Annotated in this window: 51 protein-coding genes, 3 tRNA genes and 1 pseudogene (1 of these 55 cut by a window edge); 38 read left to right on the top strand and 17 right to left on the bottom strand. The window is 45.1% G+C overall.

From position 1 onward, the window contains the following. From FGT79_RS06915 to FGT79_RS06895, 5 genes and pseudogenes are all read left to right on the top strand, one after another. A protein-coding gene (locus tag FGT79_RS06915; RefSeq protein ID WP_138751987.1) for an ATP-binding protein crosses the window boundary here: on the top strand, positions 1–536 show its final stretch. The gene continues 1,156 nt to the left of window position 1, outside the view; only the last 536 of its 1,692 coding nucleotides appear in the window; its start codon lies beyond the left edge, outside the window; its stop codon occupies positions 534–536. Positions 537–846: 310 nt separating this feature from the next. Further along, positions 847–1,299: a hypothetical protein gene (locus tag FGT79_RS06910; RefSeq protein ID WP_138751986.1), complete on the top strand. Its 453-nt coding sequence runs from the start codon at positions 847–849 to the stop codon at positions 1,297–1,299. Positions 1,300–1,513: 214 nt separating this feature from the next. Next, positions 1,514–2,155: a restriction endonuclease gene (locus FGT79_RS06905; protein WP_425464986.1), complete on the top strand. Its 642-nt coding sequence runs from the start codon at positions 1,514–1,516 to the stop codon at positions 2,153–2,155. A gap of 49 nt (positions 2,156–2,204) precedes the next feature. Further along, positions 2,205–2,567 (top strand): epimerase, encoded by a 363-nt coding sequence (locus FGT79_RS06900; protein WP_138751985.1) that lies wholly within the window; start codon positions 2,205–2,207, stop codon positions 2,565–2,567. Positions 2,568–2,734: 167 nt separating this feature from the next. Continuing rightward, positions 2,735–3,879: pseudogene (locus FGT79_RS06895) on the top strand (IS3 family transposase). Between the two features lie 242 nt (positions 3,880–4,121). Here FGT79_RS06895 and FGT79_RS06890 read toward each other — a convergent pair. Both FGT79_RS06890 and FGT79_RS06885 read right to left on the bottom strand, forming a co-directional pair. After that, positions 4,122–4,205 (bottom strand) — tRNA-Leu (locus FGT79_RS06890). Between the two features lie 81 nt (positions 4,206–4,286). Further along, the gene (locus FGT79_RS06885) at positions 4,287–6,272 is read right to left on the bottom strand and encodes an AraC family transcriptional regulator (protein WP_138751984.1); all 1,986 of its coding nucleotides are present in this window, start codon (positions 6,270–6,272) and stop codon (positions 4,287–4,289) included. Between the two features lie 297 nt (positions 6,273–6,569). Here FGT79_RS06885 and FGT79_RS06880 point away from each other — a divergent pair, with 297 nt between their 5' ends. From FGT79_RS06880 to FGT79_RS06870, 3 genes are all read left to right on the top strand, one after another. Further along, the gene (locus tag FGT79_RS06880) at positions 6,570–7,145 is read left to right on the top strand and encodes a xanthine phosphoribosyltransferase (RefSeq protein ID WP_138751983.1); all 576 of its coding nucleotides are present in this window, start codon (positions 6,570–6,572) and stop codon (positions 7,143–7,145) included. Positions 7,146–7,248: 103 nt separating this feature from the next. Then, positions 7,249–7,668, top strand: a complete 420-nt coding sequence (locus FGT79_RS06875) for an Rrf2 family transcriptional regulator (protein WP_138751982.1) — start codon at positions 7,249–7,251, stop codon at positions 7,666–7,668. Between the two features lie 111 nt (positions 7,669–7,779). Beyond that, a complete protein-coding gene (locus FGT79_RS06870) occupies positions 7,780–8,676 on the top strand; it encodes a divergent polysaccharide deacetylase family protein (RefSeq protein WP_246096187.1) in 897 nt (298 codons plus the stop codon). Here the strand turns inward: FGT79_RS06870 and FGT79_RS06865 are convergent. Beyond that, complete coding sequence (locus FGT79_RS06865) at positions 8,641–9,342, bottom strand: N-acetylmuramoyl-L-alanine amidase family protein (RefSeq protein ID WP_138751981.1); 702 nt, start codon at positions 9,340–9,342, stop codon at positions 8,641–8,643. The genes FGT79_RS06870 and FGT79_RS06865 overlap by 36 nt on opposite strands. Before the next feature lie 138 nt (positions 9,343–9,480). Here FGT79_RS06865 and FGT79_RS06860 point away from each other — a divergent pair, with 138 nt between their 5' ends. Next, positions 9,481–9,675, top strand: coding sequence for a YqzE family protein (locus FGT79_RS06860; RefSeq protein WP_138751980.1), 195 nt, complete (start codon positions 9,481–9,483; stop codon positions 9,673–9,675). On the opposite strand, the gene FGT79_RS06855 is transcribed toward FGT79_RS06860, so the two are convergent. From FGT79_RS06855 to FGT79_RS06845, 3 genes are all read right to left on the bottom strand, one after another. Next, positions 9,666–10,559 carry a hypothetical protein gene (locus FGT79_RS06855; protein WP_138751979.1) on the bottom strand — a complete coding sequence of 298 codons (894 nt, stop codon included), beginning with the start codon at positions 10,557–10,559 and terminating at the stop codon, positions 9,666–9,668. The two genes, FGT79_RS06860 and FGT79_RS06855, sit on opposite strands and share 10 nt — an antisense overlap. Positions 10,560–10,682: 123 nt before the next feature. Next, positions 10,683–11,642: a YqhG family protein gene (locus tag FGT79_RS06850; protein ID WP_138751978.1), complete on the bottom strand. Its 960-nt coding sequence runs from the start codon at positions 11,640–11,642 to the stop codon at positions 10,683–10,685. After that, on the bottom strand, positions 11,639–13,462 hold the full coding sequence (locus FGT79_RS06845; RefSeq protein WP_171056197.1) for a DEAD/DEAH box helicase: 1,824 nt from the start codon (positions 13,460–13,462) through the stop codon (positions 11,639–11,641). The genes FGT79_RS06850 and FGT79_RS06845 overlap by 4 nt, the downstream gene beginning before the upstream one ends. Positions 13,463–13,737: 275 nt before the next feature. Here FGT79_RS06845 and FGT79_RS06840 point away from each other — a divergent pair, with 275 nt between their 5' ends. Next, a complete protein-coding gene (locus tag FGT79_RS06840) occupies positions 13,738–16,266 on the top strand; it encodes an adenosylcobalamin-dependent ribonucleoside-diphosphate reductase (protein ID WP_138751976.1) in 2,529 nt (842 codons plus the stop codon). A 125-nt stretch (positions 16,267–16,391) separates the two neighbouring features. Here the strand turns inward: FGT79_RS06840 and FGT79_RS06835 are convergent, their stop codons facing one another. Then, positions 16,392–16,937 carry a TetR/AcrR family transcriptional regulator gene (locus FGT79_RS06835; protein ID WP_138751975.1) on the bottom strand — a complete coding sequence of 182 codons (546 nt, stop codon included), beginning with the start codon at positions 16,935–16,937 and terminating at the stop codon, positions 16,392–16,394. A 234-nt stretch (positions 16,938–17,171) separates the two neighbouring features. Between FGT79_RS06835 and FGT79_RS06830 the strand changes: the two genes are divergently transcribed. From FGT79_RS06830 to FGT79_RS31000, 9 genes are all read left to right on the top strand, one after another. Continuing rightward, positions 17,172–17,366, top strand: a complete 195-nt coding sequence (locus FGT79_RS06830; RefSeq protein ID WP_138751974.1) for a hypothetical protein — start codon at positions 17,172–17,174, stop codon at positions 17,364–17,366. 63 nt (positions 17,367–17,429) lie between these two features. Continuing rightward, positions 17,430–18,017, top strand: a complete 588-nt coding sequence (locus tag FGT79_RS06825; RefSeq protein ID WP_138751973.1) for an NAD(P)H-binding protein — start codon at positions 17,430–17,432, stop codon at positions 18,015–18,017. A gap of 15 nt (positions 18,018–18,032) precedes the next feature. Next, positions 18,033–19,022 (top strand): aldo/keto reductase, encoded by a 990-nt coding sequence (locus tag FGT79_RS06820; protein WP_138751972.1) that lies wholly within the window; start codon positions 18,033–18,035, stop codon positions 19,020–19,022. Between the two features lie 22 nt (positions 19,023–19,044). Next, positions 19,045–19,452 (top strand): cupin domain-containing protein, encoded by a 408-nt coding sequence (locus FGT79_RS06815; RefSeq protein WP_138751971.1) that lies wholly within the window; start codon positions 19,045–19,047, stop codon positions 19,450–19,452. Between the two features lie 176 nt (positions 19,453–19,628). Then, entirely contained in the window at positions 19,629–20,858 is a 1,230-nt protein-coding gene (locus tag FGT79_RS06810) for a sensor histidine kinase (protein ID WP_138751970.1), read from the top strand. Continuing rightward, on the top strand, positions 20,855–21,502 hold the full coding sequence (locus FGT79_RS06805; protein WP_138751969.1) for a response regulator: 648 nt from the start codon (positions 20,855–20,857) through the stop codon (positions 21,500–21,502). The genes FGT79_RS06810 and FGT79_RS06805 overlap by 4 nt, the downstream gene beginning before the upstream one ends. A gap of 114 nt (positions 21,503–21,616) precedes the next feature. Further along, complete coding sequence (locus tag FGT79_RS06800; RefSeq protein ID WP_138751968.1) at positions 21,617–23,791, top strand: MMPL family transporter; 2,175 nt, start codon at positions 21,617–21,619, stop codon at positions 23,789–23,791. Between the two features lie 194 nt (positions 23,792–23,985). Continuing rightward, positions 23,986–24,702, top strand: a complete 717-nt coding sequence (locus tag FGT79_RS06795) for a copper amine oxidase N-terminal domain-containing protein (RefSeq protein WP_138751967.1) — start codon at positions 23,986–23,988, stop codon at positions 24,700–24,702. Between the two features lie 220 nt (positions 24,703–24,922). After that, positions 24,923–25,276 carry a hypothetical protein gene (locus tag FGT79_RS31000; RefSeq protein ID WP_171056107.1) on the top strand — a complete coding sequence of 118 codons (354 nt, stop codon included), beginning with the start codon at positions 24,923–24,925 and terminating at the stop codon, positions 25,274–25,276. A gap of 55 nt (positions 25,277–25,331) precedes the next feature. On the opposite strand, the gene FGT79_RS06785 is transcribed toward FGT79_RS31000, so the two are convergent. Beyond that, on the bottom strand, positions 25,332–26,189 hold the full coding sequence (locus FGT79_RS06785) for an SDR family oxidoreductase (RefSeq protein ID WP_138751966.1): 858 nt from the start codon (positions 26,187–26,189) through the stop codon (positions 25,332–25,334). Between the two features lie 131 nt (positions 26,190–26,320). On the opposite strand from FGT79_RS06785, the gene FGT79_RS06780 reads away from it, so the two are divergent. Beyond that, positions 26,321–27,631, top strand: coding sequence for an amino acid permease (locus FGT79_RS06780; protein ID WP_246096185.1), 1,311 nt, complete (start codon positions 26,321–26,323; stop codon positions 27,629–27,631). A 15-nt stretch (positions 27,632–27,646) separates the two neighbouring features. Here FGT79_RS06780 and FGT79_RS06775 read toward each other — a convergent pair whose 3' ends face one another. The 4 genes from FGT79_RS06775 to FGT79_RS06760 form a co-directional block, all read right to left on the bottom strand. Further along, positions 27,647–28,420 (bottom strand): YqcI/YcgG family protein, encoded by a 774-nt coding sequence (locus FGT79_RS06775; protein WP_138751965.1) that lies wholly within the window; start codon positions 28,418–28,420, stop codon positions 27,647–27,649. A 75-nt stretch (positions 28,421–28,495) separates the two neighbouring features. After that, positions 28,496–29,122 (bottom strand): LysE family translocator, encoded by a 627-nt coding sequence (locus FGT79_RS06770; RefSeq protein ID WP_138751964.1) that lies wholly within the window; start codon positions 29,120–29,122, stop codon positions 28,496–28,498. A gap of 72 nt (positions 29,123–29,194) precedes the next feature. Then, the gene (locus FGT79_RS06765; protein ID WP_138751963.1) at positions 29,195–29,785 is read right to left on the bottom strand and encodes a DUF1989 domain-containing protein; all 591 of its coding nucleotides are present in this window, start codon (positions 29,783–29,785) and stop codon (positions 29,195–29,197) included. A gap of 73 nt (positions 29,786–29,858) precedes the next feature. Further along, complete coding sequence (locus FGT79_RS06760; RefSeq protein ID WP_138751962.1) at positions 29,859–30,863, bottom strand: alpha/beta hydrolase; 1,005 nt, start codon at positions 30,861–30,863, stop codon at positions 29,859–29,861. 211 nt (positions 30,864–31,074) lie between these two features. Between FGT79_RS06760 and FGT79_RS06755 the strand changes: the two genes are divergently transcribed. Continuing rightward, positions 31,075–32,526, top strand: a complete 1,452-nt coding sequence (locus FGT79_RS06755; RefSeq protein ID WP_138751961.1) for an amidase family protein — start codon at positions 31,075–31,077, stop codon at positions 32,524–32,526. 250 nt (positions 32,527–32,776) lie between these two features. After that, on the top strand, positions 32,777–35,713 hold the full coding sequence (locus FGT79_RS06750; protein ID WP_138752955.1) for a cellulose binding domain-containing protein: 2,937 nt from the start codon (positions 32,777–32,779) through the stop codon (positions 35,711–35,713). A gap of 66 nt (positions 35,714–35,779) precedes the next feature. On the opposite strand, the gene FGT79_RS06745 is transcribed toward FGT79_RS06750, so the two are convergent. After that, positions 35,780–35,989, bottom strand: coding sequence for a YrzA family protein (locus tag FGT79_RS06745; RefSeq protein ID WP_138751960.1), 210 nt, complete (start codon positions 35,987–35,989; stop codon positions 35,780–35,782). A gap of 165 nt (positions 35,990–36,154) precedes the next feature. On the opposite strand from FGT79_RS06745, the gene FGT79_RS06740 reads away from it, so the two are divergent. The 3 genes from FGT79_RS06740 (at position 36,155) to FGT79_RS06735 (ending at position 39,649) form a co-directional block, all read left to right on the top strand. Further along, complete coding sequence (locus FGT79_RS06740) at positions 36,155–37,879, top strand: ABC transporter permease subunit (RefSeq protein WP_138751959.1); 1,725 nt, start codon at positions 36,155–36,157, stop codon at positions 37,877–37,879. A 150-nt stretch (positions 37,880–38,029) separates the two neighbouring features. Beyond that, the gene (locus FGT79_RS32225; protein WP_281285931.1) at positions 38,030–38,152 is read left to right on the top strand and encodes a hypothetical protein; all 123 of its coding nucleotides are present in this window, start codon (positions 38,030–38,032) and stop codon (positions 38,150–38,152) included. 114 nt (positions 38,153–38,266) lie between these two features. Further along, positions 38,267–39,649 (top strand): M48 family metallopeptidase, encoded by a 1,383-nt coding sequence (locus FGT79_RS06735; protein WP_138751958.1) that lies wholly within the window; start codon positions 38,267–38,269, stop codon positions 39,647–39,649. A gap of 65 nt (positions 39,650–39,714) precedes the next feature. On the opposite strand, the gene FGT79_RS06730 is transcribed toward FGT79_RS06735, so the two are convergent. Together FGT79_RS06730 and FGT79_RS06725 are read right to left on the bottom strand one after the other, a co-directional pair. Further along, positions 39,715–39,791: transfer RNA gene (locus FGT79_RS06730), tRNA-Pro, on the bottom strand. Positions 39,792–39,799: 8 nt separating this feature from the next. Then, positions 39,800–39,875: transfer RNA gene (locus FGT79_RS06725), tRNA-Thr, on the bottom strand. A 93-nt stretch (positions 39,876–39,968) separates the two neighbouring features. Between FGT79_RS06725 and FGT79_RS06720 the strand changes: the two genes are divergently transcribed. Beyond that, entirely contained in the window at positions 39,969–41,093 is a 1,125-nt protein-coding gene (locus tag FGT79_RS06720; protein ID WP_138751957.1) for a glycerate kinase, read from the top strand. A 69-nt stretch (positions 41,094–41,162) separates the two neighbouring features. On the opposite strand, the gene FGT79_RS06715 is transcribed toward FGT79_RS06720, so the two are convergent. Then, positions 41,163–42,482, bottom strand: a complete 1,320-nt coding sequence (locus FGT79_RS06715) for a hemolysin family protein (RefSeq protein ID WP_138751956.1) — start codon at positions 42,480–42,482, stop codon at positions 41,163–41,165. A 255-nt stretch (positions 42,483–42,737) separates the two neighbouring features. Here FGT79_RS06715 and FGT79_RS06710 point away from each other — a divergent pair, with 255 nt between their 5' ends. The 12 genes from FGT79_RS06710 (at position 42,738) to thiI (ending at position 56,747) form a co-directional block, all read left to right on the top strand. Further along, positions 42,738–43,508, top strand: a complete 771-nt coding sequence (locus tag FGT79_RS06710; protein WP_138751955.1) for a DUF1836 domain-containing protein — start codon at positions 42,738–42,740, stop codon at positions 43,506–43,508. Positions 43,509–43,747: 239 nt separating this feature from the next. Beyond that, on the top strand, positions 43,748–45,505 hold the full coding sequence (locus tag FGT79_RS06705) for a methyl-accepting chemotaxis protein (RefSeq protein ID WP_138751954.1): 1,758 nt from the start codon (positions 43,748–43,750) through the stop codon (positions 45,503–45,505). Positions 45,506–45,706: 201 nt separating this feature from the next. Then, positions 45,707–47,050, top strand: a complete 1,344-nt coding sequence (locus FGT79_RS06700; protein WP_138751953.1) for a GH1 family beta-glucosidase — start codon at positions 45,707–45,709, stop codon at positions 47,048–47,050. Between the two features lie 270 nt (positions 47,051–47,320). Then, positions 47,321–48,724, top strand: coding sequence for a sensor histidine kinase (locus tag FGT79_RS06695; protein ID WP_138751952.1), 1,404 nt, complete (start codon positions 47,321–47,323; stop codon positions 48,722–48,724). Continuing rightward, positions 48,717–49,415, top strand: coding sequence for a response regulator transcription factor (locus FGT79_RS06690; protein ID WP_138751951.1), 699 nt, complete (start codon positions 48,717–48,719; stop codon positions 49,413–49,415). Before FGT79_RS06695 ends, FGT79_RS06690 begins: the two co-directional genes overlap by 8 nt. A 94-nt stretch (positions 49,416–49,509) precedes the next feature. Then, complete coding sequence (locus FGT79_RS06685; protein WP_138751950.1) at positions 49,510–50,247, top strand: YwaF family protein; 738 nt, start codon at positions 49,510–49,512, stop codon at positions 50,245–50,247. After that, a complete protein-coding gene (locus FGT79_RS06680; RefSeq protein ID WP_138751949.1) occupies positions 50,228–51,832 on the top strand; it encodes a DUF2339 domain-containing protein in 1,605 nt (534 codons plus the stop codon). Before FGT79_RS06685 ends, FGT79_RS06680 begins: the two co-directional genes overlap by 20 nt. 135 nt (positions 51,833–51,967) lie before the next feature. Beyond that, positions 51,968–52,570 (top strand): nitroreductase family protein, encoded by a 603-nt coding sequence (locus tag FGT79_RS06675; RefSeq protein WP_138751948.1) that lies wholly within the window; start codon positions 51,968–51,970, stop codon positions 52,568–52,570. Positions 52,571–52,735: 165 nt separating this feature from the next. Beyond that, on the top strand, positions 52,736–53,449 hold the full coding sequence (locus FGT79_RS06670) for an HAD family hydrolase (RefSeq protein WP_171056106.1): 714 nt from the start codon (positions 52,736–52,738) through the stop codon (positions 53,447–53,449). 104 nt (positions 53,450–53,553) lie between these two features. Continuing rightward, on the top strand, positions 53,554–54,228 hold the full coding sequence (locus FGT79_RS06665) for a lytic transglycosylase domain-containing protein (protein WP_171056105.1): 675 nt from the start codon (positions 53,554–53,556) through the stop codon (positions 54,226–54,228). Between the two features lie 147 nt (positions 54,229–54,375). Beyond that, a complete protein-coding gene (locus FGT79_RS06660) occupies positions 54,376–55,524 on the top strand; it encodes a cysteine desulfurase family protein (RefSeq protein ID WP_138751945.1) in 1,149 nt (382 codons plus the stop codon). Positions 55,525–55,526: 2 nt separating this feature from the next. Next, positions 55,527–56,747, top strand: coding sequence for a tRNA uracil 4-sulfurtransferase ThiI (gene thiI / locus FGT79_RS06655; RefSeq protein ID WP_138751944.1), 1,221 nt, complete (start codon positions 55,527–55,529; stop codon positions 56,745–56,747). Between the two features lie 20 nt (positions 56,748–56,767). Here thiI and FGT79_RS06650 read toward each other — a convergent pair whose 3' ends face one another. After that, positions 56,768–57,463, bottom strand: a complete 696-nt coding sequence (locus tag FGT79_RS06650) for a TerC family protein (protein ID WP_138751943.1) — start codon at positions 57,461–57,463, stop codon at positions 56,768–56,770. Positions 57,464–57,671: the final 208 nt, after the last annotated feature.

The following is a 57,671-nucleotide window of genomic DNA, read 5'->3' as shown; positions in this document are numbered from 1 at the left end:
AAAGTGAAAGGAAAGAAGAAAAAGATTTTGAAAAAAGAGCAAAACTAATTAAGTCTGCAAAAACTGCTGAATATAAAGACATTACCTTACGTGAACCACGTCAAGAGCAAGGTGTGTTTTCAATTTACCATGCTATAAATATTTTAGAGCCGCATTTTTTTCCATTTGAAATTATCGACTATGATACACACGCAGGCATTGATGTGCTAGCACGCTTAAGAAATTCAGGTGTTGATTTAGAGCGTTCCTATTTGCGTTTTGTTGAATTTAAAAATGTTTTGAAACATAATTTTAATCATTCATTCAAACGCCTTTATGGCATTGTGTGTTGGAATTTGCAAATAGTACATGATGAAGTAGTCACAGACGCATTTGGTTTCAATCGTAAGTTACGATGTGTTCCCAGCTCTTCAGAGGGTACATATACGCAATATTTTTTAGAAGATGAAAGGGATCCACATCGAATTGAAATCATAGTATTAGAAGAATATTTGCAAGAACGCTTAGATATTCAGTTTAGACGTGTAAAGTCTTAAACCATAATAATAATGTTTTGAAAAACTAACTAATAGCTAAGTAATGATATATAAACGAAATGCTATTATCAATAAAACAAGCTTTGCATTAAAAAGAGGCCATTACTCAGTTAAATAGTATATGGCTTCTTCATCGATGGTTTATATTAATGTTTCAGTTGCATATCATACTTCGGTTTTATCTGATACATAAAGAAGCATTATAAGGTTATTATTGTATTAAAGGATGGGCTGATGGACTTATTGAAATTGCCCCAAACATCATTTGCTACTTTTCAACAAGCTGTATGACTATGCATTAGATGAATTTTTGAAGACATTATTACAACTTATTCCTGCTTGTGTGCCTAATAATGAATTAAAGTCACAAACTAATTTTGAGTGGTATGAGGAACCAGTAGGTACAACATGGACATTAAGTAGAGTAAATGAAGATTACATACATATTAAAATTGTTTCTTATAAAGACATTGACCATAAGCAAGACCAGGAAACAGAAATTGATTTCACATGCCGAACGATTGATTTTGTTGGAAAAGTTGTGAAAATCTTGGATTTACTTATAAAAACGCATGGTATCGTAGGGTTCAAGGAATGTTGGCATGAACATGATTTTCCTAAATCCAGTTATTTGAAGTTAAAGAACTTCTATATCACGAGTACTACTTACTGTGTATTTGAGTATGAGGATAAAGGCTGTCCACTTGCTAAAACGGACATTAATAAGGACATTGAATTGTTATTTCGTGACATACAATCTTGATAAAAGAGCAACTCTATCTATGCATCATCAATTGATGGTGCTTTACTTATTCCTATGAGAGTGTCTGGAAAGTCTATGAAACTAACAACTCTATTCTAGTTCGGAAAATCGTGGTAATATTTCACTATTAATATAGTAGTGAATTGAATGTACTAAATTCCATTCATCATATTCATTGGATCATAAGTTGTAAGTTGATATGGAGGTTTCTATTGTGATTGGTTACATAGTATTATCATTAATTATCGTTTTTTGTGTGGCAGCTATTATTGGGATTAAAATCAGAAATAAAACGGAAATGAAGAGTTCTAGTCAGCCAATTGAAGGAAGCTATAACCTAAATGAAATTGAAATTACAGATATTGATGAGATGGAAGACGGCTCTGAGTTTAAAATGTATCTGTATAGGCTTCTGATTGAGCTAGGATACTCAGGCGTTTATAAGACGACAAACAGCAGAGATTTTGGAGCAGATGTGGTATTCACTGATCGTGAGGGCATAAGAAACGTGGTACAAGCGAAGCGTAACATCGACCCTGTTGGTATTAGCGCTGTTCAGGAAGTATTCTCATGTATGCGTTATTACAAAGCCAAGAAAGCCATTGTAATAGCTTCTGCTAAGTTTACCGAACCATGTGAAACGCTTGCTGGAATCAATCATGTGAAGCTGCTTGATAGAGCTGATTTGATTAAGATAATTGAAGCGTTTAAGGAAGATGATGTTCGAACGGCTAAGGATATGATTGAAGCAGAGCCAAGAATGATCTTAGAGTCTTGGTTTGAAGCAAATAGTACTGTCTTGCATGAGATTAGGAAGGACTATAAGGCAGAGAAGCTTGTGAAGTCAGTGATGTAAAAGTGAATTGAATTTCGCGAAGAAGCAGTTTAATATTTTGGAGGAACTTATGAGTAGAGAGCAGATAGATTTTCTAGGTCAAGTTTTGATGTCGGGAGTCAGGGATCAATCAATTACTTTTTGGGAAAAATTGATTGAAGGAAAAATGAGAGGCTCCATGTCTAAGAAAATAAATGAAAGCTATAGTACGGAACAATTAGAGATATTATCTTACATAATATCTCAGGTTGTAGATACGACGCTTCATAACTTGTTATGGACTATAGAACAAGAAGATAAGATTCATCTAAAAGTTCAATTGGATGATGAAGAGATAGATATTAAAAGAGCTAGCGATGGTTTGGCTGGCGAACTTTACACAGAGGATGGCTGGATTGTTAAGTACAGTGAGAAAAGATATATCGAGCCTTGAGCAACTTGTATGATATACGTTAAGTTACATAGGGGCAATTTATGAGGGATTTTTAGAAAACACAACATTCAGTCAGCAGGTTATGTAAAGATTTCAAATGGTAATGACCTCGCTCCGAATAGATGGACACAAAGAAAACCTCTATAATAAATCATGGAGGGGTTCATATGGGAAAACGGAAGAAATTTGACAAGGCATTTAAGGAGCAGGTAGTCCTGCGTATATTGGCTGAAGAATCAACAGCTTCTGAAACAGCCAAGGAACTAGGCGTACATTATACGACGGTTAAAGACTGGGTAAAGTTGTATAAACAAGACGGCGAACAATCCTTTCCAGGCAGTGGAAATCTTAAAGCAGAAGATGAGGAAATACGTAGGCTTCGTAAGCAACTCGCTGATCTCAAGGAAGAAAACTAAATTCTAAAAAAGGCGGCAGCCTACTTTGCGAAAAATCTGAAGTAAACACGTTCAAGTTCATCTATGAACACCGCTTCGAATTTCGGATTGCAAAGATGTGCCAGGCTCTCCATATCTCTCGAAGCGGCTATTATGCTTATATTAAGCGACCTGAAAGCAAAGGTAGTGTTGAAAATCGGAAGTTGCTAGATACGATTCGAAATATCCATCATGAAAGTCGTAAGATCTACAGGTCGCCGCAAATTACAAAGAATCTACCGCCTGACCAGAAAGCTAGCCGAGGCCGTGTAGCCCGTCTCATGCAAGAAAATGGAATCCAGTCTAAAGTGGTCAAGAAATACAAGGCCACAACGAATTCTAAACACAATTTACCTGTCGCGGATAATCTTCTAAATCAAAATTTTGAAACAAAAAAACCACGCGAGAAATGGTTAGCAGATATCACGTATATTCCTACCGATGAAGGCCGGCTCTACCTCGCGGGAGTTATGGATCTGCATGGCCGCGAAATCGTAGGCTGGGCGATGGACAGCCGTATGAAGGCCTAACTCGTCTCTTCTGCGTTAAAACAAGCCATAGGACGCGCCGGCGCAGTTAAAGGTTTAATCGTCCATTCTGATCGTGGTGTTCAATATGCCAGCAAGAAATACCAACGTCTCCTGAAGAAACACGATTTCGTCTGCAGCATGAGTCGCAAAGGTAATTGCTACGACAATGCACCAATGGAATCTTTCTGGGGGAAACTCAAAATGGAATGGCTTAATGAGCGTAAATTTAAGACTAGGGCTGAGGCCAAAAAGGCTGTATTTGAATACATTGAGCTGTTTTACAATCGACGGAGAACGCATTCCTCCAACAATTACATCCCGCCATTACAGCGTTTTGAGGCGGTTTAATGATTAGACTAACGGTTGTAATGAGGCTTTTTTGCTGTCTACTTTATTAAGGCAAGGTCAGTTTTTATATAACCTATCCTGTAGAAAATCCTTAATCGCAAATTTTATCACCATAACAAAAAAGCACACCTCCAACTGTTTTTGAGAAACAGTAAGATAGTGTGCTAAATTTCAATAATGGAGTTCCTACAAGACCACTAAATCATTGACCCTGTGGATAAGTCCAATTTCTTCAATAAGGATGCGGTCAAGAGGACTCGAACCTCCACGGTTGTTACACCACTAGAACCTGAATCTAGCGCGTCTGCCAATTCCGCCATGACCGCATATCACTGTAACGACGAAGATTATCGTAGCATGAGTGAAGTGGTTGAGTCAACCCGTTTGTAAATGTTTTTAATTATTTATTAGGATTTGCTGTTTTCAAACGCTTTTACAATTTCCTGAATGCCGTATTGATTGGCTAGCGGGGCTTCTCCGAAAAGATGCCATTCTTTGCTTGTATCGCCTGTGCCGACTACAAATACCTGATTTTTCTTTACGGCAGTCATTTGATTCCATATGCTGCTTTTTAACAGGTTGTCGTAAGTTGTTTTTGTGTCCGTGCTATCTTCGTAAGATTGAACCAACAGCATGATATAGTCTGGATTGTATTCGATCATTTTCTCCAGCGACACTTCGAGGACGCTTTCTTCCTGTGGGTAGGCTTCGACCTTTTTCAACCCCAGATCATGATGCAATACTGCGCCGCGTGCGTTCTGTTCTCCAATGATGTAAAATTGCTTTTCGTTTACCATCATAAGCATGAAAGTCTGATCCCCGGCAATAGAGTGAATTTTCTCCTTAGCGCTCGCTGCCACTGCTTCGTAATCAGCAATTGCTTTCTCAGCAGCATCCACCTTATCTAGTACCTTGCCCATCTCAAGCAAATTCAGGCGCCAGCTCTGATCAGGCAGCATGATCGTAGGTGCAATTTTCGTTAGTGAGTCATAATCATTCTGGATTCTCCAATTCGCGCCTAAGATCAGATCCGGCTCCGTAGACAATATTTTCTCGTAGGGAATATCAAAACCCGGACCTAGCTTCACAACATCCTTAAAGCTGTCGCTGAGATACGCAGGAAACTCAGCATGTGCATTTAAGGCCGCGACAGGCGTAATGCCGAGTGCGAACAATAGCTCTCTATATTGAACCGGCAGACCGACTATTCGCTGCGGATTCGCTGGAATCGTGACGTCGCCTTTCATTGTAGAGACCACTCTGGTCGCATCGCCCGCAACATTAGGACTCGCAGATGCCTCAGATGTTAGTGTTGGCGAGTTAGATGTGCCGCCAGCCACATTTCCGTTCGTACTCGTGCCTGTCTGGCATGCGGTTAGGATCAGTGTCAAACAGATCAGCATAACTGCTGCCAAGGGTGGTTTCTTGCTCGTGTACATGTGTAAAACGTCCTCTCTGCTAATATGATAATAATTATCATTACCAATATAGCTGTCAATGTTATTTGCAACAATGGACTTTTCGGACAGTTGAAATGGATTATGGGGCCAATCGGACTGCTTACACCCGTGCATTCTGAATGCAATGGGGGATAGACCTGTTTGTTTTTTGAACATGCGGCCAAAATAATATTCATCCTGGTAACCGACAGATGCTGCTATTTCATGCAAAGTAGCTTCGGTATGCAGAAGCAGCTCTTCAGCTTTGTTCGTACGCAAATGCATGAGATATTCAATTGGGCTTTTTCCAGTATGTGCTCGGAATAAGCGTGTGAAATGCCTTGGACTGCAATTCCATCTACGAGCTAATGCATGGACTGTGATTTCTTCTTTATAATGTTCATTCATATATCGGAGCGCTTGCTCAACGGGACTAGCTGCAGCGGTAAGCGGTTGATGTCCTTCAAGCTGGCTTAGTAGTTCCTGAATGAATAGATAGAACAGCCCTTTCGTTTGAAGCTTTCCGTTTATTTCGGAGTGTTTCCACTGGTTGTCCATCTGCTTGATTATATCGTACAAATACATAGCATCTTGCGGCTTGAAATGATAAGGGACTCCGAATGGGTTGCAGCTCTCCATTAGCTTCTGCAGTCCGCGGCTTGCGGGTAAAGCCAGCATTGCTTTGTACAAGATGAGATAGTATTCGAACTCTTGCTCTGTTAGTTGAATGTTCATTCGCATCCCTTTGCCAGCATGCAGTAAATGCAAGGGTTTCAGCGCATATTGCTCGCCTTCAAGTATGATACGCGCACTGCCGCGTATGCCAAATAGAAACCCGCTGGATGGCAATTGATAAAAAACAGCTGTATGTTCTTTCGTCATTCTCATACGGCGAATGTCTATTATTCTAATAAAAGCCTGGTTCCAGAGCAGGCTATGATCATTCCAATTCATTATGTTCACCCTTATGTCAAGACGTCTGTACGCATAGGCTTATTGTAGGTAGTAACCGTTAGCAGCGTCAATGAAATCTATAAAAATAGAACAACCGCATCTATCCACTCCATTTGCCGTATGAACAATGCCTGAAATTTATGGTTTCGGGGGACAATTCCAATCATAGTCGGTATCTATTTCACTTTATACGGAGTGTGCTATACTTTAATAATGTAGTTTCGAAAGATTAAAGAAGATATCACAACGATTGTGAAAATTTCATTATTATTTATATGTAAAAATGGAGGAACGATTGTGAAGCAATTGGAACAAAAAATAGTGGAAGACGGTATTGTTTTAAATGAGAATGTACTAAAAGTGGATTCCTTCCTGAACCATCAGGTTGATCCGCAGCTTATGCATAGCATTGGACAAACCTTTGCAGCGCTCTTTGAAGCCGAAGGAGTGACGAAGGTGCTCACTTTGGAATCTTCAGGCATTGCGCCTGCAGTTATGGCTGCTCTGCAAATGAATGTGCCGCTTCTATTCGCACGCAAACGCAAGTCATTAACGCTGAAGGATGACTTGTATACGGAGAAAATATTTTCCTTCACGAAGCAAGAGGAAAGTGAAGTTACGGTTTCGCGGAAATTTCTATCCTCTGAGGATCGGGTACTTATTATTGATGACTTTCTAGCTAACGGTGATGCGGCGCTTGGACTAGCGAAAATCGTAGAGCAAGCGGGAGCCGAGGTTGCAGGGATCGGTATCGTAATCGAGAAAGCCTTCCAACCTGGAAGAAATAAGCTAATTGAGCTTGGCTATGTTGTTCATTCACTGGCCAGGATTGCTTCACTCGCTGGCGGGAAAGTAACGTTTGCTCCTAACTAATTGGAAGGATAATGCGAGGGCTAATTGACAATTGAATCTTCTTGTAACTATAATGCTTACATGATGATTCCGTTCGGTGTTTTCAATACAGGGGGTGATCGCGTTGACTAACAATAGGTTTGCAGTAGCCGTTCATATTATGACATTGCTTGAGTCGGACAAGGGAACACGAATAACTTCAGACTATATCGCAGGCAGCGTGAATACGAACCCTGTCGTCATTCGCAGAATAATGGGACTATTGAATAAAGCTGGTCTTGTTGCTACCAGTGCAGGCATCGCAGGTGCCGTCATCACTAGGCCGGTGAACGAAATTACGCTTTATGATATATACATGGCTGTTCATAATAATGGGCAGGATGAGTTGTTTGCGATTCATGAGAAGCCTAATCCGGATTGTCCGGTTGGCAGAAATATTCAATCCTCGCTGGAAACGGCCTTTACCGAGGCACAGAGAGCGATGGAGGAAAAGCTGGCAGGCATCACGTTAGAGCAGATTACAGCTGATGTCATGAGCAGGTAGAAGTTGTGTTTGTAGAGTTAGTGATAAGTCTCTTCGGAGGCTTATTTTTTTCCGCATAATTTCCAGCATTTTCACAAACAATGTTAATAAAAGGTGAGAGGTGAGTGCAGCATGAGCATACAGCAAACGGAAACGAATCAGGAAATGAAGGAAGCATGCCGAAATTATCGAATGCGATCAGTTGCCAAAGTCGCAGCAGCGGCTGTTATTTGCAGCCTCCTATCGACAGTTGGCAGCCCCAGCAGCTATGCATTGTCAGCGGAATTCGCTAAGAGGCAGGTAGAGGTGTCATCTCAAGAAAAGCGTACGGTGGCTGTCGTTATTGACGATTTCGGCAATGGCATGAATGGAACCCCGGAGATGATGAAGCTTCCGATCCATATAACAGCAGCGATTATGCCGTTTATGCCGACAACGAAGCAGGATGCTGAGGAAGCTCATAGACTGGGTCATGATGTTATTGTACATATGCCAATGGAACCGAACAAAGGCTTGAAGAAATGGCTGGGTCCGGGAGCGCTGACGACAGATTTGAGTGATGATGAGGTGCGGAAACGGGTTGAGGATGCGATTAATGATGTCCCGCATGCTATTGGCATGAACAATCATATGGGCTCAAAGGTAACGTCTGATGAGCGAATGATGAGAATCGTGCTGGGTGTTTGCAAGGAGCGGGGTTTGTTTTTTCTAGATAGCAGGACGACCTATAAGACCGTAGTTCCCAAAATAGCAGAGGAGCTTGGCGTGCCGATTGTATCGAATGACGTATTTCTTGATGATGTGTACTCCGTCCAGCATATTTCCAAGCAGATCGGCGTACTGCGCAAGCATTTGGAGTCGCACATAAGCTGCATTACGATTGGACATGTAGGACCTCCTGGGAAATTCACGGCGTCAGTTCTCCAGCAATCCATTCCTGTTATGCAGCCTAATGTGCAATTCGTGAAGCTGACAGCGCTTATTCAAGGACAATCAATGAACGATCCACTTGTATTGCCTAATCCCTGAAGCAATCGCTTCGGCAACTTGTTGCTGTCCTGCGGGATCTGTGAGCATGGTACGGTCAGACATACTGCTAATAAAGCCCATTTCTACAATGACAGCAGGATTCTCAACACGTTTAAGCAAATAAAACGGCTTTCCTTCACGTGGAAGGTAGGCCTTATTCTGCTGTCGGTTTAACGCGTCTTGGATACAGAATGCAAGCAGCGAGCTCTCGCCGCTGCTTTGATGCAGTACGAGCGGGCCTTTCTCCGTTGGTTTTTTGGACCAATTGACATGAAGGCTGATGAGCAGCTCGTTCTCAATTTCCTCAGTAAGCTGCCGTCGCTGTGATAAATCCTTGCGATGCCTTGAACGTGTGACATGCCAGCGATTGTCATCGCTTAATGCATAATCACCATAGCGATTCAGTACAGCAGGGATATTATGGCTGCGAAGAATGAAATAAAGCTTGCGGGCAACGGCTAAATTAATGTCTTTCTCCAAAATTTCGGCCGAGGTTGCTCCTCCATCAATACCACCATGTCCGGCATCTATAATGACTACAGTAGAGGGCAGAGCCCAATCCTGCTTGGAGCCGACCGGCATGAGCGGCCAGGCAAAAACACTAAGGGAGCCGCTGCATACGGCAAGCCATATAGCGGTAAAGCTTATTGCCAGTTTCTGAAACATAGTAAGTGGTTCCTCCATGGTGGCTTTGACGTATGCTTAGCGTGGCTTTTTGGAGGATAACTCATACATGTTTACATTCGGCTGCTGCGGGGCAAACTTAAGTTATTATCTTATAACGGAGCAGAGGGTGTGGAGCGAATGGCAAAAGGCGATGAATATGTGAAGTATATAACGGAGCAGTTCGTGAATTATATAGAAACGCCAAGGGAAGAGCGGAAGCAGACGAGGATGTCAGCCAAAGCACGCAGGGAGCCCTGGCTGACGCGGTGGTTTGGCTTAGGACCCATGAGTATCCTTATATGGTGGCGGGGACGCACGGGTGGTCAGCGATAGAAGCTGCCTAGTTTAATGAGCAAAGGAGCAGGAATGTAGCGCCGATCCGATCCGTCCTCACTTGTCTCGAGAGCGACATATATGCGTCCACTGTCCCATTTGTTATAGCCTACAACAGACCATACGTATCGCATTTGACCATCGAACAGCTCAGCGCTATAGCGGAGCTGTTCTTTTTTATTTATTCTAGTGAATAATGATGAGTATGATTTGGCATCAATGGCAAGAGGCTTGTCGGTTAACCAAGGGAGCTTATCATAAGCTTGAAATGACGCTAAACTAACATGCTTAATCAGATTTTCATGCTCACTGACAAGCAACGGTTTTTGGTTAACGGAATTCGCGGACAACGCTTTGAGCCAGTCATCATCCTGTATAGGAAGACCTTCGCCACTGGTGGAGTCGGTGTAATAAGTTTCATTACCCGCTGTTATCTTCCAAGCGGCGAGAAGGGGACTGACATATAACTCTTCTTCACGGTCTGGCGTCTGCAGCAGCTCAAGCTGCTTGATTGACCTCGACAATGTCGCCTGATCGAATGGAGGTGTGCTGCTTGTCCCATATTCTCCAAGCTGATAGCCGCCAGTTTCAGTGGCATGGACGATGAGATAGCCGACGGTCTTTTCTTGATGCTTCACTAAAACGAGCCAGCTATGCGTTCCTGGTCCAATTGGGGCTATGGAAAGCTCAGCTTGCTTCCATGCAGCAAATGGTTGTTGTGCAGCGAGCTTATTAACCCAGCGCTCTGCTTGCTGCTGTACAGGCTCGTAGACAGCACTAGTATTGGGAAGCGCAGACGCAGATTGCTGCTGCATTCCGCCTGCGTATAAGACAATAGCGGTTAGCACATAAGCCGCTGTGAGCTTGATGAATTTTTTGCCCATTATTATCACCTCCATGCTATTGTATCGGACAAGCTCTAAGAAGGCTGTTGCAACATGTCAGGTGAGGGCGGCCATTGGGCCGCCTTTTTTTGGCGTATTGCTGCGGATATCGTCTAATGGATGTCAATCAATGCCACTCAGATGGAAGATCCCGCAGTTAATAGCAGATGCAGTCACACGAGGCTCATACTGCCATCTAATCTCCGATTGCCTCTGAGCGAATTGCTCCTCAATGGCCGCCTTGTTTTCTTCCAAGGCGTTCTTGATAAGCGGCTCATAGTAACCGCTAATTCGCGCAAGTTCCTCTTCAAGCCTAGCCGATGCGCTCTCGGCCCAGCTGTAGTCATAAGAGCGGAGCTTACGTTCAAGCGTCTGCTCGACGATGCTTAGCGCTTTGTTGAACGAGAGTCCATTTTTCGTAATATGAATATTGGCCGGCAGGCGCGGAGTAAGCTTGTGAGTCAGCAGACGATCATAGAACAGCTCGGCGCACTGTCCAGTCGCAAGGGAAACCCCGAAGCTATGGATCTCCTCACGTTTGCGGTCGCAAGCAAACTCCACACGCATATTGACTCCAAGCCAAGCGGTGTAGGGAGTAGACGAGAAGGGATTGCTGCTTCGATGATCCGGCTCTTGGAACAAATAAACGAAGCTTCCCTTTGCTTTTGCAGCGTCGAACAGCATATCCAGCTTACGGGCTCCGAAATATAAATCCTCGCGCGGCACTCGGGCAGGTGCGGCAAGATTGCCGTGTACGAAGCCGAGCGAGCGTCCGAGCGCGGCGTTCGCCGCTTCTTCTTGAGCAGTATCGGAAGCAGCCAGTGGAAGGGGGACGACCTCGATTTTTTTGGCTTCTTCAGCTGCGTCATATTTGTTTTTATCCGTCACAAACAGAAAGGTCATCGTCTCCGGCTCAGCATTCACTCGGTCAACGAAGCTCCAGTAATAGGGACGATTCGTAAGCTCACGGTCAGCCAGCGGAGAGAGCTTGACCGTGAAATGAACAGGCGATTTTTCTAAAATGGAGCATTCTGTTGCCTCTAGGTAGCGGTTGACGAACTTGTGCACCTGCTTCTCGTTCAAGGCTGCACCTCCACGGTTTGTCCAAGTGAATCCAAATTAACGATGAGGTCCGGACTGCCCGATAGCGGCTGATCACCGGTTAATACTTGTTCGCGAATATGGCTGAGCGACGAGCCCAAATGATTTATTTTTTGCTTCAAATCATTATCGTTGCCTGACTCTAGAAGCATCTTGGCTAGGCGTTGCTCCAAGGAGCCATCGCCTTTCTCGAATCGTTCGAGAATATGATCAAGTTCACCGATGACGAGCTCGAATAGATTGATTTTCTCATGCAATAGATTAACGATATGCTCTTCAATGGTGCCAACGGTACACAGATTATAGATTCGCACATCTTCTTTCTGTCCAAGCCTGTGAACGCGTCCTATGCGCTGCTCCACTCTCATTGGATTCCAAGGGAGATCGAAGTTAATCATGTGGTGGCAGAATTGCAGGTTGATGCCTTCACCTCCAGCTTCGGTTGCAATAAGAATTTGGGCGCGGCCCCGGAACAAATCCATCATCCAGTCCTTCTTGCCTCGATTCATGCCTCCACGATAAGGTACGGCAATCATGTTCTGCGCCCGGAAAAATTGGAGCAAATATTCTTGAGTAGCCCGGTACTCTGTGAAAATAATGACCTTGTCATTCATTTCCTTGACGAGCTCCATCGCTTTCTCCGCTTTTGTATTGGCTTTGATATGTTTGATTTTATCGACTAGTTCCCATATTTTTGGACGCATTGGCGAGTCCTCAGCCGTTTTCTTGAACAGGTTCACCAAGGTTAAAAAAACAGCATCACGGCTGCTGCACACTTCACGCTGCAGCGTTACAAGAGACAGCATGCTGGAGAGATCACCGCCGCTTTCTTCATAACGCTCCTTCACAAAGCCAGTTACAGCATCATACAGCGCTTTCTCCTCTTCGGATAAGGTGAGCGGTATATTTTTGACAAAACGTTTCGTGAAATGGATGCCCCCGTCGCCGCGCCGATTGCGGATCATGACGCCGGACAGCGCTTCCTGCAGCTGGTCTTCGTTTTTCGGCACCCGTTTGTCTACAACAAAGTTAGCAGCAAAGTCGCTTACCCCGCCCAGCTGTCCAGGTTTCAGCAGCGTGATCAGATTGAATAGCTCATCCATATCATTCTGTATAGGCGTCGCGGTGAGCAGCAGACAATATTTCTTGCGTAAGAGGTTGGCGAATTGATAGTTCGTCGTCTTTTTGTTTTTGAGCTTATGCGCCTCGTCGATGATGATTAGATCGTAATCGGTATTCAGCACGAGTTCACGGTGCGGTTCTCTCTTAGCTGTATCAATGGATGCGACAACGACATCATAGCCCCATGTATGCGCCTTTTTCTGAGCGACAGCCGAAATGCCGAATTTCTGGTTAAGCTCCCGTACCCATTGCAGGACTAAAGAGGCAGGAACGAGAATGAGTATGCGCTTTGCTAGTCCACGCACGATATATTCTTTGAGCACAAGCCCGGCCTCTATTGTTTTGCCGAGTCCTACCTCATCAGCAAGAATGGCACGACCGCCCATTTCGTGAACAACCTTGCGTGCTGTGCTGACTTGGTGCGGCATAGGCTCGAACGAAGGCAGAGAGCGAAGGCAAAGCAGCTCTTCAAAGCTTTCAATCCGTTTGGCTTGCTCGGCTTCCATAGTGAGCTGGTATAGCGTCCAGTCATCCCATGGACCACCACGTGTTTGACGATTTTGCAGCTCCTCGAACCATAAGCGGTCACATTGCAAGTCAACAAGCGGATGCAGCTTGCGTGTTGAATGGTTTGGGCCGGCTTCGGCTGACGCAGCCTGCGGCGTTGTCTGAAATGTCATCATGTACAGCTCCTTCCGCAGTAAAAGGGATAAGTTGTAATCAGTATTGCCTTTTCAAACAATAATAATAAGATGATGCTTAAAAAAGAGGATAGACAAGCAAATAGGCGTGAGCGGGCATGTAAGCGCAGAGGTTTGTTGTTTTTTGCCAATTCGGAGAATGTGAATCAATATCCAGTATAGAATAATGAGTTTATGACACAACATATTGTGCTTATCGCATATTGTAGGTACATACGATTACAGTGCGGTGAGCCTGAGGAGGAAGAATCGACATGGGGATAACAGATGGGAAGCGGCTTGAAGGACTTAGTGAAAAAATATTTCTAGATCGTTATGCTTGGAAAAATGCGGACACAAACACAACGAGAGTCGGTGATACTGTACTCGTACTGACGAAAGATGATCCCAAATTCCCTGTAAAGGATGTTGGTGAGGTTGTCTCCCGTGTCGACAATTTGGTTCAGGTAAAGCTGAGAAGCGGCGAGCAAGTGGAGTCGAGCACCGAGAAGCTCACGTTAACGATCGAGAAAACGCCTGAGGAAATGTGGGATCGGCTTGCTCTGGCGATGGCATCTGTTGAAGTGGGACAAGAGAAGCAAGAGGAGTGGCGTGAAAAGTTTCGATCGATGCTGGACGATTGGAAGCTGGTGCCGGGCGGGCGAATCGCAGCTGGCGCAGGGGCAAGCGAAGAGCTTACCTTATTTAATTGCTATGTCATTCCCTCCCCCAAAGACAGCCGCGGCGGCATCATGACGACATTGACTGAAATGACGGAGATTATGGCCCGCGGAGGCGGAGTCGGTATGAACCTATCCTCTCTTCGTCCGCGTCGTGCAATCGTAGCAGGAGTCAATGGTTCATCCAGCGGATCGGTGTCATGGGGTGGATTATTCAGTTATACGACGGGGTTAATCGAGCAAGGCGGAAGCCGCAGAGGCGCATTAATGCTCATGCTTAATGATTGGCATCCCGATGTGCTGGAATTCATTACGGTTAAGCAGACGATGGGCCAAGTAACGAATGCTAATCTGTCTGTATGCGTAAGCAATGCGTTCATGAAGGCGGTGAAAGAGGACGCTGAGTGGGAGCTTGTTTTCCCTGACACGAAGGAAGAGGGCTATGATGAGCTGTGGACAGGTGATCTTGAGGAGTGGAAACGTCTTGGCAAAAAAATCATTTCGTACAAAACGCTTCCCGCACGTGAAATCTGGCAGGCGATTATCGATTCCGCATGGAAGTCGGCCGAACCTGGCGTTGTATTTATGGAATACTATAACCAAATGTCGAACAGCTGGTATTTCAATCCTATTATAAGTACCAATCCATGCGGCGAGCAGGGACTGCCAGGCTGGGGAGTATGCAACCTCTCTGCCGTCAATTTATCGAAGTTTTACGATGAGGATAAGCATGATGTGGCCTGGGAGGAGCTTGCGCAGGTGACGCGCTGGGCAGTGCGTTTTCTTGACAATGTGATTGACAAGACACCTTATCATTTCGAAGAGAATGAACGAAATCAGAAGCTTGAACGCCGGATTGGACTAGGTACGATGGGATTGGCAGAGCTTATGATCAAGCTGGGAATCCGATATGGCAGCAAGGAGTCATTAGATTTCTTGGATAAATTGTACGCATTTATGGCTCGTGAGTCTTACCTTGCATCGACCGACATTGCCTATGAGAAAGGTTCTTTCCAAGCGTTTGATGCCGACAAATATGTGCAAAGTGGTTTTATGAAACATTTGATAAGCGCATATCCAGAAATAGGGACAGCCGTTTCCGAGAAGGGTATGCGCAACGTAACCGTTATTACACAGGCTCCGACGGGGAGCACAGGCACAATGGTAGGCACCTCCACGGGGATCGAGCCCTATTTTGCTTTCGAGTATTATCGTCAAAGTCGACTCGGCTATGACAAGCAGGATGTGCCTATCGCGGCCGATTGGAAGGCAGCTAACCCCGGTATGGAGCTTCCGGATTATTATGTGACGGCAATGAGCTTATCGGCAGAGGATCACATTCGCGTTCAAGCAGCTATTCAGCGCTGGGTAGACAGCTCGATCTCGAAGACGGCGAATTGTCCGGAGGACTTTACTGCCGAAGAAACGGGAAAGCTGTATGAGCTGGCTTTTGAGCTAGGCTGTAAAGGTGTAACGATCTATCGGGATGGTAGCCGCGATGTACAGGTCCTTTCCACCTCAAAGATTGAATCGTCTGAAACAGAGAAAGAGACCGTTGAAGTTACGGAAAAAGAAGTCGATAAGACGCTTGATAAACAATACAAAACGAGGCCTCAGGTGCTTAAAGGGGCAACTTATAAAGTAAATACGCCATTCGGCATGGCATATATTACGATTAATGACCTGAGCGGGACGCCTGGTGAAATCTTCCTGAACGTGGGCAAGGCGGGCTCCGATGTGTTTGCAATGGCCGAGGCACTCGGACGCGTCTGCTCCTTATTCCTGCGGTACGGTGATCATGGGAATAAGGTGAAGCTGCTTATTAAGCATTTGAAGGGAATTGGCGGTTCGGGCGCAATTGGCTTCGGTGCAAACCGAGTGGAGTCTATAGCTGATGCTGTTGCCAAAGCGCTGGAGCAGCATGTGGAAAGTGAAGAGTTGGCAACAGCTGAAAAGCAGAGACAGGAGCAGCAGGAACAGAAGCATGAAAATTTGCCAGGTATCAACGAACATCTGCCTGATGCAGATGGAGAACGAGATTTATGCCCATCCTGCGGCTCGGCAGCGTTGATTAATATCGAGGGCTGCAAGCAGTGTGCGAATTGCGGATATAGCAGGTGTTGAGGTGAAGACAGGAAGAGGGATGCTTGCTCAGCCATTCATGTGATGACCATGCAAACAAAGAAGCTCTTGTCTCAATCAAAGATAAGAGCTTCTTTGTAATTGTAAACATGTACATCAACTACAAATTATAATATTCTCTCTATTAATATTCCCACTTGCTCAGCCAATTTACGTGGTGGACAAGGCATTTCATTTTTTAACCACCACTCGAGTACCTCTACGTAAGAGCCTCCAATAAAGCGAAGAATAATCTCTTCATCTAATCCAAAATTTTTCCCTTCAGAAGTAGTGACTTCAATTTTTAATTCTTCAATGACAAACTCTATGAACTGTCTTCTGAATGAAGCAGCACCACTGCTTGCTAACATTGTTGAAAAAAATAAATAGTGCGTTTCAAGGTATTCAAACCAATAGGTATTCCCGTCGATAAAATCCATTTCCGATGATGACTTGCACAGTACCCGTAGTTCATGGATATGTTCTTCAATAAGCTTATCTAATAAATCGAATTTATCCATGTAATGCAGGTAAATGGTTTTACGGCTGACATTTGCCTTGTCGGAAATATTTTGAATGGTAATCTGATTAAAATCTTTTTCGGACATCAGTTCTAAAAGCGCATTTTTTATTGCTATCTGAGACTTGGCTATTCTTCTATCCACTTTTGTCACTTTTGATTCCACCTACTTCTTAGTAAATTCCCATATTGAATCGATTTGTGTATTAATACACGAATATCGTTCATTTAACCATTGAGTCATCTTACAGCTTATATATAATAATAAACAGATGTTACTTAATACATCAATGGGTAATTTCAAATGCGTTGATCATAGTTCGATGGTGAGTATAAAAGTATTCCCGTCTACAGATTGTGAGGGTCATCGAAATGGAATATGTGAAACTTGGCAAAACCGGAATGGATGTATCGCGAATGGGCTGGACTAAAAGACTTCCGCTCCAAAGGGGATGAAATAGGGATATTCATTAATTCTCAATCAGTCGATGCTGATCAAAAGGTTGTTGAAACAGATTCTTCTAACCAGCAGGTAGAAAATGCGAAATATATGCAAGAAAACAAGGTTCAAATTCAATCATAGGCACCGTTTGTTAAGGGTAAGAATAATATTTTTCAAAACTAGCAAATGAAGGGAGCCTATCGCATGCGGAAAATTTTAATTTTAGGAGCAAATGGATCGATTGCTCGTGTTGCTATCGATTTATTTTTACGAAATATGGATGTTCAACTAACGCTTTTTGTGCGAAACGCAGGCAAGCTAAGAAATATTGATACAAATTGTGTGCATATCATCGAAGGCGATGTCTTGGACAGTGATAAATTAAAAAGTGCCATGAGTGAGCAAGATGTTGTATACGCGAACTTAGCTGGAAGCCTTGAGCAAATGGCTATAAATGTGGTGCAAGCCATGAATGCCACAGGCGTTAAACGTCTTATTTTTATCAGCTCCATGGGTATTTACGATGAAGTTCCTGGTGAAAAGTATGGTGTCGTCTTAAATCCCTATCGTAAGTCAGCTCATGTTGTCGAATCCTCGGACCTCGACTATACGATCATTAGACCTGCTTGGTTTACGAATTCAAACGAAATTAACTATGAAATAACACAGAAAGGCGAAGCTTTCAAAGGGAACGAAGTATCACGTAAAAGTGTTGCGGATCTAGTGGTTAAATTAGCAGTTACTCCAGGATTGGAAGTTCGTCGCAGTATAGGGGTAAACAGACCTGAATAAGGGGGAAGTATAGTCATGCAAATGCGTACATTAGGAAAAGGCGGTCTTGAGGTTTCAGCTATCGGACTTGGTTGTATGGGAATGAGCTACGGATTTGGACCGGTACCAGATAAGAAAGAGATGATTTCACTTATCCATGAGGCCATTGACCGGGGGGTTACCTTCTTTGATACAGCTGAAGTATACGGTCCATTTATGAATGAAGAGCTTGTAGGTGAAGCGCTGGCTCCTTATAAGGGAAAGGTCGTCATCGCCACCAAATTTGGGATTCAAATGGTCGACGGTAAACAGGTGCTCGACAGCAAGCCGAATCGCATTCGGAATTCCATTGAAGGATCGCTAAAGCGTCTCAATGTAGAGTCCATTGACCTTTATTATCAGCATCGCGTTGACCCCGATGTGCCTATTGAGGAAGTTGCGGGAATCGTCCAAGACTTAATAAAGGAAGGGAAGGTCAAACATTGGGGACTTTCTGAAGCAGGCGTAGGAACCATTCGTCGTGCACATGCCGTACAACCACTTAGTGCCATTCAAAGTGAATACTCCATGATGTGGAGAAGTCCTGAAGAAGAGCTGCTGCCTGCGCTTCAAGAACTCGGCATCGGTTTTGTACCATTTAGCCCGCTTGGCAAAGCTTTCCTTACAGGGACGATTGGTAAGGGTTTAACTTTTGATAAATCAGACTTCCGTAGTATCTCACCTCGCTTCCAGCCAGACAATCTTGAAGCGAATCAGAAGTTAATTGAACTGATACAGAATATTGCCGAGGATAAACAAACCACAATGGCTCAAATTGCACTTGCATGGGTTCTTGCACAAAAACCGTGGATTGTCCCGATCCCAGGTACTCGTAAATTAGAGAGACTGGAAGAAAATCTTGGCGCTGCGAATGTTGTGTTGACTGTTCAAGAACTAATTAATTTGAATGAATTACTTTCGAAAATCAAAGTTATGGGAGACCGCTATCCAGTAGGTTCGGATTTCGCAAAAAGAACTGGCCAATAATCGAATATTTGGAGGAATGAAAATGGCAAAACATGAAGAAGTGAAAAATGGCGTTATTTTTCCAATAGGCGATAAAAATGAAGCGTATGCACATTATTTTGTGGGGCAAAGTTATCTAAAATCATTAATTACCGATCCTAAAGTAAACGTTGGTGTTGCGAATGTGACCTTTGAGCCTGGATGCAGAAATAATTGGCATATTCATCATGATGGATTTCAACTTTTATTAGTAACGGGTGGCGAAGGTTGGTATCAAGAAGAAGGAAAACCTGCTCAATTCTTAAAAGCTGGTGATGTTATTGTCACTCACGATGGAGTAAAACACTGGCATGGTGCTGCAAAAGATAGCTGGTTTGAACATATTGCAATCACTGCTGGTCGACCAGAATGGTTGGAACCAGTAACAGAAAAGAATTATAACGAATTATAATAATAGATAATGAGATGAAGAGGGTGTCCCAAAAGTCATCATAGATGACTGAGGGGCACCCTCTTTTTATATCAATCCTAGGTATTATGATGTGCTCCATTTGCTGAGGCGGCGAATAAGAGTTAAAATATGAATGCCTTGTTTTATAATAGGTACACGATAGAGGTGACCCTTGCATGAGTGAATATAAATATTCAAAAAACAAACCGTATGAAAGCTTCCGATCTGACACCCAAAATGTTCTGCGTGACTCTCGTCTCCCCGTTTTAATCTGGGTCATTTTGATTTATTTTTCTGTATTGTACTCCCAGTTCCCCCTGTTTCCCTCGTTGATCGACTTTATTATTTTTACAGGTCTCATTCTGATCCACATTTTGCTGCATTGGTATGCCGGATCTGTTGTCGATAAAAGGCCTTGGATTTATTTTGTGGCGCAAGGATTGATTGTTTGGGGTTGTGCTTTAATCATGCCTAAGGCTTATTCTATCATCTTTGTAAGTTTATTGACGGCATTGGCCGGGCAAAGTATTGGTGTATACTCCCAAAGGCTCAAGGTGCTTTTGGTCTGTATCCTTTATTGTGTTTTGTTTTCTATTTCATTGGTTTGGCTCGGGACGACCGAGGAGAATCTGCCATCAACATTGCCAGCGCTCTTCTTTCTGATGGTTTTCGTAGTCGGCTATGCTAATTTGTTCTATAAACAAGTTCGTGTTAAATTGCGAACCCAGTCATTTTTACGTGAATTGGAACGAGCGCACAGGAAAGTAGAGGAGTTAACCATTGCCAACGAACGTCAAAGGATGGCCCGTGATTTACATGATACCTTGGCACAAGGACTTGCAGGTCTCATCATGCAGCTTGATGCCGTGGATGCACATTTAGAGAATGATAATAGGCATCGTGCCCACGAGATTGTTCAACTGTCGAAAGCCCAAGCAAAGCGAACGCTCTCTGAGGCGAGAAGCGCTATTGACGACTTGCGTTCGTATTCCGCAGAGGTCATAGAAATTTCTAAAGCGGTGCAGGATGAGGTTGAACATTTCTCACATGCGACTGGGGTTCATATTTCCACACAGTTCTCGATACCCCATCCGGTGTCCAAGTTGATCTTCGAACATAGCTTATACATCATCCGAGAATGCTTGGCAAATACAGCTAAATATGCCAACGCTACGAACGTAGCTGTCGTGGTTGCAGCACGAGAAAACGTAATCGAGTTAAAAATTACCGATAACGGAATTGGGTTCGATACCAAGCTGATCGAGAAACAATCTGGTAGCTATGGTTTAATTGGACTATATGAACGTGCCAGAATTATTGGAGGGGTTATCAAAATCGAAAGCGGACAGCAAGGAACTAAAGTTTCTGTTCGCATTCCATTACATCAGGAGGACACCATCTTATGACCATCAAGATTCTTATAGTGGATGACCATCTAGTCGTTCGTGAAGGACTTAAGCTTATTCTGGAAACCAATCAAAGGTACGAGGTAATCGCAGAAGCAGCCAACGGTGTGGAAGCAATACGATTAGTGGCGGCATATAAGCCAGACATCATCCTATTGGATTTGAACATGCCTAAGATGGGCGGCTTAGATACCATGACAGCGCTCAAAGCTAATGGACACGACATTCCGGTCATTATTTTGACTACCTATAACGAGGATGAAATGATGGTCCGAGGACTAGCGTTAGGTGCCAAAGGGTATTTGCTCAAGGATACGGGAAGAGAGATGATATTCCGCTCAATTGATGCAGCGATGAGGGGGGAGACGCTGCTTCTTCCGGAAATCACAGAGAAAGTATTCGGTAACAACATATCAGTAAAGGCGAAAGAGTCATCCTCGGTGAAGACATCTCTTACAGACAAAGAATTGATCGTGCTTCAAGCGATTGCCCGCGGCTCTCGAAGTAAAGAGATTGGTTTTGATATGGGAATATCAGAACGGACAGTAAAAGCACATTTAACTAATATTTACAATAAATTAGGAGTTGATTCGAGACCGCAGGCGGTCGCCGTGGCGGTGGAGCGTGGAGTCTTGCATTTATAGTTAAAATTTCATGGATTTGCCCGATCGTACATTTGGGGTTGCCCTTTTGTACGATTTTTTATTTTTCTCCTCCGCTTATGATGGATGTATGAATGAAAGAGGAGTGAGTGTTAGATGGCAGAAAAGCTTTATAGACTTGGGAAATGGTGCGCGAATAATCGTGGGAAGGCCCTATTATCTTGGCTACTTATCTTGGGAATAATTATCACGTTAGGCGTGTCTTTTGATGGTGAGAAATCAACTAATCTATCAATACCGGGGACGGAATCGCAAAAAGCCACAGATCTGTTGTCGAAAGAGTTTTCATCTGGAAATAAAGAACCAGAGGGTGGAACTGTTCAAGTCGTTTTCAAAGCACCCGAAGGAAAAACGCTTGAAGATGAAAAAATAAAAGAGGCTGTCATGTCGTTTATCGATGCCTCCAAAAAAGATCTGAAAATTATTGCAGCCATGGACCCCTATACGCTTGGAACCGTAAGTCAGGATAAACGGGTCGGTTACGCCAACTTGACTTATGGTGTTGCTGCAGAAAATGTTCCTCAAGAATCAAAAGATCAGGTCTTAACTAATATTCATATCACTAAAGATGCAGGTATTCAGACGGAGTTAAGCGGAACCGTCCAAGTTGCCGGCGGCCATGGCGGTGCTAGTGGTGAATTAATTGGTATTTTGGTTGCCTTTATGATCCTCAGCATCACATTTATGTCCATGCTTATGGCAGGAATACCGATACTGTTAGCCGTTGTTGGTGTCGTTGCAGGTATTATGCTCATAAATTTCGGATCAGGTTTCATTCCCATCGGTAGTTCCTCAACTGCATTATCGACGATGTTAGGTCTTGCTGTTGGGATCGACTATGCACTGCTCATTATTTCCAGAGTTCGGCAGGAAGCGAGCAAACGATCAGACACAACTGAAGCAATAGCTATTGCTACTGCGACTGCAGGAAGTGCTGTTATATTTGCCGGACTGACCGTCATTATTGCACTTGTAGGCTTAGCTGTCGTTAACATTCCGTTTCTTACCGAGATGGGTCTCGCCGCTGCAGTAACGGTCCTTATGGCAATGGCTGTTTCTATTACACTTTTACCTGCACTTCTTTCCTTAATGGGTAAGCGTATCATTCCGAAAAGAAGAAAAGCGGCTGCAAAGCAGCGAACTTCAAACGTTTTTGGCTCTTGGGGACGTTTTGTATCGCGATTTCCAGCGCCCGTAATAGTGGTAACACTTATCTTAATCGGCTCTATGTGTTACCCTGTGCTGCACATGAAAACAGGACTTCCTGATAATGGGACAAGATCCATTGAAACGACGGAAAGAAGAGCTTATGATCTCATGGCCGAAGGATTTGGGCCAGGTATTAACGGCCCAATTACAGTCGTAGTCAATTCTTCCGCTAGCGAGACAACAAAGCAAGTTGCTTCCGTCGTTGTGGAAGAAATCAGCAAATTGGACGGTGTCGTAAGTGTATCACAGCCATTCTTCAATGAATCGGAAAAAGTCTCGATCCAAACCTTAATGCCAAGTGACGGACCATCAGCAGATCAAACGCTAGAACTCGTTAAAACAGTGAGAAAACACAATTCGGATATTGGGGAAAAGTACCAAGCAGACATTATGCTTACAGGTGTTGCTGTTTTGAATATGGATATAACGGATAGCTTAAATAAGGCTTTGCCCATTTTCATCGCAACTATTGTAGGGTTAGGTTTGATTATCCTTGCTATTTTGTTTCGCTCCATACTGGTTCCCCTGAAGGCGATACTTGGTTTTCTGTTTACGATCTTCTCTTCACTCGGTGCTGTTGTGCTTGTTTTCCAAGACGGATATCTAAGCGATTTATTTGGTATAACGAACGTAGGGCCACTATTGAATTTCCTTCCCATACTGGTCGTAGGGATCGTATTCGGGTTAGCCATGGATTATCAAGTCTTCTTAGTCTCTCGAATGCGAGAAGACTATGTTCACAGCGGTGATGCTAAGAAATCGGTTATTTCTGGTATGGAACATAATGGTCTAGTCGTAACGCTTGCGGCACTTATAATGATTTCTGTATTTTGCGGTTTTATCTTTATGGATGAACCAGTCATTCAATCTTTGGGTCTTGCCCTTACGGCTGCGGTATTCATTGATGCATTTATCGTTAGAATGACGTTCGTACCTGCCATAATGGCTCTATTGGGCAAATCGGCGTGGTACATGCCAAAATGGCTGGACCGCGTGCTGCCGAAGGTCGATATTGAGGGTGAAAGCATGGTTTCTAAAAAAGGCGATCAGAAGGCAAGTTAGTTTCTGTGTACTACAATCAAGGTGGGAAATATACAGCTTCGGAGAAATTCACCATCATTCAATAGATTGAAACGGGTCTTATTAATGGCATGGTCGCAGTGAAAAGTAGCTGGTTATGTTTATCAAAAGGGTTGCATAAGTTTTCCAACTTGTTTAATATTAAGTCGGAAAACCAATACTAGGGGGCTATTTTTTTGAAGAAAAGTTTAACTATCATCATAACCAGTATTTTGTTTTTATCCTTTGTTATGCCTGCGTTGGCACTCGCGCATTCAGGACGAACGGATAGCAGTGGAGGGCATAATTGTTCAGCGAAGTCACAAGCAAAGGGATTATGCACAGGCTATCATTATCATAACGGGGGCTCTAGCAGCTCAGGATCAAGTTCATCGAGCTCATCGAGTTCATCTGTCAAAATTACGAAACAGAAATCGATAAGTAATGAATACCCTCCACAAGCACATTGTAAAAAGGTTAAAGATGTCTATCAATCAAGTGATACGTACTACAATTATTATGAAAGAGTGTGGGATTGTAATTTCTATGCGGATAACGGTTTGGTATTCACACACTTAGATTTAAGCTTCTACGTCAATAACAATTATCAATCGCTTAACGCAAAACTAATCAGTATAAAGAATACAACGTATATTTCTGTGAGGGATTTCTCTCAGGCATTTGGTTATAGTCTTGCGATTGATAAAGCAGGAGATATTAATCTTAGTAAAAGTAAAACGACTATCAAGATATTCAAAGCAAATGATAAGATTTTCCTTAACGGCAAAGCTACAGATGTTAAAGCGGTTAAGGCTGATGGGTATTACTATATTCCATTACGTTCGGCTTTAAGCTGGGCTAATGGGAAAATTGATTCAATCGATAATCAAAATTTATATGTTTCGATAAAATAGATATAAGGTTCTTTTTTTGCATTAAGCTCCAGAACAATCGGAATACCTCGCTTACGAGAATGCTTTCATCATAGGGTGAAAGCATTTTCTATTGCCATGTTGATCATTCATTTCAGTTGCTGGATACTCATTAAATCTATAACTCTATAAAACAATCATTTGCCTTGTTACGAAAGCTAGAGTTGCGTCATATGTTGTAAGTAGCTTCTAAGAGGAGGTAATGCGCATATGGCAAAAGACAAAAAACAAGCAGCAAGCAGTTCACATGGTAAACGCAGTGGAGGTAACCGTACAGGCGGCAATCGCAGTGGAGGTAATCGTACAGGCGGCAATCGCACTGGAGGAGATCGTACAGGCGGCAACCGCACTGGAGGAGATCGTACAGGCGGCAACCGCACTGGAGGAGATCGTACAGGCGGCAATCGCACTGGAGGAGATCGTACAGGCGGCAATCGCACTGGAGGAGACCGTACAGGCGGCAATCGCACTGGAGGTAACCGTTCAGGCGGTAGAGGTCCAGGACCTCGTCCGCTTTAACAATCCGATGATAAGAAATAATAAGGCAGTAACATGATCACAGAAGGACGGCTCATTTCTCTCGAGAAGTGCGCCGTTCTTCTATGTTTCAATCACTTATTGCCATTGCGCGTTAAGTCAGCGAGAGTATCCCACTGCTCATCCGTCATCTCAGATAGTCCGTTGAACTGGCCGGCTCCTTGCAGCCATTCGCCTCCATCTATCGTGACGACTTCTCCATTCATATAGGCTGCGTAATCGGATATTAGGAATGCGGCTAAATGTGCAAGTTCCTCTTTGTTCCCAACCCGCTTCAGCGGTACACGTTCAATCATGCTTGCTTCAAGCTCAGGGGTAGGAGACAGTCGTGACCAAGCCCCTGTCGTCGGAAATGGCCCAGGTGCAATTGCAACCTGCCGAATGCCATATTTGGCCCACTCTACTGCCAGCGATTTCGTAAGTGCAAGAACTCCTGCTTTCGCAGCAGCGGAAGGAACGACATAGCCAGAGCCTGTAGTGGCGTAGGTGGTGACGATGTTCAGCATCGTACCGCCTTTTCCTTGCTCAATCCAGCGTTTGCCTACCTCAAGCGTTGTATAGAAGGTTCCATGTAATACGATGTTTAGCACAGAATCAACCGCTCTCGGAGATAATCGCTCCGTTCTGCTGATGAAATTACCGGCAGCGTTGTTGACTAGCACATCAATGGGGCCCAATTGGCTTTCAATATCATCGACTAATGCTTGAATTTGGAGCGGGTCGCGCACATCGCAGCTCTTGTAGAACACGGGATTTGAAGGCGTTCCCATCGCTTCAGCGGCTTGTTTAAGGATCGATTCTTTGCGGCTTGCAATGGCTAGCCGGGCACCAAGTGCGTTGAATACCTCGCCCATTGCTCTGCCAAGTCCAGTAGCACCGCCTGTGATAAGGATGACCTTGCCTTTCAACAAATCGGGCGAGAACGGTCCCATACGATCAGCCTCCTATGCATCAGCATGCTTATGGTTAATCATATCGAAGTGAACATCATGTTATGTACAAATATAAGGGAATAGAAACCTGCTTTGGGGCGAACAGTACAATAGAAACGGAGGCGATGGGAATGGGCGCATCAGAACAGAAGCTTTCATGGGGGCAATTCGCGTTATTTGGGGTTGGCTGTACGATTGGGACAGGTTTCTTTCTAGGTTCAAGCATCGCAATTCATAAGAGCGGCTATTTTGTACTGCCTATCTTTTTGGTCGCGGCATTCGCTACGCTGTTTGTATATGAAGCATTAGCACAAATGACTGCCAAGCAGCCGGAAGAGGGCTCATTCCGTACATACGCGAAACAAGCCTTCGGGAGATGGGCAGGATTTAGCATCGGTTGGGTCTATTGGTCCTCAGAGATGCTTATTATGGGAAGCTCCTTAACCGCCATCGGCCTGTTCTCCCAATATTGGCTTCCAGACGTACCCCTTTGGCTATTCGCTGCTGTTTATTCGGTACTCGCATTATTTGTCGTTATTTTGGGTTCAAAGGGTATTAATAAAGCTGAGAATCTGTTTGCAGTCGTCAAAATGGCAGCAATCGTTATGTTTATCGTTGTCGCAGGCTACGGAGTAGTTAGCGGACTTGGAAACGTCCATCCCGTTAAGGAGAGTATAGCCGAGTGGAGCGATGGCGGTTGGCTGGGAGCGTGGAAGGGGCTGCTGTACGCTTTTTATGCTTTTAGTGGTATTGAGGTCATGGGATTCATGGCTATGAATTTGCGGAATCCGGAAGAAGCGCCAAAAGCGGGACGGATCATGCTGTTGTTTGTAACGGTGTTATATGTATGCTCGATAGGACTCGCACTGCTCTTCATGACGAAGAAGCAGTGGACACCGAATGAGAGTCCATTGATTATCCCCTTAACAGCGATGGAGCTCCCACTATTAGTGCACTTACTGAATGGGGTATTAATTATTGCCGGCTTCTCCATACTTGTTGCTTCCTTATACGGTGTTTCTTCCATGCTGATGACGCTGTCAGAGGATGGCGATGCCCCCAAATGGCTGGCGAAAAAAACAAAGAAGCGACAGCTCCCGCTTCATGCTTTATTCGTTAATTCGGCTGGCCTGTGCGTTTCCATTGTGCTCGCATTATGGATGCCAAAAAGTATTTTTGAGCATATCACGACGGCAGGAGGGCTCGTACTGCTATATACTTGGATGTTTGTACTGATCACCTATTTGAAGCTGATAAAGCCTAAATTCGGTGCTCAAGTGAAAACCTGGCTGGCGATGTTCTTGATCGCAGCTGCGGTGTTCGGCGTACTTGTGGAGAAATCAGGAAGAGCGGGCTTCTGGGTGAGTTTGCTGATCGTAATCCTTGTACTTCTTGTTACGCTTATGATGAATAAGGTTTGGGCCAGGCAAGAGCAAGCATAGTGCTTGCTCTTGGCGTTATTTATGAAAGAGCTGACCCAAGCCTTTCACTTTATTTTTCATATAAGTATAAGGGCATTTGGAAGGAGCACTCTCGTCATCCCGCAAAAAATATTGTTTCCATTCATGATTATCCTCTTGACCATACCATTTGAGTGACGGATGTGCTGGCACACCATCATATTCTACCAGCTTCTTGCGAATCAGTTTCTTCATATTGCGCCCAAATGACGTAGAGTCGTTGATTTCCTCAAATACGAAGCGAGGCTGGAAGGCGATTGTGAAAGATTGTGATTGACGGCTCTTCCGTATCGTGTGAGCTGGCGTGCTGCAGAAGGCAAAATACGGCTGGCCGTCAAAACAGAATTCCCAAGAGTGATGGGTAGGATCAGTGGATATCGTTTCCGGCCAAGGTGCCTCATCCTTTGCGCTGACGCGGCTTAGAACGGACCAGAAGAGCTCTTCATAATCTGCAACGGCGAAGTCATTGATCAAGTCATGCGGTGTTTCGAAAAAGATGACGAGTGAGGCGAACTTGCCCGTTTCCCTTGCAATCTGACCATAGTGCCTAAGTAGCTGCGTGACTTCACTTACAGCCTGTTCTTTCCTAGGGTCAGATACGAAGCCAAAACGTAAATTGTTCGTGAGAAAGCCATGGCGCCCCGGAATACAGGGGTAGCTGCCAGCAGGATCGGCAATCATATTAGCGAAATGGCGAAAGGTTTCCTGCTGCCATTCAGGGAGTTCATTCAAATGCTCGTCAAGCCATGCTTTGCTTGTTAGCTCAGCCATAAACAAATAAAACCTCCTTCATAAAGTACGACGAAGCATACTATGCAAAGGGAGTTTTATAGGTGAATGCCTGAATTAATGCGTAAGCTGTAAGAATGCTTGCCAGCCGAAGTAGAGTCCGAAGCCGATAAGTGACATTCCTGCCACCGCGGATATGACCTGTAAGGTTTTGCGATTTCCGAACTTATGGAAGGTGCTCGCAAGCGATGCCATCACAAAATCCCATAGTAGAATGCCTGCGAATATGCCGAGGCTATGCCAAAACACTTGTGCAACACCGTGATTCTGGACACTTTCAGCAAGTATGGAGCCGTATATGCCAAGCCAAAACAAAATGTTAAGCGGATTTGTTAGTGCCATTAGAAAGCCTGAGCGGAAGGAGCTAAGTTTTGTTTCTGTCTCCGCTGAACGGGCTTCTGGTACGTTTTTCATGTTTTTGAGTGTTTCAAAACCTGTGTATAAAAGAACGAAGCAGCCGAACAGCCAAAGAAAGGTTTTCATGAAGGGGGTCGTTAGAAAATGCGCTAATCCGAAGTAAATGAGAAGCATATACAGTAAATCGGCACACATCGCCCCGAAGCCGATGAGCCAAGCATGTGCAAACCCGAAACGCGCTCCTTTATCGAGCTGTGCGGCATTAATCGGGCCAATTGGCGCGGATAAGGATAGGCCAAGAAACATATACGTGAAAAAAACAGGCATAGACATCGCTCCTTGAATAGAAATAGACGTGTACATGATATTCTATTCAAGGCTTGTTCGAGGTAGAAGAAGCTAGAGAATTTCGGCTTCAATTGCCGTACATTTAAATCCATTGCAAGCACTTTCGGCACAAGGACAGGCGGAAATGGCAATAATTACGTCCATTTCGGCACGAAGCTCGATATAATCACCTGCCTTAGACAGTGGACGTTCTACGCTGATTTGTCCGGAGGAAGCTATAACCGTATTCATAAATAGGTTAAACGGGTAATACTGATCCGGCGATGGCACATGGAATGGAGCAAGTGCTTGGCTAAGGTTGCCGTAGCAGCTCGCATGCCCTTGCTTATTGTACAAGACCTCGTACATCTCGGAGCGGCAGGCTGAATTAATAAAGTCATGCTTGCCGACTGTATCGGCAATAACAGTCAGTATCGGCTTGTATTTGTTCGAATAGAGATGATCTCCAGGTTCTATATCCATGGTATGAAGGGCATCCATTGTTACACCAGGATCAAGTCTTTCACTATAATCATCAGCATTAAAGGCGACGAAGTCTGCTACTTGCTCGCCCTCCAAGTCTGTTACTTTAATGATTTGTCCCTTTTCTAAACGAAATCCGAGGCCTTTTGAAGCTGGAATAAGCCATTTTTGTTTGTTCAATGTGATCCTCCTGCTCCGTGTTGGTCTTATACCTACACAGTATGGCTATTAGACTAAAGGATCATGCAAGTTGTTAAACGGAATGCATATAACGTCCCACAAAGCTTGAAACCTTTTCTTCATAGGCAGTTTTGTCCGTTAAGCAGGCCATTCCATGTCCAGCACCTTTCACAATAAGAATCTCTTTGTCTGCTTTACAGGCCTCATACAGCGGCCATACCATCTCGACAGGAACGAACCGGTCCTCAGCGCCATGAATGAACAGCATGGGCAGCTTGTTTTTCGCCACTTGCTTGAGCGCAGAAGCCTCCTTGAAGTGGTAGCCTGCTTTCAGCCTGGTCAAAAGACTTGTTGCTGGTAGAATGGGAAAAGCCGGCAGCTTATAAATACGTTTGAGCTGGTAGAGTAGCTGATCATGAACTGATGTATACCCACAATCCTCAACGATGACTTTAACCTGCTCAGGAAGCTCTTCACCGCTTACCATCATGACGGTAGCACCGCCAATGGAAATACCGTGCAATAGGATCTGAGCCTTCTCGCCGACGACTTCCAGCATCACTTGGATCCATTGCAAATAGTCTTTCCGATCGGGCCATCCGAAACCGATATAGTCGCCTTCGCTGCTGCCATGTCCCCGGTCATCCGGCAAAAGCACATTATAGCCAAACTTTTCATAATAGAATCTGGCGATTCCACCCATATCTTTTCCTTGTGAGGAATAGCCGTGGGCAAGGATGACCGTAAGGGTTGTCGGTGTCTTGGCAGCCAAGTAATAACCGACCAATACCAGTCCATCATGGGTGGTCATTCGCAAGGTTTCATAGTTTTGTGCTTCCACCCACTTTGCGCCTGCTCCTACAATCGGTGTAGACTGCACGTTATGTGCTGGTGAAGAGTCTTTGTCTGAGGACGAGTCATTCGTATGAATATGTACCAAATCAGGATTTTCATTTAGAAAGGCTTTGGAAGTACGCTTAATGGCAAGATTATAGAAGTAATAGCTTATTGCGGTTAAAAGGATCATCAGCATAGCGGCTAAGCCTGCGATGCCTATTATGAGTGTGTACCACGGCATGATTGTGCTTTCCTCCAGCTTCTCGCAGCTAATTAATATACGGCTAATCTAAAAATAGCAGGGTTGCTCATTGAATGCAATTTGGGTCACTTGCGATAGGAATAATGTCAGTCAGCTTGCTTGATGTGATACTATGATGTTCCTTTCCAAAAAATAGTATATACTAGACCTAAAATCAAACCAATCGGTTGATATAAGGAGTAGTTGGGACATGGAAATTGTAGAGGCAACCATTTCGTCCGTTCAAGCAGCACTTCAAGCTGGCGAGATCACAACTCGCCAGCTCGTATTACGATATATGGAACGTATTGCAGCGCATGATAAGGAAGGCTTGACGATCAATTCCGTGCTTGAGCTGAATCCCGACGCTATATTCATTGCTTCTGCGCTGGACAGCGAGCGTGCTGCGAAGGGTCCAAGAGGCCCGCTTCATGGCATTCCCATTATGCTCAAGGATAATATCAATACCGGTGACCATATGCATACCAGTGCCGGCTCTTTAGCACTCGCAGGCTCCTTCGCAGGTGAGGACGCTTTTATCGCCAAGAAGCTGAGAGAAGCTGGCGCTGTTTTACTGGGAAAAGTGAACATGACGGAATTTGCTAACTTTATGACGGAAGGTATGCCGTCAGGCTACAGCTCGCGAGGCGGGCAAGTGCTGAACCCCTACAATATATCTACCCCAACTGGCGGATCGAGTGCTGGCTCTGGCGTAGCGGTTGCCTGCAATTTCTGCATGGCTTCCATCGGAACAGAAACGTCAGGCTCTATATTGAATCCAGGTAATTTGAGCTCGACGGTTGGTATTAAACCGACTGTAGGACTGGTAAGTCGAACAGGAATATTGCCTCTGTCCAATTCACAGGATACAGCGGGTCCGATGGCTAGAACCGTTACGGATGCCGTTCATGTATTAAATGCCATTACAGCGTATGATGAGGCTGATGCTGCAATGGGGACAAGCATCTGGCATAAACAGAACGACTATACGGCCTTTCTCGAGCTGGATGGGCTGAGAGGAGCTCGAATCGGCATCCCGAGAGATTATTTCTTCGAGGAATTAACAGAAGAGCAGCTAACAATATTCAATCAAGCTGTTGAATTGATGAGGAAGCATGGAGCAATCATTGTAGATCCTGCCGATATTCGTACGGCAAGGCAGATCGTCTATTCCTCCGTCGTACTTAATGAGTTCAAATCTTCATTAAATGCTTACTTGTCCAAGCTGCCACCTGGAAGCCCTATTCGTACACTCAAACAAATTATTGCCTTTAACAATGAGCATCCGATCGAGACGTTGAAATATGGACAATCTACGCTGCTGAAGGCGGAAACGACGACCTCGGGAACGTATACGGAAATCCCTTACCTGAAAGACCGCGCAGCGGATTTACGTTTATGCAAGGATGAAGGGCTTGATGCCACGATGCAGGAGCATCAACTGGATGCGTTGCTGTTCCCGGCTGATTTCGGGGCAAGAATCACCTCACGCGCTGGTTATCCTTCAATCGTTGTTCCAGCGGGATACACGGCTAAGGGAGTTCCTTTCGGTGTTACGTTTGCCGCTCGGGCATACGAGGAGCCCACCCTCATCAAGCTCGCCTATGCTTACGAGCAGGCAAGTCTTGTGAGGCTTCCACCTTCGTTGAAGAGCTTTATTTAGCGCAGAGAGCCATGTACAAGTGTCGGCCAAGCTTTTATTTTATGTTGTAACCATGCACAAAGTATATAGATGTAGACTACGGTTCCAATGGGTTAATAGCCTCTTGGGACCGTTTTTGATGACTCCATGCGAGTTTGTCTGATTTTTATATGAAATGTAGACGACTTATTAATGTATTTTCCATTTTTTCAACATGTTATCCTGAAAGCGCATTCAAAATAAGAAGGAGGATGTTCATTTGATTAAAAAAATGGCAAACAGATTGGGCGTGTTATTATTAATTGCAGCTATCGTAACAAGTACAGCATGGATTGGATCAGCTAGTCAGGCTGAAGCGGCAGGCAGTCAGGCGTATACGTGGAAAAACGTTGTTACGGGTGCGGGCGGCGGCTTTATTCCTGGAATTATTTTTAATGAAACGGAGCCGAACTTAATTTACACGCGAACAGATATCGGCGGAGCGTACCGATGGAATCCAAGTGATAGCAGCTGGATTCCATTATTGGATCATATAGGATGGGATGAGTGGGGCAAGACCGGCGTAGACGCACTGGCGACAGACCCTGTTGACCCTGATAGGCTCTACCTTGCGGTAGGTACGTATACGAATGATTGGGACCCGAACAATGGCTACATTATGCGCTCGACGGATCGCGGTGATACTTGGCAGGAGACGGAGCTCCCCTTCAAAGTAGGAGGCAACATGCCTGGTCGCTCGATGGGCGAGAGACTTATGATTGATCCGAACAAAAACAATATTTTATACTTTGGAGCCCGCAGCGGCAATGGCTTATGGAAGAGTATCGACTATGGTGCTACTTGGAGTAAAGTAACCTCTTTCCCTAACCCCGGCAACTTTGTGCAAGACCCTTCGAATCCCTACACAAGCGACATTATGGGACTTGCCTGGATCACCTTCGATCCAAACTCAAGCAGCCCAGGCCAAGCCACCCAGACCATCTATGTCGGAGTAGCCGACAAAAACGCAAGCGTCTATCGCAGCACGAATGGCGGCTCAACATGGACAGCAGTTCCAGGTCAGCCAACGGGCTTTCTTCCTCATCACGGTGTGCTCTCCTCTGACGGCAATCTCTACATTTCTTATAGTAATGGCATCGGTCCCTACGATGGGGAGAAAGGCGATGTTTGGAAGCTTAATACCTCAACAGGGGTATGGACCAATATCAGTCCTGTTCCGAGCAGCAGCACGGATAACTACTTCGGATATGGCGGACTTGCCATTGATGCTCAGCAGCCTGGTACTTTAATGGTAGCGGCGCTCAACTCCTGGTGGCCGGACACGATTATATTCCGTAGTACAGACAGTGGTGCAACATGGACGAGGATATGGGATTTCGACGGATATCCAAACCGTAAACTGCGCTATACACAAGATATTTCGGCAGCTCCTTGGCTCGATTGGGGTGCAAACCCACAATTGCCTGAAATTACGCCAAAGCTCGGTTGGATGGTAGGTGAGTTGAAAATCGATCCTCACAATTCCGATCGTATGATGTATGGAACCGGAGCGACGATATATGGAACAAATAATTTGACCGATTGGGACGAGGATAAAAAGATAAACATTTCCGTCATGGCCAAAAACCTTGAGGAAATGGCAGTCAACGACTTGATAAGTCCGCCTGTTGGAGCTCATCTTATAAGTGCAGTTGGCGACGTTTCAGGCTTTAAGCATGATGATTTAACTGTAGCGCCTGCCAAAATGCTGACGAATCCCAATAGTACGTCTAGTATTGATTTTGCCCAGCTGAATCCGGGATTTGTTGCTAGAGTAGGCTACGCAGACCATGCAGTTAATCCGAATGCGAAGTCGATTTCACTATCGTATGATGGAGGGGGCAATTGGTTCTCACCGAATGCAGAGCCGTCTGCAACAAAGGGTGGTGGACAAATCGCGGTTGCGGCGGATAATACTTCACTAGTCTGGAGTACGTCTGACGTTGGCGTGTATTACTCGAAAACATCCGGCAATTCGTGGACGAAGAGCACGGGAATTCCGGCGAATGCTGAAGTAGCTTCTGACCGCGTCAACAAAAACAAAATATACGGGGTGTCGGCAGGTATATTCTATCTGAGCACGGATGGTGGCGCGACCTTCGCTCAGACGACGGCCACAGGCTTGCCTGAAGAAGGGGCGCTCAACTTCAAAGCACTGCCAGGAGTTGAGGGTGACATATGGCTCGCGGGAGGCAATGTGGACGGAGGGACTTACGGATTATGGCATTCTACTAATTCGGGAGCAGCCTTCACGAAGCTGTCCAATGTACAGCAAGCAGATAATATCGGCTTCGGTAAAGCAGCACCAGGCCAGTCCTATCTCGCTTTATATACTTCCGCCAAGATTGACAATGTGCGAGGTTTCTTCCGATCCGACGACGGCGGTGTATCGTGGCTTAGAATCAACGATAATGATCATCAATATGCGTTTACAGGCAGTGCGATCACAGGTGATCCACGTATATATGGCCGCGTATATGTCGGTACAAACGGAAGAGGCATCGTCTATGGTGATGTTGCAGGCAATCCGCCGGTAACGCCTACGCCAAGTACAACACCAGTGCCAACAGTAACGCCAACGCCGGTGCCAACAACGACGCCAACACCAGTGCCAACAGCGACGTCAACACCGGTGCCGACAGTGACACCAACACCAGTGCCAACAGTAACGCCGACGCCAGTGCCAACAGCGACAGCAACCCCGACACCTGGCTCAGGCAGCTTTAAGGTTCAGTTGTATAATGGTGGAACAGCTGCGACAGCCAATACGCTTAATCCGCGCATTAAGCTGGTGAATACAAGCAGCTCGGCCATTAGTTTAGCGAATGTTAAGATTCGCTACTACTACACAATTGATGGAGATACGGCACAGAGCTTCTGGAGTGACTGGTCTACAGTTGGCAGTGCGAATGTAACGTCTACCTTCGTGAAGCTGTCCACACCTAAGACGGGTGCTGATTATTATGTAGAGATTGGCTTCACCAGCGCGGCAGGCTCAGTGGCAGCAGGACAGAGCATTGAGCTGCAGACAAGAATTTCGAAAAATGATTGGAGCAATTATACGCAAACAGGTGATTATTCCTTCCATTCTACTGCGACCACCTACGTTGATTGGAATAAATCGACGGGTTATTTAAGTGGAGCGCTCCAATGGGGAATAGAGCCATAAAGAATTGAGCATACAAAAGTCCTCTCGGCTGCTTATAGCCGGGAGGACTTTTACTTGAAATAAGCTTTATTTTTTCGCTTTGAAGTGAACGACTGCACTATAAAGCATCTTCTCGATCTTCGGATTAAAGACAGCATGATGGCTGATATGATGAATCTCTAACAGCAAGCCCTTATTATTATCAATTTGCTGGTCGATTTTTTGCTCCAGCGTTTTTAGATCATAAGCTTCGAAAAACTCGATTTTGTTCTCAATCAGATCCAAACGGAAGTCCATATGAATTTCTCCTAGAAATAGATTATGTTGATTTTTTTATTATACCGCTTGAAGTCCTCCTACTACAAACAAGTTCTGTAAGGACAATATGGGCTTAGATCTATACAGCGAGTCAGGAAGACTTTATAATTTAGTAAAAATTAGGAAATGAATGCGAGGTCTAACATGGAACAAGTACCAACGCCTTATATCAATGGTGATTCAAAAGCTCGAACCTATGAAGAAAGCATGTTACAGCGAATTTGGAAATACAAGTTTCATTATGCAATCGTGATTCCGGCACTGTTGTTGATTGCGATCTTTAAATTTCTTCCATTTGTTTATGGGATCTTTATGTCGTTAGTGGATTTCAAGCCCTATTATACACTTTTTGAGAATCAATGGGTCGGACTGGATCACTATCGCCGCTTGTTTGAAAATCTGGATTATCGCAGCGCTTTAATGAATACGATAATTATAAAAAGCAGCTATATATTGGTTTGCGGCACACTATCGTTCCTCATTGCACTTGCTCTTAGCGGAGTGAGATCCAAGCTGCTTCGCGGCTTTTTCTCGACTTTATTTCTACTCCCGTATTTCATACCATCTGTTGTTTTTGTTTACATCGTTATCCATATGCTGTCTCCGACCACATCTCCCTTTTTCAACATGGAACAGTATATTCTTGCTGAAGCGGGGTCGATCAGGCTCGTAATTGTGTTGACTGAAACGATAAAAACATGTGGTATACCGGTACTGATAGCACTTGCTGCAATCGCATCCAAGCAGAGCAATGCAACTGTGCTGCCTAATTCTGCTTCTCAAAGCTATATACAGTTGAGCGTTATTCCTGCACTTCGTGCGGTGTCTGCGTTTATGCTGCTGCAGCTCTCCACTTTTTTGACGACGGATTATGAACTCCTATCGTCCTTATTAAACCCTTTGACGAGTTCGAAGGGTGCTACTCTGGACTTCTATCAATTTCAGATGGGAATCATGAATGGTGATGCAAGTGGTGCTGCAGCAGCTGGCATTATTCAGTTCCTCGTACAGCTTCTGCTAACTCTGTTTGCATACCGAATAATAAGAGGAAGGTTCATCAACGATTTATTCCATACGGCCCTGCAGAAGCCTGAACTAGTCGCTAGCCATCAAGGAAGAAATGTGGCAGGCCTCGTTATAGCAGCTGTTTATGGCGGCATTATTATTCTCGTAGCCTATATGCTGTTCGTATTTCCGTTTATAGGTTTAACAGGTGCAGAGCAATCTCTGACAGATGCCATCTCGTTTTGGAATGTTACGATCTATCTCATACTTATAATGGTAGCTGTATTCGTCTTCTTGATGATAACAGTAACGCTTGCATACCCGCTTACAGTGAAAAAGCTCCCAGGCCGTGGCGCGTATAAAGTGTTTTTGCTGGTTGCCATTGTATCCGGGGGCGGTATGGTGAACGAGTTATTATTCATAAACAAATTGGGCATGATTGATACCTTGTTTCCGCAATTGTTTCTAGGATTTTTTAGCCTGACGGCGATTTTTGTGATCAAAAGCTTGTTTAATGCCCGTTATAGTGAGTTGAAAGAGAAGGCAGAGGCAAGTGGAAAAGGTGAGCTTCATACGTTTATTACATTATTTATTCCTAAGGTATGGAAGCCGCTGCTCGCGCTTGGCGCCTTGCACTTCGTAGCGCTATGGAATTCGTACTCTATATCTTATATGTACATCGCAAACCCAGAGAATCAATCGCCCATGATGCAGTTCATGCAGCTAGCCTTCAGTATGGAGGCGGAAGGTGGTGTTCACCTTCTACAGCTTGGTGCTTGGCTGAGTCTGCCCTCGATTATTTTGTTTTTACTATTTCGTCGCTGGTTGAATGCAGAAGTATTTACAAGCCAGTTGAGAAAGTAATAGCTTTTCACTAGTAGAGGAAGCTTTTGCTTAGGCTAATGTGAGAGCTTGGATCGTGTGAACGAAGAGTTGCGAATTTGTTAACGATTAGTGGGTGATAGCGACCTATTTTCATGTAAAATAGAATCATATGACAAAAGGGGGTTAACCGTGATGGATGTTCCTGCTGGTGTTTGGATATTTGCAGGTATTATCGTTGCGCTGCTGACGTGGCTTACATTATGGATTACAAAAAAAGCATATTCCAAAAAATGGGATGAATCAGATCAGTAAACGATTAGGATAGACGAGAGTCGGCGCGTGCAGCGTCGACTTTTTATTTTTTATACAATAGCAATGGGAAATCGTGTATAATGTGGATATTATTTTTGAAGGGGATGCCTATAGTTGAACACAAATGAACTTGAACCCGTACTTATCCATAAGAAAGAGGAACGTTATTATGTTTTAGCGATTATCTTCAGTGTACTTGTGTATGTAGGATTGTTTTTTTCTATTATTTTCATGTTCATTATTCCTATTATTATTGTCGTGCCTTTACTCGCACAAGCAATTATGATGGCGAACATACGAATGAATGGCGTACGTATTACGCCTAGACAATTTCCGGAAGTGTTCACCGTTGCGGAGGCGCAATGTGTCAGGATGGGCTTCCCAGTCGTGCCTGATATCTATGTCATGGAATCAAGCGGCGTATTGAATGCATTCGCATCAAGGTTTTTCGGGCGAAACATGGTCGTTCTATACTCGGATTTGTTCGAGCTACTCAAATCGGGGGGCGAGCGGGAGCTGGCATTTGTATTAACACATGAGCTTGCTCACATTAAGCGTAACCATATCATGAAGCAGCTGTTCATAATTCCTGCGATGTGGCTGCCTTTCATTGGTGAAGCCTATTCAAGAGCATGCGAGTACACCTGTGACCGAATGGCAGCCTATTACTGTAATGATGTAGAGGCAGCAATGAATGGTTTGACCGTATTAGCGATTGGCAAGTCACTTTACAAAGAAGTAGATCGCGAAGAGTATTTGCTGCAAAGCAGCTATGAGACTGGTTTTTTCGTATGGTTGGCTGAGCGTCTATCCACGCACCCGCCGCTGCCCAAACGTATCCATGCGATTCAGCAATTCGCTGGCTATTCATCAAGCATCGTATTCAAAACGTCACGAATCGGAATTGTAGTCGCAGCAATCGCGGTCTTCGTAGTTCTTGGCTCGATTGGGACAGGCATTATTTTCTCTAAATCGATTGATACCTTTATGAGCCAGTTGGATGTTACAGCACCAACGGATGAGGAGATGCTTGGCGCAGCTTCAGAAGGGGATGCTGAGCTTGTACAGCAACTGCTATCCTCTGGCGGAAATCCTAACGCTGCGGATGCGGAAGGGTGGACTGCTCTAATGTGGGCAGCACAGTTGAATGACACGGTAAGCGGCTCTGCACTAATCGAAGCAGGTGCGAGCTTGGATGTAGTGGAGCAAACCTATGAAGAAACAGCATTGACGATTGCGATTTATAATGGAAGTGTGGATGTGGTCGAGGTGTTGCTGAAGGGTAACGCGAATCCAGACTTGGAAGATAGCACGGGCTGGACACCGCTTATGACAGCTGCGACAGAAGGCGATATGGAGTCCATTAAGCTGCTATTGCAAGCAGGCGCTGATCCAGGGAAGATGGACGAGACTGGCTATACGGCTGCAGATTATGCTATGGACAGTGGATTTGAGGATATTGTATGGCTGCTGCAGGAATCAGGTGAACGAATATAAAAAAAGAAGCTTGAGCGATCAAGCTTCTTCTTTCTATGTAAGTTCATTATATTATTAACTAGGGATGGTCGGGACGACACGATTTGAACATGCGACCCCCTGGTCCCAAACCAGGTGCTCTACCAAGCTGAGCTACGTCCCGAGAAAAGATGGTGCCGTCGAGAGGACTTGAACCCCCAACCTACTGATTACAAGTCAGTTGCTCTACCAGTTGAGCTACAACGGCGTGTGTAATTCGCTAAACACAAGATGTATTATTACATATATCTAGTTAAAATTGCAAGCCTTTTTTCGAAAAAATATTGAGAGGGTGAAAAAGATGAGAATTGTACTTGCGCCGGATTCATTCAAAGGCTCTGGGAACGCAATGCAAATGATTCATGCGATGGATGCGGGCATTCGTTCCGTACTGCCAAGTGCCGAGCTCATTCACCTGCCTATGGCTGATGGCGGCGAGGGAACAATGGAGATAATGGTGCGTGCAACGTCGGGAAGCATGAGAGAAGCGGTGGTGCAAGATCCGCTTCAGCGCAGTATTAAAGCGAAATACGGTGTGCTCGGAGATGGTATTACGGCGGTCATTGAGTTGGCTGAGGCGTCCGGTCTTGGATTGCTGCGTGATGATGAACGTAATCCGCTGCTAGCATCGACTTATGGCACCGGTGAATTGATTCGTCATGCACTCGAAGCAGGCTTCCGGCAGTTTATCATTTGCCTCGGCGGCAGTGCTACCAATGACGGGGGAGCCGGATTGCTTCAGGCACTTGGGATGAGGCTGATCGATGCAGCAGGAGACGCTCTTCCGCTAGGCGGCGTTCATTTATCGCGGCTGCATGTCATGGATGACTCTTTATTTGATCGTAGAGTGTGCAGCAGTACCTTTCTAATCGCATGCGATGTACGCAACCCGTTATGTGGGGAGCAAGGTGCATCAGCGGTGTACGGACCGCAGAAGGGAGCTGACCTTCGTCAAGTCAGGCAGCTTGATGAAGCGCTGCTTCACTACGGGGCAATCATTGAAGCGCATACTGGATTGGCTGTTGCCAGCATGCCAGGCAGTGGGGCAGCAGGTGGAACGGGAGCAGCATTATTCGCCTATTGCGATGCAATCATGCAAGCAGGTGCCAAACTGGTTATGCAGAGACTTCACTTTGATGAGCAAATTCACGGTGCAAATTGGATTATTACTGGTGAAGGAAGGCTGGATGGACAGACTGGCTCTGGAAAGGTAATTGAAGCTGTTTGTGCAGCTGCGGCTAAGCAGAACATTCCCGTTATTGCAGTTTGTGGATCTATTGCTGCTGATCAGAAGACGACAGCGAGGTTAGGTCTGCGAGCATGCTTCTCCATCGTACCTGGTCCATGTACCTTAGAAGAAGCAATGACGAATGCAGAGCTGTGGATGGAGCAGCAATCGGCGCATATTGCAAGCCTTATCTCTTGATGGCGAAATTCTCTTCATGCTTAAAAAACGAAAGAAGCTCCGCACGATGGCGAAGCTTCTTTCACATATTTAGGCCGTTTCACCCTCAACACGAGATTCTTGCTGCTCAATAAGCATCTCGACCTTACGAATCCGATTTTTACTTGTTTCACGAATAATGAATTTATAGTTTTCGTAGAAATGCTCTTTGCCAGGCTTAGGATCAGCTACTTGGCTGTACAGCCAACCGCCAACCGTGTCTACATCTTCTTCCTCGAAGTTCATTCCGGTCAAATCGCTCAGCTCGCTTAAAGAAACCTTACCATCGAGCAAATAACAATTATCGGCAAGCTGCTCAATTTCCTTGCGCTCGTCTGCATCGAATTCATCTCTGATTTCACCGACGATTTCTTCCAATATATCCTCGATTGTAATAAGGCCTGATGTACCGCCATATTCATCGACGAGAATAGCGATATGAACGCGCTCGAGCTGCATCCGTTTCAGGAGCATCTTGACTGGCGTTACCTCGGATACGCTAAGTACAGGATGAACCAGTTTTTTGAAATCGAGGTCACGATCTGTCTCATACTCCAGGAATAGCTGCTTCGTATTAATCATTCCAACGATATTATCTTTACTCTCTAGCGCTACCGGAAAACGTGTATATTGCTCTTTGCGAATAATGCCCATGTTTTCTGACAACGATTTGTTCGTATATAAACAGATCATATCGGTACGGGGTACCATAATTTCTTTTGCAAGCAGCTCATCGAATGCGAAGATGCGGCTAACGTAGCCATACTCTGTATTGTTAATCTTTCCGCTTTGGTAGCTTTCATTGAGAATAATTTGAATTTCTTCCTCTGAATGCGCTTCTTCGTGCTCTGTGGCAGGCTTAAGTCCGAACAAACGAACAAGCATGTTGGCCGAGCCATTTAGCAACCAAATGAAAGGATATAAGATTTTGTGGAACAAAATAATCGGTCTAGCAGTCAAGAAGCTAATAAACTCGGCTTTTTGAATGGCCCAGGTTTTGGGAGCAAGTTCTCCGACAACAACGTGCAGGAATGTAACCGAAATAAAAGCAATGAAAAAGGATAGAATATGACTAATGTCATCATTTATTGCCAGTCGCTCAAACAAGGGTAAAAGCATTTTTTCAACTGTTGGTTCTCCCAGCCAGCCAAGCCCGAGTGCTGTGATCGTAATACCTAATTGGCAGGCTGACAAGTAGGCATCCAGATTACTCGTAACCTTCTGAACGGCAAGCGCGTTCTTCCGGCCCTCAAGCACTAACTGATCGATCCGACTGGAGCGAAGTCTAATGATGGCAAACTCCGTTGCGACGAAAAAAGCAGTTAATAAAATAAGAAGAGCAATCATGAATAAATTGAATCCTATACCCATTTTCGTTTCTCACTACCCTTTTATATTTATATTTTTTATTCTTATGATCTACTATAACGAATGATTACAGCTTATGACAAACGCCATTTCAAACGCTAACAGCCTTTTTAACGCTATAAGAGCGATTTTACAAGATGGAAAAGCGCATTCTCATTGATTTTCGAGCCTTTACAAGTGTCATTCTCAAGCATATGATGAGTTCATATGAACTTGTAACAAAAGAGACATATGATGAAAGCGCGAGGAGGAAGGAATATGGAGTCCTTTACGCTTACTCGAAAAGAGATGGCTTGCTTGCTGCTTGCACTAGACGGTAAGCATAATCAGAAGCCGCTGCAGGTGCTGCAAGCCGCGTGGACAAAGACGCATCAATACGATTTGGAGAAGGGCACAGGCTTGCCTGCATTTCTATCTACATTGCTGCCCCCGATCATTGAGAAGCTAATTAAAGGCAATGAGTTGAAAGGGTTCTCGCTGCACGAGATTGCTGCACTCGGCCAACTGATCGAATATTCAAATTTGTCGATCACATCCATGCAAAATTGGGTAAAGCGCGATTTTAAACCTTATTTCGATTGCCCCAAGGCGGGTAAGAAATATTCACTCAATCAGGCTGCACTACTTTTCATTATTGATGATTTGAAATCGAATCTTGATTTTGAATCCATCCGCAAGCTGTTTGAGATTGTATTTAAGAAGCCGGAGGACGAGAAGGCCGATTTGGTTGGTCCTATTCAATTATATGCATCATATACCAGTATGTTTGAAGAGCTGGATGCCAACAACGATCAGCTGCTTGATATTTCAGGTCATCTGAAGGAAAATCCGCATCAGGATATTTTGACGGAGCAGGCAATCCGCGCCTCAGCGAATCAATTTGCCGATCAATTGCCTAATTTAACGGATAATCAATGGGAAGCTGTTCGAAATATATTACTAATTGCGGTTATTTCTATACAAACTTCTTATTTTCACTCCCTATCGCGACGATATTGCAGTGCAACTTTATTTCTAAGTCCAGAATAAAATAATATATGATATACAGGTACACTTATTTGTCCTATACTGGTTTATGTTGTAAATACAAACATAGACAATCTGGGAATGGAAATCTTGTCCAATTGGCAAGGTAGCAAAGCTTAGCCTAAAACAAGCTTGCTAAGGCCACCAGACCGCCGGAAGGATATAGAGCTAAGAAGCTGTCCGCCTCCTGTGGCTGGGTAGCTTTTTTGCGTTTCGAGAGAGGCAGAGGAGAGAAAAGTGGAATGGTGTTGAAAGGTTGGCTGGAGAGAACGAGCAAGCTGTCGAAGAAAGTGAACATGAGGAAAATTACTACCAAGTTATTTCTGATTACGGCAATCATCACACTTTTTAACCTTGCTTCAGGCGTATTGATTTACTTTCAAAATGGATCGGTTGCAAATTCAGTCGAGAATTCAGAGGAATTGTCACAAGTTCAAAGCAATTACCAAGGCATCTCCAATAAATTATTGAATGCGATGCTGCTTTTGGTCGATGCTATTGAGAACGGGAAATCCGATGCAACGGCTATTATGAAGGATTTGGAAGATATACCAAGCAAACTTGAGGAACTGGAAAAGCAACTTCTCATGATGGACAAGAAGTTTCCATCTACAGGAGATGACGTCCCGCTCTATGCCAATCAGATTGGCGTTATACGCCTTGCATTAGATAATCTAAAACAAACAAACACAGATATAACGGGATTGACGGCAGAAGAAAAATCACTGCGGGTTAGTAATTTAATTAGTGTGTATACGATTGTGTTGAGCTTCTCTAACGACATTATGCATGAACGTCTTACTAACGACGCAGATATTACTCAAAAAGATTTGAACCGTGATGTCTCTAGTGCCAACGTCATTGTACTCATTAATATGATTCTTCTTGCGATTTTGCCGGCCATCATGATTTTTGCTGTAACAAGATCAATCAAGACAGGTCTTGTTGGTATAACACGACGCATACGCGCTTATGGCAACAATGATTTCACGAGTCAGGAGAAGCTCTCCCGCTCTGATGAATTCGGAGAAATTGATCAATCCTTGGCTATAATGGGTGATAATTTACGAGAAACAATCAAAGCTACACGAGATGTGAGCGATTCGGTTCTTCATGTTTCTCGCAACATGGACACCATGATCGGAAGTAACCGTCAAGCATCCGAGGATGTGAAGGGTCAGGTTGATCTTGGGCGTGAGGCGCTGCTGTCACAATATGATGATGCTTCATCGATCTCGGCAGTAACCGAGCAGATATCCGCCAGCTCCGAACAAATTGCCGCATCCAGTGAGTACATAAATAATGACATGCGCTTGATGAAGCAATCCTCGCAGAGTGGATCGCAGCAAATGGCAGGTGTTGTTGTGATGGTGAATGAAACGGTTGAGCAATTCGCTAAGCTTACGGAAGCATTTGAGACGATGAATAATCGGTATAATAATGTGGCTAAGTCCTTGAATGGTATTCAGGATTTGAACACGCAGACGAACCTGTTGTCACTTAACGCATCAATTGAATCGGCAAGAGCGGGTGAGCATGGCCGCGGTTTCGCAGTGGTAGCAGAGGAAATTAGGAAGCTGTCTAGTCAAACAGACTCCATATCCAAGCAAATAACGAAAGAACTAACATTGATTCAGCACGATGTGGCGGCAAGCAGCCGTACAATTGGAAGCTTTGCCAATGTCATTCATTCGACAAGGCAAGCATCGGAAACAGCTAGCAGCACATTCCAAGAATTGGAATCGCAGAGCAGCGTATTGTCTGATCAGATGAGTGAGATCTCCACAGCGATTAGCGAGATTACTGCGGGTATGACGCATATCGTATCGGCAGTCGACAAGCTTCTTAATACCTCCTCAGATGTAAATGGGAAGATGGAGCATATGAGTGAGCTTTCAGTGAAACAAAATGATATTTCTGACGAGCTTCGCTCATTAGCGGAGAAGCTGACAGGCTCTTCGAATGATCTGAAGGAGAAAGCAGCCGTATTTAAGCTTTAGGCGACAGCTAGCATGACCACAGAACGCTTCAGCTAATTGCTGGAGCGTTCTTTTTTGACTGTACTTCAGTCTCATATTGCATAGAAACGATGTGGAGTTAGTCATAAAAAGTCACAGGGGCGTTAGGAGAGTCACTGTACGAGCAGTCTAATAAATATATATACCTATATGATAAATAGAAAAAGCTGGAGGTATGGGAGCATGACAACTGTACAGTTTCCGAACGATTTCAAATGGGGAACGGCTACTGCAGCCTATCAAATTGAAGGAGCATTCGAAGAGGATGGACGCGGCGCCAGCATATGGGATACGTTCGCTAAAACACCGGATAAGGTGCTGAATGGGGACACAGGAGACGTAGCTTGTGATAGCTATCACCGTATTGATGATGATATCCGGCTTCTTAAAGAGCTGGGCGTTTCGGTTTATCGCTTTTCAATTGCATGGCCGCGTGTGTACCCGCAGGGAAGAGGGGAACTTAATCCGCTCGGTCTTACCTATTACGAAGAGCTGATCGACAAGCTGATTGCAAACGACATTGAGCCTTTCGTCACACTTTATCATTGGGATTTGCCGCAAGCGTTGCAGGATGAGGGCGGCTGGGAGAACCGCAGCACCATTGACGCGTTTGTTACTTACGCAGAAACGGTGTTTCATGCATTCAACGGCAAGGTGAAAAGGTGGATCACGCTTAATGAGCCATGGTGCATCTCAATTCTATCCAACTATATGGGGGCTCATGCACCTGGCAAACAGGATTTGCAGGCAGCTCTTGATGTCGCTCACCACATTCTTGTGGCGCACGGCTTAACGGTTAAGCGGTTTCGCGAACTTAGCATAGAAGGCGAGATTGGATATGCTCCGAATACGGAGTGGAGAACGGCATACAGCTCATCCCCTGAAGATGTGAGAGCAACACAGCTTCGCAATGGATCATTTAATGAATGGTTCCTCTCCCCCGTGCTCAAAGGGGAGTACCCGGAGCTGTTGACGAGCTGGTATGAGAGTAAAGGCTACAAAGTGAAATTCGAGCCGGGCGATATGGATATTATTTCCGAGCCCATTGATTTCCTTGGCATCAATTATTATACGGGCAGCTTCATTCGTTATGCAGAAGGCAATGACCTGTATAACAGCGAGGAGATTAGCTCGAGCTTCGCCAAGACGGATTTCGATTGGAATATCTATGCCGATGGCTTCTACAATGTATTGACATGGATATCGGCTACCTATGGTCAAATACCGATTTATATTACGGAAAACGGAGCTTGCTATGAGGCGGAGCTGCAAGATGGGAAAGTAAATGACGAGGCAAGAATCAGCTTCCTACATGATCATATCATGGCTCTACACCGCGCGATTGAATCAGGCGTTCCGATTAAAGGCTATATGGTATGGTCACTTATGGATAATTTCGAGTGGGCATTCGGCTACTCCAAGCCTTTTGGACTTGTACATATCGATTTCGAAACACTTGCACGAACGCCGAAAGCAAGCTATTACTGGTATAATCAACTTGCATCATCCAATCAATTAGAGATTTAAGGATAGGCGATATGAAGCAGGCTTTGTCTCATGTAAGGGGACGTTGCCTGCTTCTTTGCATTGTGAAAAGAAGGATAAGTAAGTCGTATGCCGAAATGAAAAGAATGCAAAGCCAACATCAAGGAAGGCTGAGAAGCAGTTATTTCAGTCCTCTAGTAGTTGACGTACAGCAAATAGAAGTGGTTCAATTGAACCATCAACTCGGTGAAGTATATTCCGATAGCGCTTAGCGCACATGGCATATATAAAGGGTATTGAAGGAGCTGCATTATGTTATTCGTTCTCATCGCATTATGGGCTATTGCAGCTATTATATGGCTCTCCGATCGGCGGTCGTCCGTAAATCATTGGCTGGGAGCAGTCGCGTTTACGGGAGGAGCAGGGGCGCTTGCTGCCGTTCTGGATATGCAATGGCTACCGGCAGCAGCGGAAGCGGGAATGAATCAGGTGGCGCAGCAGCTGCTCTATCGACTGCAAGCCGTATCCTCCTTGGTTTCCTATTATGGTTTGCCCTATTCGTTCGTATTGTTTGCTAATGCATACCGACCTGTTCGGATGACCAAGCGCATGCAAACGTTAATGCCGTTTCTATTGCTAATACCCATTGTGTTATGTATCGTTTTTACGCCATTTTACACGACTGTTTATCCCATCTCATTCAAAATTGTTGTCTGGTGGGCTGTTCCATATATCTTATACGGAGCGGTACAAATATTGCTGAAACAGCAGCTTCTAGCGTCTTTCTCCAGAACGCATTGGATTATTTGCTCCGTTGTTCTGCCTCCTGTTGTGTTCAGTATGGTTATGAATTACGTGCTTCCAAGTCTTGGTATGCTGCGGATGTGGGTATATAATACTTGGACTGTGGGCTTAAGTGTTACGGTGTTTGTGATTGCCTTGTTCACTTATGGATTCATGGGCGTGCGAGTCAATATTGACCGCCGGCGATATGACTCTACATTGAGAGCGGTTACTTCGGGTACAGCGATATTGAATCATGCCATCAAGAATGATGCGGGCAAAATGAGACTGTTCTCGGAGAAAATGAAAGCCTATGCGATCGCAACGGATCAGCAGGAGCTGCTTGCCGACATTGAGACGGTGCTTGGTGCGTCACGCCATATGCAGGAGATGCTCCAGCGCGTTCATCGGCGAACGGAGGATCTTGTGCTGCGAGTGGAACCAACGGATATGGCGTTACTTATTGAACGGACTTTGAAAGGATATGAACCTATACTGGGGCCAATCAAGCTGAGCACCTTGTTCAGTCCAGGCTGGGTATGCCGAATCGATCCAGCCCAAGTTAGCGAGGCACTTGGCAATATTGTTGCCAATGCGGTGGAAGCGATGAAAGGCAACGGGGAGCTGCTTGTTCAGTTAAGTGAGACGAAGCGTGAGCTCATTGTCGAAGTTAGAGATACAGGGCCAGGGATGAGTAAACGAGAGGCAGCTAAGGTGCTGGAACCCTTCTATACGACCAAAAGCGGCAGTGATATCAATTTTGGACTAGGATTACCCTATGCCTACCATGTGATGCGCAAGCATAAAGGGATGCTGAATCTCAGAAGTAAACCTGAGGCGGGTACATCTGTTTATCTCATATTCCCTAAGCGGGCAATTCAGGCTGAACGAATGAGTATCGTGCAGGCAGAGAGGAGCGTAATATATGAATAAAATCCGTCTATGGATTGTGGAGGATGACCTGGACTGGCTTAGAGGTTTGTCCGCTTTTATAAATAAGGAGTCAGATATGGAGGTCGTCTGGTCGTCAAGCAAGCCAGAAGAAGTCAGGCAGGCTCTACGGGAGGGCGTACAGCAATCGACTCCTGCCGATGTTGTGCTTATGGACATCATGCTGGAAGGTCGACCTGAAGGTGTATTGTTAGCTGAAGAGGCAGCAATAGCGACAGGAGCCAAAGTCATTATGCTCACATCGATGGAGGAGAAGGACCTGATATTCCGTTCCTTTCAAGCGGGAGCAATTGATTACCAGATAAAGTCGGATTTCGAAAGCTTGCCGGAGGCTATACGTTCGGCATACCGGAGCCAATCACCAATAAACGCTGCCGTTGCAGATAATATGCGAGAGGAATTCCGTCGACTGAAGCAGCTAGAGCGAGAGTTCGAGGTGAAGAAGCTGGGGGATATGATTACACCCTCTGAGCTCCAATTGCTGGATCTCATCGATCAAGGATACACGCAGCCCCAAATCGCAGACAAGCTCGTTGTATCCATCCGTACGGTCAAAAACCATGTGAATCATATATTGAAAAAGCTGAATTTGAGCGGTTCCCGCGAAGCAGCGAATAAGGCCAAAGAGATGGGCTTATTCCATAGGAAGAATGACGAGGATAGTACCAGATAAAGTTGGTACTATTTTTTTTATGTATTTTTCACCAAAATGGAAATATAAACTAATATTTTGGAAAAGTATGGGGGGATGACGTATACGATTCGAGATGTTTTCTGCTGCGCATTCGGCAGGGCTATCTTTGCTAGTGGTCATCGTAGTAATGGTTGTTGTTTTTCGGAGAGGGCTGCGCGAGCCTTCAAGAAATCAAATAACTCGTTGGACGCTGGCTGCTGTACTTCTCTGCAGTGAAGCTGCGCTACAGCTTTCTTATATAACTGAGAATAGCTGGGGGATTTACTCGCTTCCTCTTCAATTGTGCAGCCTCATGCTGCTAGTAGGAGCTGTCGTATTAATGACAAAGCACAAGGCGCTATATGATGTACTGTTTTTTCTTGGCAGCATGGGAGCTTTGCAAGCCCTATTAACGCCGAATTTGGATGAGACATTTCCTCATTTCCGCTATTTCCAGTTTTTTATCGCACACATCGGCATCATTGGTGCAGCCCTGTTCGTTGTGGCTGTCGAACGGTATCGACCGACTTTCCGCTCTGTTCTCCGTGCGATGCTGTGGCTCCATATCTTGGCTATCCCCGCATGGATTACGAACTATTTGTCGGGTACAACGAATTTTATGTTTCTTGCCCGCAAGCCAGCAACGGCTTCTTTACTTGATTGGCTTGCTCCTTGGCCGTGGTATTTACTGGAGCTAGAGATCATTGCGTTTTGTTTATTTTTTGCATTATACGGTGTGGTCAAAGGTTTGGATCTTTGGATGTCCAAAGGCAAATCAGGTAGATATATAACGATGAATGGAGCGTTAAGACATGAAAGAGACGATGAGTAGGCATTGGACGTCGCTTCTAGGCGCATTGTTTATAGTGACAGCATTTATTACCTTGTTCAAATATTCACTTGATCAAGGCTGGATTACCGAAGTGATGAAGGTGGGATTCGGTTTGTTAAGCGGTGCAGGCATTGGCATTATTGGTCTGAAATTGGCCGAGCACAAACCTAGCAGCTTAATCGGTGAAATTATGATTGGACTGGGTGCATGTGTTCTATATGCGACCTTTGCTTTTGCAGGCATCTTCTATCGGCTCTGGGATCCAATGACAGTTATGCTCGGCGTGAGTGCAGTAACTGCATTGATCTCCGCCTATGCGTTCAAGTATAGATCAAGATTATTAATCAATATTGCGATGGCTGGGGCTTTGCTGTCCCCGCTTCCGATGAGGCCGGAAACGGATCAGGTGTTTGCTCTGTTTCTATACATGCTTGTGCTAAATGTCGCTTTCTTTTTCTTAAGCATTGCGCGAGGTTGGCATGAACTTCGAATCGTCAGCTTCATAGGGACATGGCTGATGTATATCGTCTATTTTCTTCATTACAACCCCTCGACGGAGGGACTGTGGAGCATGCCGATTCGCTACGCGCTGGCAGCATTCCTCTTCTACACAGTTGGTCTGATGGTATCGTCATGGCTCAACAAACTAAGCTTTGACGGCATAGATTTATACTTGAATGCGGCGAATGGCATCATGTTCACGTTCTGGGCACTTGTTATTCTGAATCACGAAGTGCCGTATGGCTACATCCTGACGTTTATCGGCATTGTATATCTTCTTGGAAGCTATGTGATTTATATCGCTACACAAAAGATCACACCTGCTGCAGCCAGCTTCTTTCTCACCGGATTACTGCTTATTCTCGTCTCGCTCAGCAGCATTGGAGGCGGATACGATTCCAAGCCTTTATTTACCGTATTGCTATGGGGCTTTATCTCTGCTGTGGCAGCGGTTGTAGGTCGGTTCAAGAACTGGCTGCCCCTCAGCATGGCTTCTGTTATGACGTGGTTTATCGTCGGCTGCTACTGGTACATCGTAACGTGGGATACGCCGCGCGGCGAGTGGTTCGGCATGTATGTGCCTTTTCTAAACTGGGGTGCGATCGCTTGGATTCTGCTGGCTGCAATTGGCTTTTATTTCTCAAGAACATTCGTCATTCGAGATCTGCCGGAGCAAGCTAACCGAATAATGGGCCGAATCTATGCGCTACTGTCACACTTAATCGTAGGAGGATTGCTGACAAGGCAAATCGAAAATATTTTCACAGAATACATGCCGGGTTCGCATGCTGTCTATCTGGCGCTGGCATTATCTGTATCATGGGGCTGTTATTCGCTGCTGCTCATATTGTGGGGAGCGTATTACCGACAGGTATTATTCAGATGGTTTGGTTCGGTCGTTCTGGTTCTCGTCGCGATTAAAGCTATTTTTATGGATTTGAGTGGACAAGAAGCGCTATATAAGGTTGGCGTATTGTTAATTCTGGGTTTGATTTCATTCCTTATTACGTGGATAAACGGAAAATGGCGGGTCCAGACTGACGCTAAAACAGGCATAGCCAAGCAAGTGACGAGCGATTCATAAATTCAACTCCTATGGGGATAATGACTATGTTCACCTTGACAAAATCTTATTTATAATTTAAAGTAACTTACGTAAAGTTATTAAATTGGATGTTACGTACATTCCTCATTACACAATTGAGAGGCAGGAGAAACAATGTCATCACAAGCATTTTTGGAAGCAATTCAAGCGAGACGCTCTTATTATGGAATTAGTAAGGAGTCCACGATCTCCGACGATAAAATTGTAGAAATTGTGCAGCATGCTGTTCTGCATACCCCATCATCTTTTAACTCCCAAAGTGCACGGGTAGTTGTTTTGCTCGGCGATAACCATGATAAGTTTTGGGATATTACGACAAATACGCTTCGCGCTATTGTAGCGGCTGACCAATTCGAGCCAACCGAGCAAAAAATGGGCTCTTTCAAAAATGGTTACGGTACAGTATTGTTCTTCGAAGATAAAACGGTAGTTGACGGCCTAATGGCGAACTTCCCTTCGTATGCGCATAACTTCCCGATCTGGTCCGGACATTCTTCAGGCATGCATCAATTGGTAGTATGGACTGCGCTAGAGAAAGAAGGCTTCGGCGCTTCTTTGCAGCACTACAACCCGCTTGTTGACGAAGAAGTTAAGAAAACTTGGTCGCTTCCTGATTCATGGCAGCTGGTTGCTCAAATGCCTTTCGGCAAACCGACAGCAGAGCCTGGTGAAAAGGCGTTCCAACCGATTGATGAGCGCGTAAAAGTATTCAAATAAGCAGCAGAGCGGAACGAACTCTGAAGGGTAGATCGATTCATCGTTTATATAAACCGGCATGCGGACTGGAAACAGCTGCGCATGCCGGTTTTATTTATATACAGTTCGTTGTAGGATGTAAACATAGAGCGTTACCTATGTAAGGGAATGAGAGGAGGAGCACGATTGATCAAAGCCGTTTACTTCGATTTGGATGATACATTATACGATCAATTGGAGCCATTTCGCTTAGCGGTGCAGGCAGCAGGCTTTGGAGAGCTTGTGTATGATGCGGCTCAGCTTGCGTTTTTGTTCAAGCAAATGAGGAGACATAGTGATCGGCTATGGGTTAAGCATGCGGTCGGTGAGCTTTCGCTTAAGGAGCTTCGAATCCAGCGTACGACTTCGGCATTTGTAGATATAGGCTTGCATGTAGAGCAAGAAAGGGCACAATTCCTGCAGGAATGCTATGAGCATGAACAGAAGGTAATTGTGCTTAGCGAAGGCGTTCAACATCTATTTCAACAGCTTAGCGAAAGAAATATGCCATTTGGCATCATAACGAACGGTCCTGTCGAGCATCAAATGAATAAAATACATACGCTTGGTCTGCGGAGCTGGATAGACTCGCGCAACATCTTCATTTCGGATGGCATTGGACTCGCCAAGCCTGACCCTGAGGTGTTTCGTCACGTGCATGCGCAGACAGGCTGCTTGACGGGGCAGCTCGCCTATGTCGGCGATGCTTGGCATAACGATATCGTACCTTCGTTCAACGCAGGCTGGAAACCAATCTGGCTTAACGGTAGAAGACGGGTGCCAGATGATGGCGAAGCCGAGATCGCTTATTCGGAATGCCAGGATATTCGTGAGGTTTTGCCGATCATAGAAAACATATAATAGAGGGTTACTGGCTGTTTGCTCTAAAAACATGTACAATGATAACCGATATACTTTAGAGCAGACCTTATTATGTCTTATTACAGAACAGCCAGGAGGATATCATGAGCATAGACCCTCGTATTATCAAAACATTATTGCAGCTTCAGCTGGCTCCGAGCCTGGATTTGAAAGCGGCATCGAATCCGCTGGATGCTACGACAGGTGATGGCTCAGCTTCCTTGTTCGATACGCTGTTATCACAATATATGTCAGACACTGCATCAGAGGGCGGAACGTCGCTTCCCATTCTTCCAGCAGATGCACTCGCACAGCTGGAGTCGTTGAACAGCTTCCCGAATATTTCTTACCATGCAGAAGGAGGAGCCAAAGCTGAGCCTTCTGCATATGACGATCTCATCCAGCAAGCCGCGGCTAGATACGGTGTTGATCCGGCATTGATTCAAGCGGTTATCAAAACGGAGTCCGGATTCCGTTCTGACGCGCAATCGGGATCAGGAGCCAAAGGTCTTATGCAGCTTATGGATGGCACGGCTAGAGGCCTCGGTGTTACGGATTCATTCGATCCTGCACAGAATATTAATGGCGGAACGAAGTACCTATCCTTGCTGCTTAAGAAGTACAACGGGAATGAGCATGTAGCACTGGCTGCATACAATGCAGGTCCAGGCAGAGTCGACCGTACAGGGATCAAGACGAACGAGCAATTAATCGAGAATCTTGAGGCGCTTCCCGAAGAAACGCAGCGTTATGTTGCCAAGGTGCTGCAAGCGAAGTAAAACGGAAGCGATAAGATCACGATTCCGCTTACGGCCTCAATGGCTGAAGCAATCGTTGGTCTTTTTCTTTTTTGACGTATAGGAAAGGAAAGGCGTGTGCTCATCCTATCTCTATACGTTTCACCGTGGAGAGGAGTTTATACAAGAATGTTATATTTCGACCATTGCGCCTCGACCCCTCCGTATGAAGAGGTTGTCCAGACGATGCTTGAGGTCATGAAATCGGTGTATGCGAATCCGTCTTCCCTGCATCGGGAGGGTACTCAGGCTGACAAACTAATTGAACGTTCGCGTACGCTTCTGTCAGAGCAGTTGCAAACAGGCAGCGGCAATTGGATATTCACATCAGGCGGTACGGAATCCAATAACATGGCGATTAAAGGTGCTGCACGCCAGTATGCTGCCAGGGGCAAGCATCTGATTACGACTCAAATTGAGCATGCCTCGGTTTACGAAGCTTTCGCACAGCTGGAAGAAGAGGGTTTCCGTGTTACTTATTTGCCGGTTGATCATACGGGTCATGTGAACGTGGAACAGCTGGAGAAGGCGCTGACCGATGAGACGATATTAGTAAGCGTTATGCATGTTAATAATGAAATCGGAACGATTCAGCCTATTGAGCAGATTGGCCGTTTGCTGAAACGTTTTCCCAGAATCATGTTCCATGTGGATGCGGTGCAAAGTATAAGCAAGCAGCCGATAAAAGTCTCAGAATGGGGCATTGACTTGCTCACGGGCTCTGCTCATAAGCTGAGAGGGCCAAGAGGCGTCGGTTTCTTGTATGTACGAGAAGGCGTGGTTCTTCATCCATTGTTGAGTGGAGGCTCCCAAGAGAACGGGTATCGTGCAGGGACTCAGAACGTTCCAGCCATAGTGGGTTCTGCAAAGGCACTGCGCATGTCGATGGAGAGAATGGAAGAGCGTGAGCGGCGGCTGTCAGATCTGAAGCGGCAGCTGATTCAGCATATTAAAGGCATCTCGGAGCTAGCGCTTAACGGTGCAGAGCCGTGTGCTTCGCATATTGTACATTTCTCTTATCCAGGAATGAAGCCGGAAGTGGTTATTCATATGCTGGAGCAGCATGGTATAATGGCATCTACGAAATCAGCTTGCTCATCCAAGGACGATAAGCCTAGCCGCGTATTGCTTGCACTCAGCGCGAGCCGTGAGCATGCAACGAGTGGCGTTCGAATCAGCTTAGGTGACGAGCATACGGAGAAGGATATTGACGCGTTAGCGGCAGCACTTGTGGATATTGTAAAACAGTTGAAGCCGCTTGAGAGGAGATTGACCTAATTTTGCTTTATGATCAAATTGTACTCCGTTATGGGGACTTAATGGTAAAAGGAAGAAACCGCAATAGATTCGAGAAAAAGATGCTTGAGCAGGTGAAGCAGGCATTAATTTCTTATGAGCATATTACGTACTTCAAATCGTTTGGGCGCTTGTTCGTGAAACTGAATGGACATCCTTACGAGCCAATTGCCGATCGGCTGAAGGACATATTCGGCATTGTGTCGCTTAGTCCGGTTATCAGCACGGAACTGGATTTGGAGAAAATCAGATTGACAGCTCTGGCGCTGATGCAGTCCTTGCCTGAACAACCAAGCACATTCAAGGTGAATGCCAAACGCGCTTGGAAGAAATTTCCTCACAACTCGCAGGAAATGAACCATTTGGTCGGAAGTCATGTCTTACGTGCGATGCCAAATCTGAAAGTGAATGTAAATAAGCCGGATATTGAACTTCGTGTTGACATTCAAGAGGAAGCGACCTACGTGTTCTATGACGTTATTACTGGCGCAGGAGGCTTTCCTTACTCCTCCAACGGCAAAGCGATGCTTTTGCTCTCGGGTGGTATCGACAGTCCCGTTGCAGGCTGGCTGGCGCTGCGTAAAGGGCTGGAAGTGGAAGCCGTACATTTCCACAGCTATCCGTTCACGAGCGAACAGGCGAAGGATAAAGTGATCGAGCTTGCGAAGCGGCTGTCGTACTTCAGCGGTGAACCGATTAAGCTGCATTTGGTCCCATTTACAGAAATGCAAACGACACTTGTTCAGGCAAAGAGCGATAACTTGATTATTACGTTAATGCGACGAGCAATGCTCCGCATCACGGAACAGCTTGCAGAACGCAGCAAGGCAAACGGCATCGTAACCGGCGAGAGTCTCGGGCAGGTTGCCAGCCAGACGCTGCCAAGTATGAACGTAATTGGACGAGCAGCTACTCTTCCATTGTTGAAGCCGTTAATTATGATGGACAAGCACGAAATTATCCGATTAGCAGAGCGAATTGGAACGTTTGAGACTTCGATTCTCCCCTATGAGGATTGCTGTACGCTATTTTTGCCTAAATCGCCCAGCACCAATCCGAATATGCGGATTGTAGAGAAGATTGAGTCCCTTATCCCTAATTACAAACAGCTGCTAACTGACGCAGTTGAAGGTACAGAAGTGCTTGTTCTTTCTCCTTATGAACAAACAGCTGTGCAATCAGCAGGCGAAGATAGCTGGTTTTAAATAAAAAAAGCAGCAATCCTTTAATCGGATTCGCTGCTTTTTTGTTCCTCTATTTTTTTCTTTCTCCGGTTCGTTATGAAACCGCCAGCTATAGTAGCAGCGACGACAACTACGACGAAAGCCCATAAGTACCATGGGTTCTCGAAAAAAGACTTCAAGGATTTCTCATGAGTAATCATCTTGGCAGCTGTATACGCAAGCACGGCAGAACCGACATAAACGATCCATTCGAAGCGGTTAATCAGCTTGATAAAGATGGTGCTGCCCCAAACAACAACAGGCACACTGATAATAAGCCCAAGCACCACGAGCAGCGTATCCCCATGGGCTGCTCCGGCAACCGCAATGACATTATCGATCCCCATAGCTGCATCGGCAATAATGATCGTTCGAATTGATTGCCATAGGGTGTTGCCGGATTTCATTCCGGAATGGGAGTCCTCTTGTACGACAAGCTTATACGCAATCCATACAAGCAGCAGACCGCCAACCAAATTCAGCCAAGGCACATTAAGCAGTTGAACGACGAGCAAGGTAGCGATGACCCGTATGCCTACAGCTCCCGCAGTCCCCCAAATAACAGCTTTTTTCTGCTGCTCTTTAGGTAAGTTGCGAGCAGCCAGCCCAATAACGATCGCATTGTCTCCGGCCAAGATTAGGTCGATAAAAACGATGGTTAACAGGGCGGAGAAAAACTCGACTGAAAATAGCTCCATAAGTGATGGCCCACCTTCCATAAACAATGACAACTTGAATTGTACAATCATACGAGAAGCGGAGGCGTTAGATTCCTCTTTTCACGAAATATAGGAAAGTATATGACTTCGGCATCCTTTATCTATAGTTCTCGGAATGAAACGCGTTGCACCGCCAAAGGACGATGACAGCCGTTTCGCCTTGAAATATAAGGATTTATAAGTTTGT

Source organism: Paenibacillus sinopodophylli (assembly GCF_005930355.1).
Lineage (GTDB): Bacteria > Bacillota > Bacilli > Paenibacillales > Paenibacillaceae > Pristimantibacillus > Pristimantibacillus sinopodophylli.
The sequence above is the reverse complement of the archived record's forward strand: the minus strand, read 5'-3'. Positions and strand labels throughout refer to the sequence as shown.

Excerpts from the sequence above, each read along its gene's own strand:
- FGT79_RS06805 (WP_138751969.1), top strand. The coding sequence starts at position 20,855 with ATGACCATCAAGATTCTTATAGTGGATGACCATCTAGTCGTTCGTGAA.
- FGT79_RS06755 (WP_138751961.1), top strand. The coding sequence starts at position 31,075 with ATGGAAATTGTAGAGGCAACCATTTCGTCCGTTCAAGCAGCACTTCAA.
- FGT79_RS06660 (WP_138751945.1), top strand. The coding sequence starts at position 54,376 with ATGTTATATTTCGACCATTGCGCCTCGACCCCTCCGTATGAAGAGGTT.
- FGT79_RS06800 (WP_138751968.1), top strand. The coding sequence starts at position 21,617 with ATGGCAGAAAAGCTTTATAGACTTGGGAAATGGTGCGCGAATAATCGT.
- FGT79_RS06675 (WP_138751948.1), top strand. The coding sequence starts at position 51,968 with ATGTCATCACAAGCATTTTTGGAAGCAATTCAAGCGAGACGCTCTTAT.
- FGT79_RS06860 (WP_138751980.1), top strand. The coding sequence starts at position 9,481 with ATGGCAAAAGGCGATGAATATGTGAAGTATATAACGGAGCAGTTCGTG.
- FGT79_RS06740 (WP_138751959.1), top strand. The coding sequence starts at position 36,155 with ATGGAACAAGTACCAACGCCTTATATCAATGGTGATTCAAAAGCTCGA.
- FGT79_RS06840 (WP_138751976.1), top strand. The coding sequence starts at position 13,738 with ATGGGGATAACAGATGGGAAGCGGCTTGAAGGACTTAGTGAAAAAATA.
- FGT79_RS06690 (WP_138751951.1), top strand. The coding sequence starts at position 48,717 with ATGAATAAAATCCGTCTATGGATTGTGGAGGATGACCTGGACTGGCTT.
- FGT79_RS06845 (WP_171056197.1), bottom strand. The coding sequence starts at position 13,462 with ATGACATTTCAGACAACGCCGCAGGCTGCGTCAGCCGAAGCCGGCCCA.
- FGT79_RS06865 (WP_138751981.1), bottom strand. The coding sequence starts at position 9,342 with ATGTTTCAGAAACTGGCAATAAGCTTTACCGCTATATGGCTTGCCGTA.
- FGT79_RS06775 (WP_138751965.1), bottom strand. The coding sequence starts at position 28,420 with ATGGCTGAGCTAACAAGCAAAGCATGGCTTGACGAGCATTTGAATGAA.
- FGT79_RS06780 (WP_246096185.1), top strand. The coding sequence starts at position 26,321 with ATGGGCGCATCAGAACAGAAGCTTTCATGGGGGCAATTCGCGTTATTT.
- FGT79_RS06815 (WP_138751971.1), top strand. The coding sequence starts at position 19,045 with ATGGCAAAACATGAAGAAGTGAAAAATGGCGTTATTTTTCCAATAGGC.
- FGT79_RS06870 (WP_246096187.1), top strand. The coding sequence starts at position 7,780 with ATGAGCATACAGCAAACGGAAACGAATCAGGAAATGAAGGAAGCATGC.
- FGT79_RS06785 (WP_138751966.1), bottom strand. The coding sequence starts at position 26,189 with ATGGGACCGTTCTCGCCCGATTTGTTGAAAGGCAAGGTCATCCTTATC.
- FGT79_RS06710 (WP_138751955.1), top strand. The coding sequence starts at position 42,738 with ATGGAGTCCTTTACGCTTACTCGAAAAGAGATGGCTTGCTTGCTGCTT.
- FGT79_RS06760 (WP_138751962.1), bottom strand. The coding sequence starts at position 30,863 with ATGCCGTGGTACACACTCATAATAGGCATCGCAGGCTTAGCCGCTATG.
- FGT79_RS06680 (WP_138751949.1), top strand. The coding sequence starts at position 50,228 with ATGAAAGAGACGATGAGTAGGCATTGGACGTCGCTTCTAGGCGCATTG.
- FGT79_RS06705 (WP_138751954.1), top strand. The coding sequence starts at position 43,748 with ATGGTGTTGAAAGGTTGGCTGGAGAGAACGAGCAAGCTGTCGAAGAAA.
- FGT79_RS06685 (WP_138751950.1), top strand. The coding sequence starts at position 49,510 with ATGTTTTCTGCTGCGCATTCGGCAGGGCTATCTTTGCTAGTGGTCATC.
- FGT79_RS06855 (WP_138751979.1), bottom strand. The coding sequence starts at position 10,559 with ATGGGCAAAAAATTCATCAAGCTCACAGCGGCTTATGTGCTAACCGCT.
- FGT79_RS06665 (WP_171056105.1), top strand. The coding sequence starts at position 53,554 with ATGAGCATAGACCCTCGTATTATCAAAACATTATTGCAGCTTCAGCTG.
- FGT79_RS06820 (WP_138751972.1), top strand. The coding sequence starts at position 18,033 with ATGCAAATGCGTACATTAGGAAAAGGCGGTCTTGAGGTTTCAGCTATC.
- FGT79_RS06650 (WP_138751943.1), bottom strand. The coding sequence starts at position 57,463 with ATGGAGCTATTTTCAGTCGAGTTTTTCTCCGCCCTGTTAACCATCGTT.
- FGT79_RS06770 (WP_138751964.1), bottom strand. The coding sequence starts at position 29,122 with ATGCCTGTTTTTTTCACGTATATGTTTCTTGGCCTATCCTTATCCGCG.
- FGT79_RS06900 (WP_138751985.1), top strand. The coding sequence starts at position 2,205 with ATGAGTAGAGAGCAGATAGATTTTCTAGGTCAAGTTTTGATGTCGGGA.
- FGT79_RS06810 (WP_138751970.1), top strand. The coding sequence starts at position 19,629 with ATGAGTGAATATAAATATTCAAAAAACAAACCGTATGAAAGCTTCCGA.
- FGT79_RS06720 (WP_138751957.1), top strand. The coding sequence starts at position 39,969 with ATGAGAATTGTACTTGCGCCGGATTCATTCAAAGGCTCTGGGAACGCA.
- FGT79_RS06715 (WP_138751956.1), bottom strand. The coding sequence starts at position 42,482 with ATGGGTATAGGATTCAATTTATTCATGATTGCTCTTCTTATTTTATTA.
- FGT79_RS06700 (WP_138751953.1), top strand. The coding sequence starts at position 45,707 with ATGACAACTGTACAGTTTCCGAACGATTTCAAATGGGGAACGGCTACT.
- FGT79_RS06745 (WP_138751960.1), bottom strand. The coding sequence starts at position 35,989 with ATGGACTTCCGTTTGGATCTGATTGAGAACAAAATCGAGTTTTTCGAA.
- FGT79_RS31000 (WP_171056107.1), top strand. The coding sequence starts at position 24,923 with ATGCGCATATGGCAAAAGACAAAAAACAAGCAGCAAGCAGTTCACATG.
- FGT79_RS06695 (WP_138751952.1), top strand. The coding sequence starts at position 47,321 with ATGTTATTCGTTCTCATCGCATTATGGGCTATTGCAGCTATTATATGG.
- FGT79_RS06885 (WP_138751984.1), bottom strand. The coding sequence starts at position 6,272 with ATGAATTGGAATGATCATAGCCTGCTCTGGAACCAGGCTTTTATTAGA.
- FGT79_RS06825 (WP_138751973.1), top strand. The coding sequence starts at position 17,430 with ATGCGGAAAATTTTAATTTTAGGAGCAAATGGATCGATTGCTCGTGTT.
- FGT79_RS06750 (WP_138752955.1), top strand. The coding sequence starts at position 32,777 with ATGGCAAACAGATTGGGCGTGTTATTATTAATTGCAGCTATCGTAACA.